Origin of the sequence: Rubritepida flocculans DSM 14296, from assembly GCF_000425365.1 — a bacterium.
Lineage (GTDB): Bacteria > Pseudomonadota > Alphaproteobacteria > Acetobacterales > Acetobacteraceae > Roseococcus > Roseococcus flocculans.
Genome location: NZ_AUDH01000002.1, coordinates 274,700 through 320,220 on the forward strand (window position 1 = coordinate 274,700; position 45,521 = coordinate 320,220).

Sequence of the window (45,521 nt, forward strand, 5' to 3'; positions counted from 1 at the left end):
AAATTCCCGCGCGAGGGCGCGGGGCTGCTCACCTCGCTCACCCTCTCCGACGCCTTCGCCGAGCTGCCCGAGGAGGTGACGCAGGTGGCCCCCGGCGACACGGTGCGGGTGCTGCCCTTCGCGGCGATCTTCTGACACTCTCCCGCCCAAGGGAGAGAGACATGTCCGACCACGTCCTGATCGAGCACGCCGGGCCCGTGCGCACCATCCGCCTGCACCGGCCGGAGAAGAAGAACGCGCTGACGCGGGCGATGTATGGCGCCATGGCCGCCGCCCTGAACGCGGCGGCGGAGGAGGAGGCGGTGCGCGCCGTGGTGCTGGCCGGCGGCGCGGACTTCACCGCCGGCAACGACATCGCCGATTTCGCCGACGCCACCGCCCGCGCGCCGGGCGAGCCTGGGGCGGGCTTCCTCTTCCTCGAGGCGCTGGCCGCCTTCCCCAAGCCCGTGCTGGCGGCGGTGCGCGGCCATGCGGTGGGCATCGGCACCACGCTGCTGCTGCATTGCGACGTGGTGGTGGCCTCCGAGACGGCGCGGCTGATGACGCCCTTCACGAAGCTCGCCCTGGTGCCGGAGGGCGGCTCCTCCCTGCTGCTCGCCCAGCGCGTCGGCCCCGCGCGGGCGAGCTGGTGGCTGCTCTCGGGCGAGGCCTTCAGCGGGCGGGAGGCGGCGGAGGCCGGGCTCGCCACCTGCGCCCTGCCCGATGCGGAGGTGGAGGCCGAGGCCGCGCGCCGTGCCGCGCAGCTCGCCGCGCTGCCGCCCGGCGCGGTGCGGGAATCGAAGCGCCTGATCCGCGCGCCCCAGGCCGCCGCGCTGCAGGCCGCCATGGCGGCCGAGCGCGCGAGCTTCGGCGAGCGGCTGCGCAGCGCCGAGGCGCAGGCCGCCTTCGCGGCTTTTCTCAGGCGGTCGGCGTGATGCGGCCGGCGGTTTCGCCGGACCTGTCCGGCGCGCCGGGATGGTGGGCGTCGGCGTGCAAAGACAAGCGCGTGCCACCGGCCGCTGGCATGAGCACCACGCGCCCGATGGCCCGGCGCGCGCGCAGCTCCGCCATCGCCTCGCGGAAGGCCTCGAGCGGATAGGCGGCGTGGAGTTCGGGCCGCAGCCTGCCCTGCGCCCACCACTCCATCAGTTGCTGCCAGAGGGCGCGCACGCGGGGCGCGTGGCGCTCCCGCCCGTCGCCCGGCGACCAGCCGACATAGCTGCCCCAGTTGAAGCCCGCCACCGCGATGTTCTTGAGCAGCAGGATGTTGGCCGCCACGCTCGGGATGCCGCCGCCCGCATAGCCGATGGTGACGAGCGTGCCCCCATCGCCGAGGCAGCGCAGCGCCTCGTCGAAGGCGGGGCCGCCCAGCGTGTCCAGCACGCAGGCCACCCCTGCGCCGCCGGTGGCCTCGCGCACCGCCTCGCGGAAGGGAAGGGCGGAATCGAGGATCACCTCCGCCCCGCGCGCGGCCAGCGCCGCGTGCTTGGCCGCCCCGGCGCGGGCGATGACGCGGCAGCCCATGGCGCGGACCACCTCCACGCCGGCGAGCCCCACGCCGCCCGCCGCGCCGAGCACCAGCACCCACTCGCCCGGGCCGGGCCTGGCGCGCCAGAGCAGGGCCCCGGCGGCGGTGGGGTAGCTGATTGGGAAGGCCACCGCGGCGAGATGCGGCAGCCCCTCGGGGATGGGGACGCAGTGGATGGCATCAGCCACCGCCTGCTCGGCGAAGCCGCCCCAGTCGAGCACGGCGAAGACGCGCGTGCCGGCGGGCAGCGGCCCCTCCAGCACCCGGCCCACCACCTCGGTGCCCGGCACGAAGGGCAGGGGCGGCTTGCGCTGGTATTTCCCCGCCACCACGAGCTGCGTGGCGAAGGAGACGCCCGCCGCCTCCACCGCGAGGCGCACGGCGCCGGGGCGCAGCGGGGGCGGCGGGATGTCCTTCACCTCCAGCGCGTCGAAGTCGCGCCAGCTCTCGCAGACCAGGGCGCGCACGGCGTTCCTCCCTCGCGTGTTTGCCGCCAGGATAGGCGCGCAACGGAGGAACGGCCATGACGAAGCCCTATGAGGGCCTGTTCGTGCTCGACGCGGCGCAGGGCATCGCGGGGCCCTATTGCGGCATGCTGCTGGCGCTGTGCGGGGCGACGGTGGTGAAGCTCGAACCCCCGAAGGGCGACTGGTCGCGCGGGCTCACCGCGCGCGCGGGCGGCCATTCGGTCATGTCCACCGCCTTCAACCGGGGCAAGAAGGGCGTGGTGCTCGACCTCGCGACCGAGCAGGGCCGGGCGCGGGCCGGGGCCCTCGCCGCGCGGGCGGATGTGCTGATCGAGGCCTTCCGCCCCGGGGTTGCCGCGCGTATCGGGCTCGGGCCGGAGCGGGCGAAGCCGGATGCCGTCTGCGTCTCCGTCTCCGGCTTCGGCCAGCAGGGGCCCTATGCCGAGCGCCCCTGCACCGATGGGGTGGCGCAGGCCTTCTCGGGCCTGGTGGCGCTCAATGCGGGGATGGACGGGGTGCCGCACAAGGCGGGCACGCTGGTGGTGGACGTGTTCACCGGCCTCTCCGCCTTCGCCGCCTGCCAGGCCGCGCTGGCCGAGCAGGCGCGGGACCGCGCGGCGGGCGCGGCCCCGCGGCGTCGGCTTCTCGACATCTCGCTCATGCAGGCCGCGGCCTCGCTGATGGTGCTGCCCCTGGCCGAAGCGGGGCTGCTCGGCCGGTTGCCGGCGGAGATGAACTTCCCCGCCGGCGCCTGGCCCGCGGCGGACGGCGCCTTCGTGATGATCGCGATGGTGCGGGAGGAGGAGTTCGTCACCCTCTGCCGCGAGCTCGGCCTGCCCGATCTGCCGAGCGACCCGCGCTTCGCAAGCTTCCCGCAGCGCGCCGCGCACAAGGCCGCTCTGCGCCCCATCCTGGAGGCGGCCTTCCGCACGCGCCCCGCCGCCGAATGGGTGGCGCGGCTGCAGGCGGCGCGGATGCTGTGCGAGCGGGTGAACACCCCGCTCGACTGGCTGGCCGATCCGCATGTGCAGGCGGTGGGGGCGGCCCCCTTGTTCGCCCAGCCGGGCCTCGGCACGCTGCCCTTCCCGCTCATCCCCGGGCTCGGCGCGGCCGGCGCGCCCGCCCCGGGCCTGGGCGAGCACGACGCCTTCCTCACCGAACTCGGGATCTGAGCCCATGCCGCAGGACGCCCAGGGAAACGCCGCCAGCTTCGCCTCGGAGGCCGCCGCGGCGGCCTTCGACGCGGCGGTGGAGGCCTTCCTCAAATACCGCTTCGACACCCCGCTGCGGCTGAAGGAGGCGCTGAAGCTCGACGCCGAGGCGCCGATGCTGCACGTGATGAAGGCGGGCTTCGCGCTGCTGGCCTACAACGCCGCGCATCTCCCCGCCGCGCGGGCGGCCATCGCCGCGGCCCGCGGCTTCGGCCCCAACCCGCGCGAGGCGCGCCACCTCGATGCGCTGCAGGCCTGGGCCGATGGGGCGCAGGAGCGCGCGCTGGCCGTCTGGGAGGACATCCTGGCGCAGCACCCGCGCGACATGCTGGCCTTCCGCTTCCACCACTTCTCGGCCTTCTGGATGGGGCGGCCCGAGGCGATGCTGGCGAGCGTGGAGCGCAGCCTGCCCCATTGGGGCGAGGAGATCCCGGGCTACGGCTCCATGCTCGCCTGCCGCGCCTTCGCCAACGAGGAATGCGGGAACTACGTGGTGGCCGAGAATGCGGGGCGCGAGGCCATCCGGCGCGACCCCGCCGATCTCTGGGCCGCGCACGCCATCGCGCATGTGCTGGAGATGCAGGGCCGCCGCGCCGAGGGCATCGGCTGGATCACGCGCCTCACCCCGCATTTCGGCGAGGGCAACAACCTGCGCCACCACATCTTCTGGCACCAGGCCATGTTCCACCTCGAGCGCGGCGAGCACGCGGAGGTGCTGCGCCTCTACGACGAGGGGTTCCGCAACCTCGACAGCCCGGTGACGCAGGTGCAGCCCGACCTCTACATCGACTGCCAGAACGCCGCCTCCATGCTGTTCCGGCTGGAGCGGCAGGGCGTGGATGTGGGCGCGCGCTGGGAGGAGCTGGCCGAGAAGGCCGAGGCGCGGATCGGCGACTGCCTCTCCGCCTTCACCCTGCCGCACTGGATGATGGCGCTGACCGCGACGGGCCGCCTGGCCGCCGCCGAGCGCATGCTGGAGGCGATGCGCGACTATGCCGGCGCGAACCGGGGCGAGAACCCGCGCATCGTCCGCGAGGCCGCGATCCCGGTCTGCGAGGCGCTGCTGCACCGCGCGCGGGGGGAATACGCGCAGGCCGTGGCGGCCATGCGCCCCGCGCTGGGTGGCATGTATGAGCTGGGCGGCAGCCATGCGCAGCAGGACGTGCTGGAGCAGCTTTTCCTGGATGTGGCGCTGAAGGCCGGCTTCCACGCCGATGCGGCGATGCTGCTGGAGCGGGTGCGCGGGCGCTGGCCCACCCCGCCCGAGCGGCGCGCGGGCTATGCCGAGGCGGCGCGGCGGCTGGGCTGATCCGGGCGGCAGGAGAGGGCCGGCGGTCCCGCCCGAGGGGGCGCGCGCAGGGTCGGGGGCCGGCGTGGCGGCCCGTGCATCGAGACACGACCATGCCATTGGTCGCGTCGCGGGGTCAGGCGCGGAAAACAGCGGCCGCCGGCATGGGTCTTTTCACGGGGCAAACAGGTGAAGTTTCATCTTTAAAGTGAGACAAAACAAACTGATTGATCTCGGCCTCCCGTAAGGGCATGGTTGCTCAGGAGCCCCACCGCGCCGCTTGTCTCAAAAAGCGCGGAAGCATCCGGAGAGGAGACGGTCCATGCCCAGCCATGCCGGAGGCCTTCACGCCTCCTGTGCGGAGCTCAGCCGATGAGTTCACTGGAATACGGGCTGGCGGCCGCCAGCCTCTCGGCCCTGGTCATGTTCGGGCTGTCGGCGCTGTTCTCGGCCCTCGGGCTGATGCCCTGAAACGGCCGGCGTGACCGCCGTCCGCCTCAGCCGCGGATCAGCACCACCGCCTCGATCTCGACCGGGATGCCGCGCGGCAGGCTGCCCATGCCGACGGCCGAACGCGCGGGCCGCCCGTTCTCGCCGAACACTTCCACGAAGAGGTCGGTGCAGCCGTTGATCACCTCGGGCTGCTCGCCGAAATCCGGCGCCGCGCGCACCATGCCCAGCACCTTGAGGATGGTGTCCACCCGGTCGAGCGAGCCGAGCGCCCCCTTCATGTTGGCCAGCAGGTTGATGGCGCAGAGCCGCGCCGCCTCATAGCCCTGCGCCACGCTGAGATCCCGCCCCACCACGCCCGCCATGAAACTCCCATCGGGCTGGCGCGGCCCCACGCCGGAGAGGAACAAAAGCCCGCCCCCGATGCGCCACGGCACATAGTTGCCCATGGCCTTGGGCGGCGGCGGCAGCGTGATGCCGAGCGCGGCGAGACGGGCTTCTGCGGACATGGCGCGTTTCCTTCCTCAATGCGCCGCCGCGGCGGCGGGCTTCGCGCCGAGGGCGCCCTTCACCCGCTCGCGCAGCGTCTGGAACACCACGTAGAGCATCGGGATCATGAAGATCCCGAAGATCGAGGCGGCGAGCATGCCGCCGAACACCGGCAGCCCCACCGCCTGGCGCGAGAGCATCGCCGCCCCCGTGGCGGTAACCAGCGGCACGAGGCCCAGGATGAAGGCGAAGGAGGTCATCATCACGGCGCGGAAGCGCATGCGCGCGCCCATCACCGCGGCCTCCTTCACGCCGAGCCCCTTCTCCCGCTGCTCCTTCGCGAACTCCACGATCAGGATGCCGTTCTTCGCCGCCAGCGCGATGAGCACGACGAGGCCGATCTGCGCATAGACCGTGAGCGGCTTCTGCGCGACGAGGAGCGCGAGGAAGGAGCCGAGCCCGCCCACCGCCACCGAGAGCAGCACGGGCACGGGTATGGTCCAGCTCTCGTAGAGCGCCACGAGGAACAGGTAGGCGAAGAGCACCGCGAGCGCGACGAGCACGCCCGTCTGCCCCGCCGCCTGCTTCTCCTGGAAGGCGGTGCCGGTCCATTCGAAGCTGTATCCCGGCGGCAGCACCCGGCGCGAGATTTCCTCCATCGCCGCCAGCGCCGCGCCGGAGGAGACACCCGGCCGCGGCGCGCCGTTGAGCGTGAGCGAGCGGACGTTGTTGTAGCGCTGGATGGTCTGCGGCCCCAGCACCACGCGCACATCGGCGAAGGCGCGCAGCGGCACCATCTGCCCGCGGGCGTTGCGCACCTGCAGGCGCCAGATGTCGGGCAGGTCGTCCCGGTCGGGCGCCACGGCCTGGATGTTCACCTGCCAGGTGCGGCCGAACAGGTTGAAGTCGTTCACGTAGAAGCCGCCGAGCGAGGCCTGCAGCGTGGTGAACACGTCGCTGATGCGGATGCCCAGCGTCTGCGCCTTGTCGCGGTCGATGTCGAGGAACAGCGAGGGGGTGGTGGGCGAGAAGGTGGAGAACACCCCCATCAGCCGCGGATCCTGGTTCGCCGCCACCATCATCCCCAGCATGGCGGAGGCCATCTCCACCGGCTCGCGCCCCTCGAAGTCCTGGAGCTGGTATTCGAAGCCGCCGCCGGTGCCCAGCCCGATGATGGGCGGGATGTTGAAGGCGAAGACATTGGCGGTGCGGATGGCCTGCGCCTCGCCGAAGATGCGCTGGATGCCGAAGAACACGCTGTCCTGCACGCGGGTGCGCTCGGCGAAGGGCTTCATCCGCGCCACCATGAAGGCGGAGTTGGACTGCGCCCCGCCGTCGATCAGCGAGAAGCCGACGATGGCGAGGATGTTCTCCACCGCCGGGTTCGCGCGCAGCAGCTCCTCCACCTGGATCACCGCCTCGCGCGTGCGCGCCACCGAGGAGCCCTGCGGAAGCTGGAGCTGGATGAAGAAGGCGCCCTGGTCCTCCGCGGGCAGGAAGCCCGAGGGCGTGCGCTTGCCGATCTCGAGGATGCCCCAGGCGATGGCGGCCGTGACGACGAGCGAGAGCACCGCCACGCGCACCAGCCGCGCCACGATCCAGGCATAGCCGTCGCGCACCTTGTCGATGGCGCGCAGCACGTATTTGATCGGCCCGCGCTTCGGCCCGCCATGGCGCAGGATCATGGCGCAGAGCGCGGGCGAGAGGGTGAGCGCGTTGATCGCCGAGATCACCATCGCCACGCTGATCGTCACGGCGAACTGCGCGAAGAGCACCCCCGCCACGCCCGAGATCAGCCCGATGGGCACGAAGACCGAAAGCAGAACGAGGGTGATGGCGATGATCGGCCCCGTGATCTCGCGCATCGCCTTGTCGGTCGCTTCGGCGGGGGTGAGGTCGGGGTTCTCCTCCATCACGCGCTCGACGTTCTCGACCACCACGATCGCGTCGTCCACCACGATGCCGATGGCCAGCACCATGGCAAGCAGCGAGATGGTGTTGGCCGAGTAGCCGAGCGCGAGCAGCACGGCGAAGGTGCCGATCAGGCTGACCGGCACGGCCACCGTGGGAATGACGGTGGCGCGCAGCGAGCCGAGGAAGAGATAGACGACGACCACGACGAGGATGAAGGCCTCGATCAGCGTCTTGATCACCTCGCGCATCGTCTCCACGACGAAGGTGGAGGTGTCGTAGATCACCGTGGTCCGCATCCCCTGGGGGAAGCGCTGGCCGAGGCTGTCCAGCGTGGCGCGCACCCGGCCCGCCACCTCCACCGCATTGGCGCCGGGCGAGAGGTAGATGCCCATGGTGATGGTGGGGCGCTGGTTGAGCCGCGCCTCCGTGTCCATGTTCGCCGCGCCGAGCTCGATGCTCGCCACGTCGCGCAGCCGCAGCGTCGAGCCGTCGGGGTTGGCGCGCACCACGATCTCGCCGAACTGCTCGGGGCTCGTCAGCCGGCCCTGGGTCTGGATGTTGAACTGGAACTGCTGGTCCTCGCTCACCGGGCGGGCGCCGATGCGCCCCGCGGCGGCCTGGATGTTCTGCGCCTGGATGGCGGCGATGATCTCGGAGGGCGTGATGTTGAGGTTGTTCAGCCGGTCCACCTCGAACCACACGCGCATCGAGTAGTCCTGCGCGCCGAACATCTGCACGTCGCCCACGCCGGGCAGGCGGCGCAGCGTGTCCAGCATGTTGATGGTGACGTAGTTCGAGAGGAAGAGCGTCGAATGCTCCGGATTGTCGGAGGAGACGCCGACGAACTGCAGCACCGCCGCCGACTGCTTGCGCACCGTGACGCCGCCGCGCTGCACCTCGGCCGGCAGCCGCGCCAGCACGCCCTGCACGCGGTTGTTCACGTTCACCGTGTTGATGTCGGGGTTCGTGCCCAGCGCGAAGGTCACGATCAGGCTGTAGCTGCCGTCATTGGCGCTGTTGGAGCGCATGTAGAGCATGCGGTCCGCGCCGTTCACCGCGCTTTCGATGGGCTGGGCCACGGTGGCCTCGACCACCCCGGCGGAGGCGCCCGGGTAGCGCGCCGTGACCTGCACCGTGGGCGGGACGATCTCGGGGAACTGCGCCACCGGGATCTGCATGAGCGAGAGCAGCCCCGCCAGCGTCATCACGATGGAGATGACGATGGCGAAGCGCGGGCGGCGGATGAAAAGGGCGGAGAACATCGGCCGCTCAGCCCGGCCGGCCCTGCATGCCCGTCGGCCGCGGGGGCGCGCCGGCGGGGGCGGCGTTCACCGGCTGGCCCGGGCGGACGCGCTGCACGCCCTCCACGATCACGCGCTCGCCGTCCTCGAGCCCCGACTCCACCACCGCGGTTTCCGCCGTGCTGCGCCCGAGCCGGATGTTGCGCCGCTGCGCGCGCCCCTCGGCGTCCACCACGAAGACGAAGAAGCCCTGCTGGTCCTGCGCCACGGCGGCGCGCGGAATGGCGATGGCCTGCACGGGCTGCGCGCCCTCCAGCAGCACCGTCACGAACTGGCCGTCGAGAAGGGTCCGCCCGCCGGCCAGCGCCGTGCCATGGCCCGCGCGCATGGGGTTGGGCAGGGAGGCGCGCATCAGCAGCGTGTCCGTCTCGCGGTTCAGCGCGGTGTCGATGAAGTCCACCCGGCCGACATGCTCATAGACGCGCCCGCCGGCGAAGCGGATGCGCACCTGCAGCGCCTCCGCCCCGCCGCGCGCCTCGAAGCGCTCGCGCAGCTCCTGCGCCTGGCGGGAGGAGACGTTGAAGGCCACGCGCATGGGATCCTGGCTGGTGATGGTGGCCAGCACCTCGCTGCTCGGCGAGACGACATTGCCCGGCGTGAAGGTGGAGCGCCCGATGGCGCCCGAAATGGGGGCCGTGATCTCGGTGTAGGCGAGGTTGATCTCCGCCACCCGCACCTGCGCCTGGGCGCTCAGCACCTGGGCGGCGGCCACGCGCTCCTGCGCCAGCGCATTGTCCAGCGCCACCTGGGTGCCCGCTCCGGTGGCGCGCAGCTCGCGCGCGCGCGCCAGCGCGACGCGCGCGTTGTAGAGCTGCGCCTCGGCCGAGGCCACCGCCGCGCGCGCCTGTTCGAGCTGCGCCTCGAAGGGCGCGCGCTCGATGCGGAACAGCAGCGCGCCCTCCTCCACCTCGCTGCCCTCCTGGAAGAGGCGTTCCTCCAGATAGCCCGTCACGCGCGCGCGGATGTCCACGCGCTGGATGGCCTCCACGCGGCCGATGAACTCCGTCAGTTCCGTCACCGCCTGGCGGCGCGCCTCCACCACGCCCACCGCCGGCGGGCCGGCGGGGCCGAACTGCGCCGCCGCGGGCAGCGGGGCGAGCAGCAGGGCGAGAAGGAACAGGCCAGCACGCATGAAGGGGCACCTCGTCATGGCGCGCAGCACGCCCGAGCGGCGCGCGCCGGTCAACCGAAATCCCCGTCACCTTGCATGGCGCGCAGGCCGGGGCCAGTCTCCCGCGCGCAAGCCTGCCCCGCAGAGGATTTCGCGCATGGACGCGCCCGAATCGCCCGCGCAACCGCTTCGTCACCTGCGCGTCGTCGAGTTCACGCACATGGTCATGGGCCCCACGGCGGGCATGGTGCTGGCCGATCTCGGGGCGGATGTGGTGAAGGTGGAGCCCGCGCCGAAGGGCGACACCACCCGCCACCTCACGGGCAGCGGCACGGGATTCTACGCGAGCTTCCAGCGCAACCGCCGCTCCCTCTGCGTGGACATGAAGCGGCCCGAGGGGCTTGCGCTCGTGAAGCGCCTCATCGCGCGCAGCGACGCGCTGATCGAGAACTTCCGCCCCGGCGCGATGGAGAAGCTCAGCCTCGGGCCCGCGGCGCTGATGGCCGAGCATCCGCGCCTGATCTACTGCTCCTGCAAGGGCTTCCTGCCCGGCCCCTACGAGCACCGCACCGCGCTGGACGAGGTGGTGCAGATGATGGGCGGCCTCGCCTACATGACCGGCCCCGAGGGGCGGCCGCTGCGCGCGGGCAGCAGCGTGATCGACATCATGGGCGGGCTCTCGGCCGCCATCGCCATCCTTGCGGTGGTGGCCGAGCGCGAGCGGACGGGCCGCGGCCGCCATGTGCAGGCCGCGCTGTTCGAGACGGTGGCGCTGCTCATGGCACAGCACATGGCTCAGACCGCCATCACCGGCCAGGCGCCGCCGCCCATGTCCGTCCGCACCCCCGCCTGGCCCGTCTATGACGTGTTCGAGACGGCCGATGGCGGGCAGATCTTCGTGGGCGTGGTGACCGACACGGCCTGGCCCGCCTTCTGCGACGCCTTCGGCCTCGCGGCGCTGAAGGAGGACCCCTCGCTCGCCACCAAGCAGCAGCGCGTGGCGGCACGCGCGCGCACCATTCCCGTCATCGCCGAGGCGCTGCGCCGCTTCACCACCGCGGCGCTGGTGGAACGATGCGAGGCGCTGGGCCTGCCCTACGCCCCCATCGGCAAGCCGGCCGACCTGTTCGAGGACCCGCACCTCAACGCGAGCGGCGGCCTCGTGCCCCTCACCCTGCCCGATGGGCGGCCGGTGAAGCTGCCGGCCCTGCCGCTCTCGCTGGACGGGGCGCGCCCGCCGCTGCGGCACGACCTCGCGCCCCCCGGCGCGCACAACGAGGAGATCGCGCGCGAACTCGGCCTGGGGGAGGCGGAGATCGCCGCGCTGCGCGCCGAGGGCGTGCTGGCCTGACCCCCCTTCCCCTTTCGCCCCGCGCCGTCAGATGATGGGCGCGACAAGGGACGAGGGAGCCTGACCATGCCGAAATTCGGCCTCAGCCAATCCGTGCGCCGCGTCGAGGACCCGCGCCTGCTGCTCGGCGCCGGGCGCTACACCGACGACATCGCCCTGCCCGGCGCCGCGGTCGGCCTCGTGCTGCGCAGCCCGCACGCCCATGCGGCGATCAAGGGCATGGACACGGCCGCCGCCAAGGCCATGCCGGGCGTGCGGGCCGTGATCACGGGCGCGGATCTCGTGGCGATGGGAATCGGCGAGGTGCCCTGCGCCATTCCGCTCAAGAACCGCGACGGCACGCCCCGCGCCGAGACGCCGCGCCTGCCGCTCGCCACCGACCGCGTGCGCCATGTGGGCGACCCCGTGGCCTTCATCGTGGCCGACACGCTCCAGCAGGCGCGCGACGCCGCCGAGGCCGTGGCGGTGGAGTACGAGGAGCTGCCCTCCGTCACCGACCTCGCCACCGCGCATGAGCCCGGCCAGCCGCAGATCTGGGAGGGCGCGCCCAACAACATCTGCTTCGACTGGGAGGCGGGCGACAAGGCGAAGACCGACGCGCTCTTCGCCGAGGCCGCGCATGTGACGCGGCTCACCGTCGTGAACAACCGCGTCGTCGTCGCCTCCATGGAGGGGCGCGCCTGCGCCGCGGAATACGATGCGGCGAGCGGGCGATACACGCTCTACGCGGGCACCCAGGGCTCCTGGCTGGTGAAGAACCTGCTCGCCAGCTCCGTGCTGAAGGTGGAGCCGGAGAAGGTGCGCGTCGTCACCCCCGATGTGGGCGGCGGCTTCGGCATGAAGCTCTACCTCTACGCCGAATACGCGCTGTGCGCGATCGCGGCGAAGCTGGTGGGAAGGCCGGTGAAGTGGCGCGCCGAGCGCACGGAGGCCTTCCTCTCCGACACGCATGGGCGGGACAACATCACGCTGGGCGAGCTCGCGCTCGACAAGGAGGGGCGCTTCCTCGCGCTGCGCACGAGGAACCACGCGAACATGGGGGCCTATCTCTCCACCTTCGCGCCCTTCATCCCGACCGGCGCGGGCACCAAGGTGCTGGCGAGCGTCTATGACTTCGGCGCGATCCACGCCCATGTGCTGGGCGTGCTGACCAACACCGTGCCGGTGGACGCCTATCGCGGCGCCGGGCGGCCGGAGAGCAACTACCTGGTCGAGCGGCTGATCGACCAGGCGGCGCGGGAGATGGGCCTCGACCGCATCGAGATCCGCCGGCGCAACATGGTGACGGCGGCGAAGATGCCCTACGTCACCGCCATCGGCCAGCGCTACGACAGCGGCGACTTCCCGCGGCTGATGGACGCGGCACTCGCGAAGATCGACTGGGCCGGCTTCCCGGCGCGGCGGGCGGAGGCGGCGAAGCGCGGGAAGAAGCGCGGCATCGGCCTCGCCTACTACCTCGAGGCCACGGGCGGCGCGCCGACCGAGAACGCCAAGGTCGTCTTCGCCGAGGACGGCATGGTGGACGTGTTCGTGGGCACCCAGAGCACCGGCCAGGGCCATGAGACGGCCTACGCCATGCTCACCTCGCACGAGCTCGGCATCCCGCTCGAGAAGATCCGCGTGAAGCAGGGCGATTCCGACTCGCTGCCCTCGGGCGGCGGCACGGGCGGGGCGCGCAGCCTCTATTCCGAGGGCCAGGCCATCCTCGTCACCACCGCGAGCGTGATCGAGAAGGGCAAGCAGGCCGCGGCGGAGGTGCTGGAAGCGGCGGTGGCGGACATCGAGTTCGACCCGCGCGGCGCGGAGGGCGGCCGCTTCGCCGTGGCCGGCACGGACCGCGCCATCGGCATCCTCGAGCTCGCGGCGCGGCAGCGGGCGCGCGTGGCGGCGGGCGAGGACACCACGCTGCTCGACGCCTTCGAGGTGGCGAAGATCGACGCGCACACCTTCCCCAATGGCTGCCATGTGGCCGAGGTGGAGGTGGACCCGGAGACGGGCGTGGTCACCATCCCGCGCTACATCGTGGTGGACGATGTGGGCCATGCGCTGAACCCGCTGATCGTGCGCGGCCAGGTGCATGGCGGCGTGGCGCAGGGCATCGGCCAGGCGGTGCTGGAGAAGACCGCCTATGACCGCGAGAGCGGCCAGCTCCTCTCCGCCTCCTTCATGGACTACGCGCTGCCCCGCGCCGACGACCTGCCCGACATCGAGGTGGACCTCATCGAGGTGCCCTGCGAGACGAACCCGCTCGGCGTGAAGGGCGCGGGCGAGGCGGGCGCGGTGGGCTCGCCGCCCGCCGTGGTGAACGCGATCATCGACGCGCTGGGCGGCGCGGCGCTCGACATGCCCGCCACGCCCGAGACGGTGTGGAAGGCGCTGCACGCGGCCTGACAAGGGCCGCGTCAGGCCGGCGGCCGCCTGCCGCGACTCGCGGGGCAAGCGGCGCGGCCGCCCGTCTGCGCTACTCCACCTGCGCGATCCAGGCGCGCAGGTTGTAGAAGTTCGTCACCCGCGCGATGCGCCCGCCCTCGATGGCGAAGAAGGCGCCGGCCGGCAGGCGGTAGCTCTGGCCGCGCGCGGGCGGCAGGCCGGGGTCGGTAACCAGGTATTCGCCGCTGACCACGAACTCCGCTGCGGCGCGGCGGCCATCGGCGCTGACCATCACCACCAGCGCCTCCACCTGTTCGCGGTAGTGGCGGGCCATGCGGTCGAGGAAGGCGCGGAAGGCGGCGCGCCCGCCCTCGCGCGCGCCCTGGTTCACGTCATGCGCCACATCCTCGCTCAGCAGCGCGGCCATGCCGTCCCAGTCGCCGGCGTTGAAGGCGGCGTAATAGGCGCGGAGCAGGGCCTCGGCGCCCATCCCCTCGCCGCTCATGCGGCCAGCACCGGGGCGCGGGCGCCGAGCACCGCGAGCAGCGCCGCCGCCGCCGCCGCCTGGCAGGGCTCGATGACCGGCAGGCCGGGTTCGGCCGCCGGGCCCACATGGCGCGCAAGGCCCGCGCAGCCCAGCACGATGGCCTCCGCCCCGCGCTCGGCCAGGGCGCGCGCGGCCTCGGCGATGCGCGGCTGGGGCGCCACCGGGTCGGTCAACACCTCCATGGGCAGGTCGAGCGGGATCCAGGCGGCGAGGCGCTGCTCCACCCCCATGGCCTGCAGGATGCGCCGCTGCCGCGCCTCGGAGCGGTGGGTGAAGCCGATCACGCCGAACCGCTCCGCCCGCGTCATCGCCGCGGCCACGGCGCAGCGGAACATGCCCAGCACGGGCCGGTCGGTGACGGCGCGCGCCGCCTCCAGCCCCGGATCGCTGACGCAGCCGATGACATAGGCCTCCGCCGCCTCGCGCTCGATGGCGCGGCAGAGGGGCTCGGCCGCCGCATGCCAGTCCCGCCAGGTGACGATGGCGGGCGGCCCCTCGGGCAGGAAGGTCACGTCCAGCCGCGGCAGACCGGGCGCGGCGAAGGGGGCGACGGCCTCGGCGATTCCCTCGGTGCAGGCCCGCGAGGCGTTGGGGTTGATGATGAGGATTCGTCCCGCCATGGACATCAGCATGGCAGGAAGCGGTTTTCCTTGCCATGCTGCCCGCGCCAGTCCAATTGTGCATCGCAACATGACCTCATCCGACACCCCCGCCACCTGGGCGCCCGACCGTGCGGCGCCCTCCGCGCCCTGGCCCCGCCCCGGGCTCAGGGAGGGGCTGTGGCGCGGCGCGCGCGGGCGCTGCCCCGTCTGCGGCGAGGGCCAGGCCTTCCGCGGCTTCCTGCGCGTGGCGGAGGCCTGCGGCCATTGCGGCGCGCCGCTCGGCCGGCTGCGGGCGGATGACGCGCCGCCCTATTTCACCATCTTCCTCGTCGGCCACCTCGTGGTGCCGCCCATCCTGATGGTGGAGCGCCTCTACACCCCGCCCATGTGGCTGCACATGGCGGTGTGGCTGCCCATGATCGCGGTGCTGACCACGCTGCTGCTGCGCCCGGTGAAGGGGGCGACGCTCGGGCTGATGTGCCGCCTCGGCATCACGGGCGAGGACCAGAAGGCCTGAGCGCGCCGTGCCCGACCGAAGGCTGATCCGCATCGAACTGCCCGATGCCCCGCCGCCGCCCTCCGCCTATGCCGAGGCCGACCGGCGCCAGGCCATCGAGGATCTGCTGCGCGGCAACCGCTTCGACCCCGCCGGGGCGGGGCGCGGCCCCTTCGGCCTCAGGCTGATGGTGCGCGAGGGGCGGCTCGTCTTCGACATCCGCGACGCCGAGGGCGCGCCGCTGCGCGCCATCATCCTCGCCCTCGGCCCCTTCCGGCGGCTGATCAAGGACTACCTGATGCTGGTGGAGCACCACGAGGAGGCGGTGACCCATGGCGCGATGGAGGCGCGGGTGCAGGCCATCGACATGGGGCGGCGCGGCCTGCACAACGAGGCGGCGGAGCTGCTGATCTCGCGCCTCGAGGGCCGCATCCAGGTGGATTTCGAGACGGCGCGGCGGCTGTTCACGCTGATCGCCGCGCTGCATCAGCGCGTGTGACCCGGCCGCGCCCCGCCGCGCATGAGGCCCCCATCGAGGACAGGGACGCATGAAGATCAACGGCATCGCCTACCGCTCCGTCTGGCTCGACGCCGATGGCTGGTCGGTGCGCATCTTCGACCAGACGCGCCTGCCCTGGGAGGTGATCCCGCTCCGCCTCACGACATGGCGGGAGGCCGCGCACGCCATCCGCTCCATGCAGGTGCGCGGCGCGCCGCTGATCGGCGCCGTCGCCGCCTATGGCGTGGCGCTGGCCATGCGCGAGGACCCCGCCGCGCTCGATCCGGTGCTGGAGGCGCTCGCCGCCACCCGCCCCACCGCCATCAACCTGCGCTGGGCGCTCGATCGCCAGCGCGCGGTGCTGCACAAGCTGCCCCCCGCCGCGCGCGCGGCGGCCGCCTATGCCGAGGCCCAGGCCATCGCCGACGACGACGCCGAGACCTGCCGCCGCATCGGCGAGAACGGCCTGCCGCTGCTCGAGGAGATCGCGGCGCGCAAGGGGCGCGTGCAGGTGCTCACCCACTGCAACGCCGGCTGGCTCGCCACCGTGGACTGGGGCACCGCGCTCGCGCCCATCTACATGGCGCATGACAAGGGGCTTGCGGTGCATGTCTGGGTGGACGAGACGCGCCCGCGCAACCAGGGCGCGGCGCTGACGGCCTTCGAGCTCGGCGCGCATGGCGTGCCGCACACCGTCATCGCCGACAATGCCGGCGGGCACCTCATGCAGCACGGCGAGGTGGACATCGTGATCGTCGGCACCGACCGCGTGACGCGCAGGGGCGATGTGGCGAACAAGATCGGCACCTACCTCAAGGCGCTGGCGGCGCGGGACAATGGCGTGCCCTTCTGGGTGGCGCTGCCGCACTCCACCCTGGACATGCGGGTGCGCGACGGCGTGGCCGAAATCCCCATCGAGGAGCGCAGCGCGGCGGAGGTGACGGAGATGACCGGCCGCACCGCCGATGGCCGCATCGAGACGGTGCGCGTCGTCGCCGAGGGCAGCCCGGCCGCCAACCCCGCCTTCGATGTGACGCCGGCGCGGCTGGTGACGGGGCTGATCACCGAGCGCGGGCGCTGCGCCGCCAGCGAGGCCGCGCTGCTCGCGCTCTATCCCGAGAAGGCGTAGAGCGCCCTATTCCTCCCGCGCCGCGAGGCCGAGCCGGCGCAGCCGCTCCCACAGCGTGGTGCGGCCGATGCCGAGCACCCGGGCCGCCTCGCCGACGCGCCCGCCGCAGCGGGCCAGCACGCGGCGGATGTGCTCGCGCTCCGCGGCCTCGCGCGCCTCGGCCAGCGTCTCGCCCTGGGGCGCGGGCGGGGGCGCGTCGGGAAAGAGATCGGCGGGCGCGATGCGCGGGCCCTCGGCCAGCACGGCGGCGCGGGCGAGGCGGTTGCGCAGCTCGCGCACATTGCCGGGCCAGGGATGGGCGGCGAGCGCGGCGCGCGCGGCCTCCGTCAGCGCGAGCCCGGGCCGGCCCGCCTCCTCGGCCGCCATGGCCAGCAGCGCATCGGTCAGCGCCTCCAGATCCTCGGGGCGTTCGCGCAGCGGCGGCACGCGCAGCTCCACCACGGCGAGGCGGAAGTAGAGATCCTCGCGGAAACGCCCCTCGCGCACCCGCGCCGCGAGGTCGGCATTGGTGGCGGCGAGGATGCGCGCCTCCAGCGCCAGCTCCTTCGTCCCGCCCAGGCGGAGGTAGCGCCGCTCCTCGAGCAGCCGCAGCAGCTTGGCCTGCAGCAGCGGGTCGAGCTCCGCCACCTCGTCGAGCAGCAGCGTGCCCGCGCCCGCGCGCTCGGCCGCGCCGGGGCGGCGCTCCGTGGCCCCGGTGAAGGCGCCGCGCTCATGGCCGAACACCTCGCTCTCCAGCAGGTCGCGCGGGATGGCGGCGCAGTTGAGCGCGACGAAGGGGGCGGCGGCGCGCGGGCCCAGCGCGTGCAGGCGGCGCGCCGCCACCTCCTTGCCCGCGCCGCTCTCGCCCAGCAGCAGCACGGGCGTGGCGCCGGGCGCGAGGCGGCGCAGCGCCCGATCGAGCGCGCGCATGGCGGGCGAGGCCCAGCCCGCCTCTGCCGGGGCGGGGGCCGGGGCGGGCGCGGCGGGCGCCGGCAGGGCGCGCAGCTTCTCGAGCAGCCGCTCCATGTCGAAGGGCTTGAGCAGGTAGTCGTCCGCCCCGGCGCGGACGAGGCGCACCGCCTGCTCCACCCCGCCATAGGCCGTCATCGCGATCACCGGCGCGGCGCCCAGCTCGGGCAGGAGGCGCAGCAGCAGCGCCTCGCCCGAACCGTCGGGCAGGCGCATGTCGCAGAGCACGGCGGCGGGGGGCGGGCCCTGCCGCAGCGCCGCCTCGCCCTGCGCGAGGCTGCGCGCCCAGCGCGGGGCGAAGCCCTCGAGCCGCAGGCGCTGGGTCAGCGCCTCGCCCAGCACCGGGTCGTCCTCGATCAGCAGGATGGGCGCGCTCATGCCGCCGAGGGCTCCGGCCGGGGCAGGTGCAGCACGATGCGCGTCGCGCGGCCCGGGGCGGTGTCCACCGCGATGCGCCCCTCGAGCCGCGCGAGCTGCGCCATCACCACCGAGAGCCCGAGGCCGGGGCCGCGCCCCCGCTCGCCCGAGAGCAGGCGGCGCGCGGGCTCGGGCAGGCCGGGGCCCTCGTCCAGCACCTCGATGCGCAGCCCCTCCGCCTCCTCCTCCACGCTGAGGCTGACCGTGCCGCCCGGCGGCGTGGCGGCGAGCGCGTTGAGCAGCAGGTTGAGCAGCGCCTGGCGCGCGGCCAGCGCATCGGCGGGGAAGGGGGCCGCAAGCCGCACGGCCAAGCGCAGCCGCACGCCGCGCCGCGCCGCCTCGGGCCGCAGCAGCGCCTCCAGGTCCTGGAAATCCTCGGCCGAGAGGGGGCGCGGCTCGGGCGGGCCGCGATGGGTGGCCAGCGTCGCCTCCACCACGCGCTCGATCTGGCGCAGGCCGCGCTCCAGCAGGTCGCAGGCGCGGGCGCGCTCCTCCTCCGCCGCGCCGAAGCGGCGCAGCGAGCCGAGGGCGGTGAGCATGCCGGCCAGCGGGTTGCGCACCTCATGGGCGATGGTGGCGGCGAGCTCGCCGAGGCCCGCGGCCTGCTCGCGCTCGGCCAGGCGCTGCGCCAGCTCCTCGCGCTCGCTGAGGCGGGCCAGCATCATCTCGGCCGAGGCGAGAAGGCGGGCCGCCTCGCTGCCGGGCGCGGGCGGGCGCGCCGGGGGCAGGGGCCGGAAATCCCCCGCGCCCGCGCGGTCCAGCACCCCCGCGACCAGCAGCAGCGGCGCCATGGCCCGGCGGGCCAGCAGCGCGGCGAGCAGCGCGGCCAGCGCGGCCAGCGCCACGTCGAGCCCAAGCAGCCACAGACGCAGCGCGGCGCGCCGGTCGAGCGACTCGCCGAGGTCGAGCCGGGCGGCGATCACCGCCGGCGCTGCGCCCGGCACGGGCACCACGCGCCGCACCCAGGCGCTGCGCGAATCCCGGTCCATCTCCCAGCCCGGCGGCTGGCTGGCCGGGTGGGGCGGCGCGCTGCCCTCCCCGGCGAGGATGGGCGGCAGCCCCGGTCCCGGCCAGACGACGAGCTGGCGCTCCCGCACCCCCTCCTGCACGCGCAGCGCATCGCCGAGCGCGGCGGCGATGGCGGCCTCGTCGCGCGCGGCCAGCGGGCGGGCCAGGGCGGCGGCCAGCCCGTCCAGATAGACCGCGCCGAGCTGCGCCAGCGCGCGGTCCACCTCGCGCTCCAGGGCGCGGCTGGTCACCTGGGTGGTGGCGACGGCGGCGAGAAAGACGCAGAGCGCCGCGAGAAGCGGCAGCTTCACCGCGAGCGGCAGGGGGGGCAGGGCGAGGCGGCGCATGGCACGCCATATCGCCCCTGGCGGGGCCGGGGCCAACGCCCCCGGGCGGCGAGGCGGCGCGCGCGCGCCGCGGGCCCTCTCATACCAGCGGCCGCTGTTTCTGACCCCTGCGAAAGCGGTGCGGCCGCTGGTATGCCTTTGTTTTGGCGCGCAGCCGCCACACCAACCCTGCGCGCGATACGGGCGGCATGTGATGCCGCCCGTATCACCCCGGCTGATTCGCCGCCTGCCGCGCCAGCGCCACCAGCAGCGCGAGCAGCGGCGCGTCCACCCCCGCCCCCCGGGCCAGGCGCAGCGGCGCCTCGAACAGCGCCTCGAACTCCAGCGGCCGGCCCGCTTCCAGATCCTGCAGGATGGAGGGTTTGTGCGGGATGGCGACGGAGCGCAGGATGCGCGCCTCCGCCCCCTCCGGCACGGGGTGGCCGAGCGCGGCCGCGATCGCCATGCCCTCGCGCACCACCTGCCGGGCGGCCTCCAGCAGCACGGGGTCCGCGAAGCTCGCGCGCATGTCGCGCCGCGTGAGCAGGCAGATCGGCCCGTTGCTGAGGTTGTTCAGCAGCTTCACCCAGATTTCGGTGCGGATGTCGGCCACCGCCTCGCCGCCCATGCCGCCCGCCTCCAGCGCCGCGGCCAGCCGGGCCGCGCGCGGGCTGATGCCGCCCGCGGGCTCGCCGATGAGCAGCCGGCTGGTCGTGCTCCGCACGGTCACCACCCCGGGCTCGGTCACCGTGCAGGCGGACCACACCACCCCGCCCAGCACCCGCGCGCGCGGCAGGGCGGCGGCGATGGCGCCCTGCGGGTCGAGGGCGGAGGGCCCCTCCTCCCACCACCAGGGGATGCCGTTCACCACCACAAGCACCGGGGTCTCGGGCCCGAGCAGCGGGGCGAGCGCGGGCGCCAGCGCCGGCAGGGAATGGGCCTTCACCGCCACCACCACGGCATCCTGCGGGCCGAGGGCGGCGGGATCCTCCTCGGCGCGCAAGGGCATGGCGAAGCGGCCATCGGGCGCCTCCACGGCGATACCGCGCGCGCGCAGCGCCGCGAGCGTCGCGCCGCGCGCCAGCACGCTGACCTCGGCCATGCCGCCCCTGGCGAAGCGCAGGGCGAGATGCCCGCCGATGGCGCCCGCGCCGACGACGCAGAGCCTCATGCCGGCAGCGCCCGCAGCGCTGCGCAGCCCGCCTCGACGAGCCGGGCGACGAGCCGCGCGCCATGCGCCGCGCTCGCCCCGCGCGGGTCGGCGGCCGCCACGCCGCCCGGGGCCACCTCCTCCAGCTCGAGCGGCGCGCCGATCTCGGCCGGCCCCGCGCGCAGCGTGCCGAAGCCGCTCACCGGCAGCCCCAGCATGGGGGCGAGGGGCGGGCGCGGCGCGAAGCCCTGCGGCGCGCAGAGATCGGGCAGAAGATGCAGCGCCACCGAGGCGATGGGATCCCCGCCATGGCCGAGCGCCGCCGCATCGCCCCCCAGCTCGGCCTGCCAGGCGGAGGCGTTGCGCCAGAGGTGCAGCACCGGCGCGATCACCCCGCTGGCCCGGCGCAGCGCGCGCTGCGCCTCCTCGATGGCGGCGATGTTCCCGCCATGGCCGTTCAGGATCAGCAGCCGCCGCGCCCCGCCCGCGACGAGGCTGCCCAGCACGTCGCCGAGCAGCGCCGCGAGCGTGGCGGGCGCGAGCGCGATGCCGCCCGGCAGGCCGCGGAAGACATCCTCGCCGCCGAAGGGAATGGGCGGGGCCACCAGCGCCGCGCCATCGGCCGCGGCGATGCGCAGCGCGATGGCCTCGGCCAGCAGATAATCGCCCATGGGCAGGGCCGGGCCATGCGTCTCCAGGCTGCCCATGGGCAGGATCACCGCCGCGCCTGCGGCGAGGCGCGCCGCCGCCTCGGGGGCGCGCAGCTCCGCGAGCCTCACCGCAGCAGGTCCAGCGCGATGCGGCTCAGCGCCTGCACGCCGAGGCCGATGCAGCGCTCGTCGGGCTGGTAGTCGGCGTTGTGCAGCCGGTCGTTGCGGCCCGGCGCGCCGGCGCCGATGCCGAGATGGAAGGCCGGCGCGCGCTCGGCGAAGGCGGCGAAATCCTCGGCGCCCATGGAGGGCTGGCCCTCCTGCACCACCTCGCCGAAATGCGCGCGCAGGCTGGCGAGCGCGGGCTCGAGCACGCGGTCGTCGTTCACCAGCGGGCCGATCTTGCGCTGGTAGTCGAGCCGCGCCTCGAGCCGCATGGCGGCCGCCGTGTGTTCGACGAGGCGGCGGATCGCGGCCTCCGCCACGTCGCGCGCCTCGGCGTGCAGGGTGCGCACCGTGCCGCGCAGATGCGCGCGCTCGGGGATGATGTTGTAGGTCGTGCCCGCGTTCATCATGCCCACGGTGACGACGCAGGGGTGCAGCGGCTTCTGCTCGCGGCTCACCACGGTCTGGAGCTGGGTGATGAGGTGCGCAGCACCCACGATGGGATCCACCGCCGCATAGGGGTGCGCGGCATGGCCCGACCGCCCGCGCAGATGCAGGTCGAATCGGTCGGAGGCGGCGAGCGAGGGGCCGCGCACATAGCCGAAGCTGCCCACCGGCTTGTCGGGGTGGTTGTGGAAGCCGATGGCCATGTCGATGCCCTCGGCCGCGCCGTCGGCGATCATGGCGGGCGCGCCCTCCAGCACCTCCTCCGCCGGCTGGAAGATCAGCACGATGCGCCCGGCGAGATGCGCGCGCAGCCCGGCCAGCACCTCCGCCGCGCCCAGCAGCGTGGCGGTGTGGATGTCGTGCCCGCAGGCGTGCATCTTGCCCGGCACGGTGCTGGCGAAATCGAGCCCCGTCTCCTCCTCGATGGGCAGCGCGTCCATGTCGGCGCGCAGCGCGAGCGTGGGGCCGGGGCGCGCGCCCTCGATCACGCCGAGCACGCCGGTGCCGCCCACCCCCGTGCGGTGCGGGATGCCGATCCGCGACAGTTCGGCCGCGACGATGCCGGCGGTGCGATGCTCCTCGAAGGCGAGTTCCGGATGGCGGTGGATGTCGCGCCGCAGCGCGATCAGCCGGGGCTCGAGGCGCGCGGCCTCCTCGCGGATCGTCCGGGCGGGGTCGTTGCTCAGCATGGCGTGGTCCTGGTCCTGTCGCGGCGCGGTCACGTCCATGGTGGCAGCGTGGGCGCCCCTGTCCAGCGCGCTTGCCGCCCGGGCGAACCCATGCCATAGCCGGCATCGAAACGAGGCCGCGAGGCCCGAGGCTGGGAAGGGGGAGAGGTCCGTGAGGCTGACGCGCCGCGCCGCACTGGGCGTGCCCCTGCTGGGTCTCGCCGCGCCCGCCCTGGCGCAGGGCTGGCCCGCGCAGCCCATCCGCCTCATCGTTCCCTTCGCACCCGGCGGCACAACGGACCTGATCGCGCGGCTCGTCGCCGCGCCGCTGCAGGAGCGGCTGGGCCAGCCCGTGGTGATCGAGAACCGCCCCGGCGCGGGCGCCACGCTGGGCAGCCAGATGGCCGCCCAGGCGGCGCCGGACGGGCACACCCTGCTGCTCTCCAACATCGCGAGCCACGCGATCTCGCCCGCGCTCTACGGCAATCTGCGCTACGACGCGCTGCGCGACTTCACGCACATCGCGCTGCTCACGCTCAACCCCTCGGTCATCGTGGCGAATCCGCGCGCGGGCATCGGCAGCATGGCCGATCTCGCGCGCATCCACCGCGAGAGCCCGCGCGGCCTCGACATGGCCTCCTCCGGCGCGGGCTCCTCGAACCATCTTCTGATCGTGCGGCTGGGGCAGATGCTGGGGCGCGAGATCAACCACATCCCCTTCCGCGGCGCGGGCCCGGCGATGACGGCGGTGATCGGCGGGCAGGTGCCGCTGATGAGCGACAGCCTGCCCTCGGCCGCCGCGCATATCCGCCAGGGCAGCGTGCGCGCGGTCGCGATGTCGAGCGCGGAGCGCCACCCCGCCTTCCCCGAGGTCGCGACGCTGCGCGAGCAGGGCTTCGACCTGGTGACGAATTCCTGGTTCGGGTTGTCGGGGCCGGCGCGGCTGCCCGCGCCGGTTGTGGAGCGCCTGGCGCGCGACATCCGCGAAATCCTGGCGCGGCCCGACATCCGCGCGCGCTTCGCCGAGATCGGCGGCGCGCCGGGCGCCTTCTCGCCCGCGGAGTTCACGGCCTTCATTGCCGCGGAACTCGCCGCCTGGGCGCCGCTGGTGCGCGAAAGTGGCGCACAACCTGACTGACAAGTAAGATTGGAACGGATTTCCGGTTGGCGGCAGCCGGTTTAGTGCTTAGCGGACACCACCCTTGGGAAGCGTGCGGGGGAGCGAGCGGATGCAGTTGAAGATCAGCACGAAGGACGTGCTCTCGGGGGTCTTCCTGATCCTCGTGGCCGTGGTGGGGCTCTACTTGAACCAGGACCACAGCCTGGGCACCGCGCGCCGCATGGGCCCCGGCTACATGCCCATGATGACCTTCTATCTGCTCGGCGGCCTCGGCGTCTGGACGCTGCTGATCGGGCTGTTCAGCGGCCCCGACCCGCTGGAGAAGTGGACGGGCCAGGATGTGGGCTCGCTCCTCGCCGGCATCGCCGCGGGGGCGGTGACCTACCTCGTCGCGCCCTCGATCTGGGGCTTCTTCGGCCAGACCTACAACGCGGTGGGGGTGGGCATCCTGGCGGGCATGCTGGTCTTCGCCATCTCGCCGGGCTGGCGGCCGCTCGCCATCGTCTGCGCGGCGGTGGCGGTGTTCGGCCTGACGCTGGAGAAGGGCGGCTTCTTCCTCGCGCTGACGTCGCTGATGCTGCTGAGCTGCGTGGCCGACCGCACGCACACCCTGCGCGGCGTGGCGGGGCTGCTCGCCTTCATGCTGGCGCTCTCCTGGTACGTGTTCATCCACGAACTCGACATCCGCGTGAACCTCTGGCCGGTGCTGTGACGGCGGGATAGGGCGACCGACATGGAACTCCTTCTTTCGAATCTCGCGCACGGCTTCGGCGTCGCGCTCTCGCTGCAGAACCTCACCTTCGCGCTGCTGGGCGCGCTGATCGGCACGGCCATCGGCGTGCTGCCGGGCATCGGCCCGGTGGCCACCATCTCGCTGCTGCTGCCGATCACCTTCGGCCTGCCGGCCACCACCGCGATCATCATGCTGGCCGGCATCTTCTACGGCGCGCAGTATGGCGGCTCGACCACCTCGATCCTGCTGAACCTGCCGGGCGAGGTGAGCTCCGTCGTCACCACGCTCGAAGGCTACAAGATGGCGCGCAACGGGCGCGCCGGGGCGGCGCTGGCCATCGCCGCGCTGGGCAGCTTCTTCGCGGGCTCGGTGGCCACCATCCTGGTCGCCGCCTCGGGCCCGCTGCTGACGCAGGTCGCGCTCTCCTTCGGCCCGGCGGACTACTTCTCGCTGATGCTGCTCGGCCTCATCATCGCCTGCGTGCTGGCGCAGGGCTCGGTGGTGAAGGCCATCGGCATGGTGGTGCTGGGCGTGGCGCTCGGCCTCGTGGGCACCGACGTGCAGACGGGCCAGCAGCGCTTCACCTTCGGCATCCCCGAGCTTTCGGACGGCATCGGCTTCGTGCCCATCGCCATGGGCATGTTCGGCATCGCCGAGATCATCCTGAACCTGGAGCGGCCGGAGGCGCGCTCGGTGCTGAAGTCCAAGGTCGGCTCGCTGTGGCTGACCAAGGAGGAATGGGTGCGCGCCACGCCGGCGGTGCTGCGCGGCACGGTGGTGGGCAGCTTCCTCGGCATCCTGCCCGGCGGCGGCGCCTCGCTCGCGGCCTTCGGCTCCTACATGATGGAGCGCAAGATCAGCCGCGGCCGCAACGAGTTCGGCAAGGGCGCGATCGAGGGCGTGGCGGGGCCGGAGAGCGCCAACAACGCCGCGGCGCAGACCAGCTTCATCCCGCTTCTCACCCTCGGCATCCCCTCCAACGCGGTGATGGCGCTGATGGTGGGCGCGCTGATCATCCAGGGCATCCAGCCCGGGCCGCGCATGGTGGAGGCGCAGCCCGACCTGTTCTGGGGCCTCATCGCCTCCATGTGGGTCGGCAACCTGATGCTGCTCGTCATCAACCTGCCGATGATCGGCATGTGGGTGAAGCTGCTGCAGGTGCCCTACAAGTTCCTCTACCCCTCCATCCTCGTGTTCTGCTGCATCGGCGTCTATTCGCTGAACAACAACGTGTTCGACGTGTACATGACGGTGCTGTTCACGGTGTTCGGCTACATGTGCGCCAAGCTGCGGCTGGAGCCGGCGCCGATGCTGATCGGCTTCGTGCTGGGGCCGATGATGGAGGAGCATCTGCGCCGCGCCATGCTGCTCTCGCGCGGCGACTGGATGGTGTTCGTGCAGCGGCCGATCAGCGCCACCATGCTCGCCATCGCGGCCTTCGCGCTGGTGCTGATGGCGCTGCCCAACATCCGCAAGGGCAAGGACCAGGCGCTGGCGGGCTGAGCCGCCCGCCGAAAGGGCCTTGGAAGCGCGCCGCGGGGGTGATCCTCCGCGGCGCTTTTCTTTTCCGGGGCTCAGAGCGTCCAGCCCCCGTCGATCACCAGCGCCTGGCCGGTCATGAAGGCGCTCTCGTCGCTCGCGAGATAGACGACGAGGGCGGCCATCTCCTCCGGCCGCGCCAGCCGCCCCATCGCCTGGCGCGCCACGAAGGCGGCGCGCGCCGCCTCCAGCCCGCCCGCCGCGGCCGCGTTGGCGGCGATGCGCTCGTGCAGGCTCGGCGTGTCCACCGTGCCGGGGGCGAGGCAGTTGCAGCGCACCCCCGCCGCCACCGCATCGGCCGCCACGGCGCGGGTAAGGCCGATCACCGCCGCCTTCGTCGCGCCATAGACGAAGCGGTTGGGCGCGCCTTTGATGCTGGAGGCCGCCGAGGCCATGTTGATGATGCTGCCGCTGCGGCGCGCCAGCATCCCGGGCAGCACGGCGCGGATGGTGCGCCACATGCTGCGCACGTTGAGCGCGAAGGCGAAATCCCACTCCGCCTCGGTGCAGGTCAGCGCGGTGTTCTGGTGCACCACGCCCGCGCAGTTGAACAGCACGTCGAGCGGGCCGGCCTGCGCGAGCGCGGCCTCCACCGCCGCATCCTCCAGCACGTCCAGCGCCGCGGTGCGGATGCCGAGCGCGGCGAGGCCCTCGAGCTTGGCCGCGTCGCGGTCGGTGGCGATCACCTCGGCCCCCTCGGCGGCCATGGCGATGGCGGCGGCGCGGCCGATGCCCTGGCCCGCCGCGGTGACGAAGGCGCGCTTGCCTGAAAGCCGTGCGCTCATGGCGTTTCCTCCTGCTTGCCGCCGGGCGGGGCGATGCAACGCCCGGCCCGCGCGCGCAGCATGTCGCCCGCGCGGCGGCCCCGCCAGGGGGCGGAGTTACTCGTACCGCGCGAGGCGCACCGCCGTGTGGCCGGGCTGGGTGACCAGGCTGGGCAGGATCAGCAGGCAGTCCGGGTGCTCGGTGCGCACCTCGCGCCCGCCGTCATGGGCGATGAGGGTGCCGGCCTCGGGCACGATCTCGCCGCCGCGCCAGGGCCGGGTGAAGACGAAATCGGCGGTGCGGGCGGTGATGGTGCGCGTCACCCGCGCGCGGCGGGGCGGGGGGCCGGGCGGGGGCAGGGGGGCCGGGACGAGGCCCGTCAGCGCCAGCAGCCGGCGCACCGCCTGCTCCATGCGCGCCACCGTCTCCGCCTCCCAATGCCAGCCGCCCTCGAGCAGCACGCCGCGCCGGCCGCTGCCGGGCACGCCGAAGGGCCCGTAGTCTATCAGCCGCCGCCCCGCCGCATGCCCCTGGTCGGAGACCACGAGCGGCGGCGCGCCGAGCTGCAGCGCCAGTTCCATCGAGGCCGGCGAACCGCCCACGAGATAGAGCGGATCGGAGGGCCAGAGCATGGAGTGCAGGTCGAGGATCACATCGGCCGTGTCGAACAGCGGGCGCAGCGCCCGGGCGCGCCGCAGTTCGGCGCTGCGCCGCGGCCCCTCCAGCGCCGCGATGTCCCACAGCCGGTTCATGTCCTCCTCGAGGAAGCGCGAGGCGGTGGGGTCGGCCGGGTCGAAGCGGGCGAAGGCGTCGAGATTGGCGAAGACGAAGCTGAGCCGCCCGATGGCGGGGCGCAGCCCCTCGCGCAGCAGCCGGTCGAGCAGCACGGCCCCGGCGAACTCGTTGCCGTGGATGAGCGAGACGAGGCAGACATGCGGCCCCGGCGCGGCGGCGGCGAAGCTCCAGACGCCGGGCAGCGTGTTGCCGGCGCGCCAGGGCGCGAGATCCGGCACGGGCAGGGCGAGCGGCCGATCCGGCGCGCCGGCCTCGCGCAGCAGCGCCTCCAGCACGGGGGGCAGCGCGCCGCTCATGCCCGCGCGCGCCCGGCGGGCGGGGCGGAGAGGGGCGGACGGCCCGGCGCGCCCCCCGGGACGGTGGCGGGAAGGCGCGCGGGGCTGCCCATGGCGCGCTGCATGGCCGGCATGGCCGGAAGCTTATCCGTTCCTCATCTCCCGTCCATCCGGGGGGCCGCGGCCTATCCGCGCAGCCGCGCGGTGAGCTGGCGCAGCGTGGCGAGGTCGGTGGCGCCGGGGATCAGCGTGGTGCCGCCCAGGATGGCGGGGGTGCCCTGGATGTCGAGCGCGCGGGCGAGCTGCAGGTTGCGGTCGATGCGCTGCATCACCGCGTTGTCGTCCATGTCGCGGCGCAGCCGGGCCCAGTCGAGGCGCAGGCGTTCCGCCTCGCGGCGGATCACGGCCTCGGTCGGCTCCTCGCGCAGCCGCATCAGCGCGTCGTAGAGGGCGGCGTAGCGGTCCTGCCGCCGCGCGGCGAGCAGCGCGCGCGCCGCAAGCAGCGAGTTGGGGCCGAGGATGGGGAAGTCGAACAGGTTCACCCGCACGTCGCGCTCGGCGGCGATGAGTTCGTCCATCACCGGATGCAGGCGCTTGCAGAAGCCGCAGCGCACGTCGAAGAACTCGGCCAGCACCACGCGGCCCTGGGGGTTGCCCTTGAAGGGCACATCGGGGTCGCGGAACAGGCGCTCGGCGTGGGCGAGGATGGCGCGGTTCTGCGCCTCGGCGCGCGCCTCCTCCTCGGCGCGCTCCAGGCTCTGGAAGGCCTCGCGCAGGATGGAGGGATCCTCGCGCAGGGCGCGGCGGAGGATCTCGATCACCTCCGCGCGCTGCGCCTCGGTCAGCGCCTGCGCCAGCGCCGCGCCCGAGACCAGCGCCGGGGGCAGCAGCGCCGCCGCCAGGCCGAGCATGTTCCGCCGATTCATCCCGCCTTCCTCCGGCGCCGCGCGCCTTGTTCACCGCATCGGGCCTCATGTTCGCCCGCCCGCGCGCGCCGCGCAAACGCCGCGCGCGGTTGCCCGGCCGGGCGAAGGCCGGTAAGCCCGGAGGCCCGGCGCGGCGACGCGGCCGCGGCCCGAGCGAGACAGGGATGAATACCGCCAGCATGACGCCTTCCCCCCGCGCCGCCCGTCCGCGCCACGCACCCCGCGCCGCGCTGGCGCTGCTCGGCCTGCTGCTGCTGCCCGGCTGCGAGACGGCCCGCAGCCTCACCGCCGGCATCGCCGGCCCCTCCATCCCCGCCGGCACGCCCGGATTCGTGCAGGGCTTCCTGGGCGGCGTGGCGGCCGAGGAGCCGGTGGCCGCCAGCATCGCCCGCGACGTGCTCTCGGCCGGCGGCAATGCGGCGGATGCGGCGGTGGCGGCGGCCTTCGCCATGTCCGTCACCTACCCCTCGCGCGTCGGGCTCGGCGGGGGCGGGGCCTGCCTCGTCTATGACGTGCGGCGCAACGAGCCGGAGGCGGTGCTCTTCCTGCCCGGCCAGGGCGGCGGGGGGGGCGACCGCCCGGCCGCCGTGCCGCTGCTCGCGCGCGGGCTCTTCGCCGTGCATTCGCGCCTCGGGGGCGGGCGGCCCTTCGAGGAGCTGCTGGCCCCGGCCGAACAGCTCGCCCGCTTCGGCGCGCCCATGTCGCGCGCCCTGCACGCCGACCTCACCGCCGTGCGCGCCCCCCTCTTCGCCGATGCGCAGAGCCGCGCCGTCTTCGGCACGGCCGAGGCCGGGGTGATCCCGGTGGGCGAGCGGTTCCGCAACGCGCCGCTGGCGGGCACGCTCTCGGCCATCCGCCTCGCGGGCGCGGGGGATTTCCACCAGGGCGCGCTGGCGCGCCGCATCGAGGAGAGCAGCCCGCAGGCCGGCGGCCCCATCGCGGCGGCCGATCTGCGCGCCGCCCTGCCGCGGGTGGCGCGCCCCATCCTGCTCGAGGGGCGCGGGGGCGACCGCATCGCCTTCCTGCCGCCCCCGGCCGATGGCGGGCTGGCCGCCGCCGCCGCCTTCCGCGCCCTGCAGGCCGGCCAGGGCCCGGCCGAGGCGCAGGCCCGCGCCATCGCCGCCGCCGCCATGGCCCGCCGCGAGGGGGGCGAGCCCATGGCCATCCTCGCCGCGGCCGGCGCCGGGGCGAGCCTGCCGCCGCTGCCCGCCAGCGCCGGCCTCGTGGTCTATGACCGCAACGGGAATGCGGTGAGCTGCGCCTTCACCCTGAACAACCTGTTCGGCACCGGGCGCATGGTGCCGGGCATGGGCTTCCTGCTCGCCGCCGCGCCGAATGTCGGGCGGGTGCAGCCCCCGCTGCTCTCGGGCGCCATCGCCTGGGCGCCGGTGACGCGCGCCTTCAAGATGGCCGCCGCCGGCTCGGGCCAGGAGGCGGCGCCGCTGGCGTTGGCCGCCGCCCTCGAGACGGTGCTGCTGCGCGAGCGCCCGGCCGCCGACGCTTTCGCCGCCATTCCCGAGCCCGGCCGGGCGCAGATCGGCGCCTGTCCGCGCTACCTCCCCGGCTGGCCGCAACTCTGCACCACGGTGAGCGACCCGCGCGGCGCGGGCGTGGCGCTCGGCGCGACGGGCCGGTAGCGGCGGTGGCGCTCAAGACCGGGCGCGGGGCCGAGGCGCCGCCCTTCCTGGTGATGGACGTGATCGCCGCGGCCAATGCCCGGGCGGCGGCGCTGCCCCCCGGCGCGCCCGGCATCCTCCGCATGGAGGTGGGCCAGCCCGGCAGCCCCGCCCCGCGCGGCGCGACCGAGGCCGCCATCCGCGCCCTGCAGGCGGGCGCGCCGCTCGGCTACACCGAGGCGCTGGGCAACCCCTCGCTGCGCGCGCGCATCGCCCGGCACTACCGGGAACACTACGGGCTCGAGGCGCCGCCCGCGCGCATCGCCGTCACGGTCGGGGCCTCGGGCGCCTTCCCGCTCGCCTTCCTCGCCGCCTTCGACCGGGGCGACCGGGTGGCCATGGCCGCCCCCTTCTATCCGCCCTACGCCAACATCCTCACCGCGCTCGGCATGGAGCCGGTGCTGCTGGAATGCGGGCCCGAGACCCGCTTCCAGCCGACGGTGGCGATGCTGGACGCCCTCGACCCCCGCCCCGAGGGGCTGGTGGTGGCGAGCCCCTGCAACCCCGCCGGCACCATGCTCGCGCCGGAGGAGCTGGCCGCCATCGCGCGCTGGTGCCACGCGAACGGGGTGCGGCTGATCTCGGACGAGATCTACCACGGCCTCTCCTGGGGCAGCGTGGCCGAAAGCAGCGCGGCCGCCTTCTCCGAGAGCGCCATCGTGGTGAACAGCTTCTCGAAATACTGGTGCATGACGGGCTGGCGCATCGGCTGGCTGCTGCTGCCCGAGGATCTGCTGCGCCCCGTCGAGCGCCTCGCGCAGAACCTGTTCATCAGCGCCCCGCATGTCGCGCAGGTGGCGGCCGAGGCGGCGATGGACTGCACGGAGGAGCTGGAGGCGAAGAAGGCCGCCTATGCCCGCAGCCGCGCCCTGCTGCTGGAGGGGCTGCCGCGCGCCGGCTTCCCGCGCATCGCCGCGGCGGATGGCGCCTTCTACCTCTGGTGCGATGTGGGCCACCTCACCGCGGACAGCCTGGATTTCTGCGCGCGGATGCTGGAGGGCGCGGGCATCGCCGCCACGCCGGGCGTGGATTTCGACCGGGCGCGCGGGCGGCGCTTCCTGCGCTTCTCCTATTGCGGCGAGGAGGCGGCGATGGCCGAGGCCCCGGCCCGGCTGGCCGCCTGGCTGGGCAGGAACTGATGCGGCCGGCGCATCACCCCATCCGGTAGAGCAGCAGCAGGCTGCGCTGGGCCCGTCGCTCATTGTCGTCGGAGATCAGCGCCACCAGCGTCGCGCCGCCATGGCGGGCGGCGGCCACCCCCTCCCAGTTCTCCGCCGGGGCGTCCTCGGGCAGGGAGAGCAGCGTCTCGCCGGCGAGGGGGGCCTCGGCGGACAGCGCGGCGGCGGGCAGCCGCGCGAGCCGGCAGCGGAAGCCGGAGAACAGGGCGTAGCGCCGTTCCAGCACCAGCGCGCCGCCATCGGGCAGGCCGGCCGCGCCGGTGGGCTCCATGTCGGGCTCGGGGCGATAGGCGTGGGGCGTCCAGCGCGGCCGGCCCGCCTCCAGCCGGGCGAGCCAGGCGGCGCGCAGCCCGCTCTCGCCGCCCGGGGCGAGGGATTCGGCGAGGGCGAGCAGCCGCCCGTCGGCAAGCTGGGTCAGCGCCTCCAGCCCGCCATTGTCGGGGGCGGCGGCGAGGCCGGGCGGGGCGGGGAAGGCAAGCCCGGGCGCGTCCAGCCGCGCATGGTGCTGGATGCGGTGCTGCCGCTCGAAGGCGATCAGCCAGCCGCCCGAATCGAGGCGCGCCAGCGCCTCGGCATCGCCGGCGCGGCCGCTCAGCGCCTGGCCGTTCGCGCCCCGCAGCGGGCCGTGCCGCACCTCCTCGACCGCGCGGGGCTGGCCCTCCGCGTCCAGGCGCAGCCGCCCCTGCCACCAGCGCCCGCGGTCGCTGACGGCCGAGAGGGTGAGATCGGGCGCGAGGTGCAGGCCGGAGAAGCCGCCGAACCCCCAGAGCGAGGTGTCGAGCGCCAGCCCGCCGAGCGGCCGCAGCCCCGGCCGCGCCGGGGCGGGAAGCGGAAAGGGGCCGGTGACGGCCCGGGCCAGGGCGGGCGCGGCGAGAAGCCCGAGCAGCAGGGCGCGGCGGCCCGCCCCGGCGTCGGAAGGGCCGGGCGTCAGAGGATCGCCGGCGCACGCTCCGCCGCGGCCCGGTGCCACGCCTCGGCGGCGTCCTCGTCGAACAGCTCGGCCAGCTTCTTCATCATGGTGCCGCCCAGCTCCTCTGCGTCCACGATGGTGACGGCGCGGCGGTAGTAGCGCGTCACGTCATGGCCGATGCCGATGGCGATCAGCTCCACCTGCTGGCGCGTCTCGATCTCCTTGATCACCTCGCGCAGGTGGCGTTCCAGGTAGTTGCCGGGGTTCACCGAGAGGGTGGAATCGTCCACCGGCGCGCCGTCGCTGATCACCATCAGGATGCGCCGGTGCTCGCTGCGCGCCAGCAGCCGGCGATAGGCCCAGTTCAGCGCCTCGCCGTCTATGTTCTCCTTGAGCAGCCCCTCGCGCAGCATCAGCCCCATGGACCGGCGCGCGCGGCGCCAGGGCGCGTCGGCGGGCTTGTAGACGATGTGGCGCAGGTCGTTCAGGCGCCCCGGGTTGCGGGGCTTGCCTTCCTGCACCCAGCGCTCGCGGCTCTGCCCGCCCTTCCAGGCGCGGGTGGTGAAGCCCAGGATCTCCACCTTCACCGCGCAGCGTTCCAGCGTGCGCGCCAGGATGTCGGCGCACATGGCGGCCACCGTGATGGGCCGGCCGCGCATGGAGCCGGAGTTGTCGATCAGCAGGCTCACCACCGTGTCGCGGAAGTCGGCGTCGCGCTCGCGCTTGTAGGAGAGCGAGTGGGTGGGGTTGGCCACCACGCGCGCGAGGCGCGCGACGTCGAGCAGCCCCTCCTCCAGGTCGAACTCCCAGGCGCGCTGCTGCTGGGCCATCAGCCGCCGCTGCAGCCGGTTGGCGAGCTTGGAGACCACGCCCTGCAGGTGCTGGAGCTGCTGGTCGAGCTGCTGGCGCAGCCGCGTCAGCTCGTCGGGGTCGCAGAGATCCTCGGCCTCCACCACCTCGTCGAACTGGGTGGTGAAGGCGCGGTAGCGCGACGCGTCCTCGACCTGCGGCGGCTCGCGCCGGGCCTGGGGGCCGCCGGGCTTCTCGTCGCCCTCGGCGGCGGCGCCCTCCTCCTCGGAATCCTGGGCCTCCTCCTCGGCGGCGTCGCCCTCCATGGTCTCGGGCTCGGCGCCCTGCATGGATTCCTGGTCCATGGACTGCGCCTCGCCGGGCGAGGCCTGGTCCTGCTGGCTCGCCTCCTCGGCGCCCTCGTCGCCCTCCTGGTCCTCCTCGGCCTCGGATTCGAGTTCCGCCTCGGCGAGGTCCATCGCCGCGAGCAGCTTGCGCGCGGCGCGGGCGAAGGCGTCCTGGTCGTCGGTGAGGGCGGCGAGCTCCTCCATCGCCGCGCTGGCCTTCTCGTCGAGATGGCCGCGCCAGAGCTCCAGCACGCGCTGGGCGGCGGGCGGCGGGGGCTCGCCGGTGATCTTCTCGCGCGCGATCAGCGCCAGCGCCGCGTGCAGCGGAAGCTGGTCCTTGCGCGTCATGCGGTCGAAGCCCTCGGCTTCGCACTCCTCGGCGAGGCGGGCGCGCAGGTTGGCCGCCACACCCGCCATGTGGCGCGCGCCCACGGCCTGCACGCGCACATCCTCCAGCGCGTCGAACACCTCGCGCGCCTCCTTGCGGGCGGGGGCGCGGGCGGCGTGGGTGGCCTCGTCGTGGTGGCGCAGCTTGAGCGCCACGGCATCCGCCGCGCCGCGCAGCCGCGCCATCTCGGCCGGCGGCAGGGAACGGGTGGGCAGGGGCAGGCGCGCGCGCTTTCCCGCCACGCCGGCCGGCCCGGGCTGGAAGGCGACCTGCACCTCCGCGCCCTGCTGGGCGATGGCGCGCACCGCACCGGCTGTGGCGCGCTTGAACTCTTCCTGGCGGGTGAGGTCGGGCTTGGACATGTCCCGGGCGCGGCCCTTGCGTGCTGTTCCGCCCCCCGGACCCTCAGGGGCGGCCGGCGCGGGAGGCGCCGCCGGAAGCCCCGCGCGCGAAGGCGGTCACCCCGCCTTCCTGTACAGCCCCGTCGCGATCTCCTCGTTGAAGCAGCGCTGGTAGTATTCGGCCACCGTCGCGCGCTCGGCCTCGTCGCACTTGTTGAGGAAGGTGAGGCGGAAGGCGAATCCCACATCGCCGAAGATGCGCGCGTTGTCCGCCCAGGTGATGACGGTGCGCGGCGACATCACGGTGCTGATGTCGCCCGCCATGAAGCCAGCGCGCGTGAGGTCGGCCAGCGCGACCATCGCCTCCACCTGCTTGCGCATCTTGGGGTCGTTGGTGGCGCCGAGCTTGGCCAGCACGATGTCCACCTCCTGCGCGTGCGGCAGGTAGTTCAGCGTGCAGACGATGTTCCAGCGGTCCATCTGGCCCTGGTTGATCTGCTGCGTGCCGTGATAGAGCCCCGTCGTGTCGCCCAGCCCCACCGTGTTGGCGGTGGCGAAGAGGCGGAACATCGGGTGCGGGCGGATCACCCGGTTCTGGTCGAGCAGCGTGAGCTTGCCCTCCACCTCCAGCACGCGCTGGATCACGAACATCACGTCCGGCCGGCCGGCGTCGTACTCGTCGAACACCAGCGCGCAGGGGTGCTGCAGCGCCCAGGGGAGGATGCCCTCGCGGAACTCCGTCACCTGCTTGCCGTCCTTCAGCACGATCGCGTCCTTGCCGATGAGGTCGATGCGCGAGATGTGGCTGTCGAGGTTGACGCGGATGCAGGGCCAGTTGAGGCGCGCGGCCACCTGCTCGATGTGGGTGGACTTGCCCGTACCGTGATAGCCCTGGACCATCACGCGCCGGTTGTGCGCGAAGCCCGCGAGGATGGCGAGCGTGGTCTCGCGGTCGAAGCGGTAGGCGGGGTCGAGCTCGGGCACATGCTCGGTGCGGATGGAGAAGGCGGGCACCTGCATGTCGATGTCCACGCCGAAGACCTCGCGCGCGTTCACCGTCCGGTCCGGCATGCTGATCGCGCTGGTCGGCTGCACGTCGCCGATGGGGGCCACCTGGTTCATCACGTATCCGCTTCGCTCAGTGATCGTCGGGGGATGTTAGGCCAAGCCCGCCGAGGGGGCTACCCGTGCGCCGCGCAGGAGAGCGCGCGCGCCTGCGCCATCACCTGGCCGCGCAGCAGCGTCCCCGCGACCGCCACGGGCAGGCCCGCGGCGGCCAGCGCCTCCGCCGTCCAGCTGTTGCAGGTGTAGGCCAGGGAGTAGCGCCGGGCGGCGGCCAGGAAATGCCGCGCGGGCGGCAGGGAGAGCAGCGGCGGCGGCAGCCGCCCCGCCGCGTCGCGGGCGAAGGCGGCGGCGAGGAAGCGCACGAGCCCCTCGCGCGCCCCGCGCAGCGCCAGCAGCTCCGCATCGCCCTCCGCGCGCGGCGGCGCGTCCAGGAAACGGGCGCGGATCACCGCGGGGCCGGGGGCGAGCGCCGCCAGCGCCTCAGCGAGCCCCGGCCGGTCGGCCATGAAGAACTCGCGCTGGCCGAAGCCCAGCATGACGAGCCCCGCCCCCGGCGCGAGCGGGGCGAGATCGGGCAGCCAGGCGGCGGGGACCACCACCTCGCTGTGCCAGTCGCGCGCATAGGCGAAAAAGGGCGCCCCCGGCCCGCAGCCTGCCGCGGGCGGGGGGGCGGGCGCCAGGGCGCAGGCGGGAAGCGCGAGCGGCAGCGCCAGCGCCGCGCGTCGGGGCAGCCTATCCGGCCGCCGCATGGGGGGCTGCGGGCTCGGCGCGCGGCAGGCGGCGGCGCAGCAGGGAATAGGCGCGGTTGATGTCCTTCAGCCGCTCCTCCGCCCCGCGGTCGCCGCCATTCGCATCCGGGTGGTAGCGCTTGGCCAGCTCCTTGTAGCGCGCCTTGAGCGCGGCCGGATCGAGCGGCCAGTCGAGTCCGAGCAGGCCGAGCGCGGCGCGCAGCTCGGGCGGCGCCTCCTCGCGCTTCGGGGCGCGGCGGCGCGCCTGCAGGGGGGTCTCGCGCAGGATGCCGAGCGGGTCGGCCAGCCGCTCCGGGTCGAGCCGCACCCCGCCCAGCCGGCCGAGCGGCCAGGTGGGGCGCTGCCAGCCCGCATCGGCGCGGATGGCGTGCTCGATGTCGGCCGGGCCCATGCCGCGGTAGTAGTCCCAGGCGGCGTTGTAGGCCCGCACGTGATCCAGGCAGAACCAGTGGTGCTCGCGCAGCGTGCGGTCCTTGGGCGCGCGGAACTCGCCGGGCTTGTCGCAGCCCTCGGCGTCGCAGGGGCGCGGGGGGTCTTTCGGATCGCGCTGGGGTTGGAAGGACTGGCGGCGGGCCATCTGCGGGTTATGGGTCTCGCGCCCCCGCTTGTCCATGATCGCGGCTTGGGCAAACTGCGTCCATGCCGACCCGCGCCGACCGCATCCGCGCCGCGCTCGAGGCGCGTTTCGCGCCCCTCGCGCTGGAGATCACCGACGACAGCGCCCGCCATGCCGGCCATGCCGGCGCGCGGCCGGAGGGGGAGACGCACTACAGCGTGGTGCTGGTCAGCCCGGCCTTCTCGGGGATGAACCGCCTCGCCCGCTCGCGCGCCGTGCACGAGGCGCTGCGGGAGGAGTTCGCCTCCGGCCTGCACGCGCTGGCGCTGACGCTGCGCGCGCCCGAGGAGCTGGGCTGAGGCCGTGATCGAGCGGCTCTCCGCCCTGCCGGACGGCACGCGGGCGGAGGCCGACCTCGCCATCATCGGCGGCGGCGCGGCGGGCATCGCGCTGGCGCTGGCGCTGCGCGGCTCCGGGCTCTCGGTGCTGCTGGCCGAGTCCGGCGGCGCGCCGGATCAGCCGAGCCTCGATTCGCTGAACGAGGTGACGCTCGCCGGCCACCCCTTCCCCGGCGCGCGGGAGGGGCGGGCGCGGCGGCTGGGGGGCGCCACCACCCTCTGGGCCGGGCAGTCCCTGCCGCTCGATCCGATCGACTTCGAGGCGCGGGACTGGGTGCCGCACAGCGGCTGGCCCATCGCCCATGCCGAGCTGGCGCGCCACTACCCCGCCGCCGAGCGCCTGCTGCGCCTCGAGGGCATGCGCTACGACGCGGCCGCCTGGGCGCATCTGCGCGAGGCGCCGCCGCCCTTCGATCCGGCGCTGCTGCGCCCGCAGGTCTCCTGGCTGGCGAAACACCGCGACTTCGGGGCCATGTATCGCGCCGCGCTCGCCGCCGATCCCGCAACGCGGGTTCTGCTCGAGGCCACCGCCACCCGCATCCGCCCGCCCGCGGGCGAGGAGGGGCGCTATGCGGTGGAGCTGGCCTGCCTCGCCGGCCGCCGGGCGGAGCTGCGCGCGCCGCGCGTCGTGCTCTGCTGCGGCGGGCTGGACACGCCGCGGCTGCTGCTCGCCTCCGGCCTCGGCAACCATCTCGTGGGCCGCTTCCTGCAGGACCACCCGACCGCCACGGTGGGCGAGGTGGAGGGGGCGGATTTCGCCCGCCTCGCGCAGTGGTTCCGCCCCTTCTACCGGCGCGAGGGGCGGCTTTTTCCCAAGATCGCGCTGGCCGAGGCGGCGCAGCGCGCGGAGCGCGTGCTCAACGTCACCTCCGAGCTGGTCTTCACCGCGCCCGAGGACTCCCCCTTCGCCAGCGCCCGCGCCTTCTACGGCGCCTTCCGCGGCGGCGAGACGCGCGCGGCGCTGCGCCGCGCCGCGGGGCTCGCGATGGGCGGGCGCGAGATGCTGGGCTATGCCTGGACGCGGCTGGTGAAACGCCGGCTGCCGGCGGCGGCGGGGGCGCGCATCACCCTCTGGGCCCATATCGAGCAGACGCCCGACCCCGACAGCCGCCTCACCCTGGACCCGGTGGAGAAGGACGCGCTGGGCATGCCCCGCGCGCGGCTCGACTGGCGGCTGAACGAGCTCGATCGGCGCAGCTTCGAGCTGTTCGCTGAGCTGGTGGGGCGGGAGTTCGCGCGGCTCGGCCTCGGGCGGCTGCGCCCCGCGCCCTGGCTGCGCGAGGCGGGCTGGCGGGCGGAGGTGCAGGATTTCTTCCACCACATCGGCACGGCCCGCATGGGCGCGAGCCCGGCCGAGGGGGTAGTGGACCGCCACCTCGAGGTGTTCGGCTGCCCGGGCCTTTACGTCGCCTCCAGCGCGGTGTTCCCCACGGGCGGCGCGTCCAACCCCACCCTGACCATCCTGGCGCTGACCCTGCGCCTGGCGGAGCGGCTGCGGGGGCGGTGAGCTATTCGGCCGCGGGCTTCTCGGCGAGGTCGCTCCACTCGGGCCATTTGCGCCGCACCACCGGGCTGTTGGGCGCATAGGCGAAGCAGGTGCCGAGCAGGGCGGGCCGCTTCCTCGGCGCGCCCGCGGCCTCGGCCTTGCGCTGCTCCTGCTGGCGGCGGTGGCGGATGGGCCAGAGGGTCTGGAAGGCCACGGTGGCCATCTGCGCCAGCACCTCGCGCAGATGGGTGCAGCCCTCCACCCCGCCCACGCGCTCGTTCACCGCGCGGTTGAAGCCGGGGCCGATGGTCAGCCCCGCGAGCCGCGCGAAGTTGGGCGCCGCGCCGGGGCAGACGGCGAAGGGGGTGTGGTCGGAGGCGGCCTCGCAGGCGACGATCACCATCTCCTCGTTCACGGTCATGCGCACCCACATGCCGTGAATGGGCTCGCCCGGGTTCACCTGGCCGCGGTCCTCCGAGGGGAAGCCGTAGGTCTTGGTGTCGGTCAGATGGGCCTCGATGTCCACCAGCCCGTCCTCGCGCAGATAGCCGCGCAGCGCGATGTCGCGCAGATGTTCGAGCTTGCGGGGGGCGGGGGCGGAGAGCGGCATGGGGCAGAGATAGGCCCTCGCTGCGCCGCCGCAAAGACGGCTGGCGCGGGCTTCCGGCGCCGCGCGGCGCGTGGTAGCGCCGCGCCGCACCTGCCCCAGCGGCGCCCGGCCCCGGCCCGGCGCGGTCCGCTCCAACCGGAAGGCCCTCATGTCCGACACAGCCAGCCCCGCCCCCGCCAACGGCAACGGCGCGCCGCCGCCCCCGCCCCTCGTCATCGAAATCCAGTACGTGAAGGATCTCAGCTTCGAGGTGCCCAACGGCCCGCAGATCTTCGCGATCCTGCGCGAGCAGCCGCAGCTCGACCTCGACGTGGACCTGGAGGTGAAGCAGCTCCAGGAGAACGCCAATGTCTTCGAGGTGGCGCTGATCCTGCGCGTGGAGACCAAGGCGCAGGACATGGTCTGCTACATTCTGGAGCTGACCTATTGCGGCGTGTTCACGCTCAACCTGCCGCCCGAGCACGCGCAGCAGGTGCTGGGCGTGGACTGCCCGCGGCTGCTCTTCCCCTATGCGCGGAGCATCATCTCCGAGGTGAGCGCGCAGGGGGCCTTCCCCGCGCTGATGCTGCCGCCCATCGACATCGCCCAGCTCATCCACGCCAAGCGCATGCGCCAGCAGGCGCAGGCCTCAGGCGAGGCCTGAGGAAAGGGGCGCAAGCGCCTGACAGGCGCCGCGGTGTCGCGTTCGGGATTCGATTCTCGCGGCCCTGTCAACGTCTCAAGAGTTGTAAACTGTGGTTTTCTACAACCGGGACGCTTGCATCGGTACAGAAACGGTCTTTAATCGTCGGCAAAGCTGAATGAAGGGTTAACGCCGATGGCGCCTCCGCCCTCCGCTTCGCCGCTGTCCAGCGCGGCCATCCTGCCTTTCCGGCGGGATGTGCCGCCCCCGAAACGTCCCGTGCCGCTGGCCGCGCCGGCGCTCTCGGGGCGGGAGCTGGGCGCGCTGGCCGCGGTGCTGGAGAGCGGCTGGCTCGCCCCGGCCGGGCCGGCTCTGGCCGCCTTCGAGGAGGCGGTGGCCGAGGCCACCGGCCAGCCCGAGGCGCTCGCCACCGCCTCGGGCACGGCGGCCCTGCACCTCGCCTACCGCGCGCTCGGCGTCGCTCCGGGCGACGAGGTCTGGACCACCACCCTCACCTTCATCGCCACCATCGCCCCCGCCGTGCAGATGGGCGCGGTGCCGCGCTTCCTCGACGTCTGCCCGGAGAGCTGGACGCTCGACCCGGAGCGGCTGCGCCGCGATCTCGCCTCCGCCGCCCGCCGCGGCCGGCTGCCCCGCGCGGTGGTCCCGGCCGACCTGTTCGGCCAGCCCGCCGACATCGCCGCCATCCGCGAGGCCTGCGCGCGCTGGGGCGTGCCCGTGCTCTCGGACAGCGCCTGCGGGCTGGGCGCCACCCAGCACGGCCGCCCGGCGGGGGACGGGGCGGACCTGATCGTCACCAGCTTCAACGGGAACAAGATCGTCACCGCCGGGGGCGGCGGCGCGCTCTCGGGGCCCCACTCGGCGCTGCTGGCGCGCGCACGCCACCTCGCCCACCAGGCGCGCGAGCCGGTGGCGCATTACCAGCACGAGACGACCGGCCACAACTACGCGCTCAGCTCCGTGCTCGCCGCCGTCGGCCTCGCGCAGCTTCCCGATCTCGCGGCGCGGGTGGAGGGGCGGCGCGCCCGCTTCGCCCGCTACCAGGAGGGGCTGAGCGACCTGCCCGGCCTCTCCTTCATGCCGGAGCCCGGCTGGGCCCGGGCCACGCGCTGGCTCACGGTGATCCAGGTGAACCCCCGCCGCTTCGGGGCGGACCGCGAGGCCATCCGCCTCGCCCTCGCCGCCGAGGGGATCGAAAGCCGCCCGGTCTGGAAGCCCCTGCACCTGCAGCCGGCCTTCCGCGACGCGCCGCGCTCGGGCGGCGCGGTGGCCGCGGCGCTGTTCGACAACGGGCTCTGCCTGCCCTCCGGCCATGGGATGAGCCGGGCGGAGGAGGCGCGCGTCATCGCCATCATCCGCGAGCTGGCGCGCCCCGGCCGGGGCTAGCGGGGCGCTTGGCGCGGCTTCTCTACCTTCACCAGCATTTCTCCACGCCCGCCGGCGCGGCCGGCACGCGCAGCTTCGCCCTCGCCCGGGCGCTGGCGCAGGCGGGGCATCGCGTGACGCTCGCGACCGGCCAGTGGCAGGGCGCGGTGACGGGGCTCGAGGGCCCCTTCCGGCGCGGCGCGCGCGAGGGGGCGGTGGCGGGTTTCCGCGTCGTGGAGTTCGCCATCCCCTGCACCAACGCCATGGGGCTCGCCGCGCGCAGCGCCGCCTTCCTGCGCTACGCCTGGCGCGCGGGGCGGCTGGCGCGGGGCGAGGGGTGGGATCTCGTCATCGCCTCCTCCACCCCGCTCACCGTGGTGCTGCCCGCGCTGGCCGCCGCACGGCGCGGCATCCCCTTCCTGTTCGAGATGCGCGACCCCTGGCCAGAGCTGCCGCGCGCGCTCGGCCTCGCCAACCCGCTCGCCCTCGCCGCCATGGAGCGCATGGCCGACGCCGCCTGCCGCCGCGCCGCCGCCGTGGTGGCGCTGAGCGAGGGCATGGCCGAGATCGCCCGCGCGCGCGGCGCGGCGCGGGTGGAGGTGGTGCCGCAGGGCTGCGACCTCGATCTGTTCGGCCCGCACATCCCGCCCTGGCGGCCCGAGGCGGCGGCAAGCCATGAGCTGCTCGCCGTCTATGCCGGGGCGCATGGGGTGGCGAACGGGCTCGGCCTGCTCGTCGAGGCGGCGCGGGAACTCGCCCGGCGCGGCGAGCGGCGCTGGCGGCTGCTGCTGGTGGGCGAGGGGGGCGAGAAGCCCGCCCTGGTCGCCGCCGCGCGGGGGCTCCCCAACATCGGCTTCCTCGACCCGCTGCCCAAGCGCGTGCTCGCGCGGCTGCTGGCGGGCAGCCAGGCGGGGCTGCTCTGCCTCGCCCCCGTGCCGGCCTTCGCGGAATGGACGGCGCCCAACAAGCTGATGGACTACCTGGCCGCGGGGCTGCCCGTGCTCTCCAACCTGCCGGGCGAGGCGGCGCGGCTGCTGGCCGGCGGCGCGGGCGAGAGCCTGCCGCCGCGCGACCCCGCCGCGCTGGCCGATGCGCTGCAGCGCCTGGCCGAGGCCCCCGCCCGCCGCGCCGCCATGGCCGAGGCGGCGCGCGGCCTCGCGCTGCGGCGCTTCGACCGGCGGCTGCTGGCGCGGCGCTTCGTGGAGACGGTGGAATCATGCCTCCGCTGATCCTGCTGCTCTCCGCCGCCCATCCGCCGGACGACATGCGCGTGGTCCGCAAGGAGGGGGCGGCGCTGGCGGCCGCCGGCTTCCGGGTGCTGCACCTCTGCCCCGGCCCGGGCGGGAGGCTGCCGCCGGTGGCGGGGGTGGAGATCGAGACCCTCGCCGCCCCCTCGCGCCGGGCGCTGTGGCGGCCGCTGTGGCGGCGCGTGCTGGCGCTGCGCCCCGCCGCCATCCATGCCTCCGAGCCCGATGCCTGGGTGCTGGCGGTGCGGGCGGCGCGGCGGCTGGGCGCGCGGGCGGTGCTGGACGTGCACGAGCACTACCCCTCGCGCCTCGATGCGCGGCTGCCCGCGCCGCTGCGGCCGCTCGCCCGCCTCGCCCTGCGCGCCGCGCTGCGCGCCATCGCCGCCCGGGCCGATGCGCTGGTGCATGCCAAGTCGGGCCTCGCGGCCGATTTCCCGGGCCATCCCCGCCAGGTGGAGGTGCGCAACCACGCCCTCGTCCCCGAAGGCCTGCCGCGCCGCGCCCATGGGCCGGGGCCGCTGACGCTGCTGCACCTCGGCGCCATCGGCGTGAAGCGGGGCTGGCCGCAGATGCTGGCCGCCCTCTCCCTCTGCCCCGCGAAGACCCGGCTGCTGGTGATCGGCCGCTTCACCGATGGCAGCGAGGCCGCCTTCCGCGCCGAGGCGGCGCGGCGCGGCCTTGCGGGGCGCATCGAACTGGCCGGATGGATGCCGGCCGAGGCGGCGCTGGCCCGCGCGGCGGCGGAGGCGGATGTGAACCTCATCCTCTTCCAGCCGGGCGAGGAGAACCACCGCCTCGCCCTGCCGCACAAGCTGTTCGACGGCATGGCGCTGGGGCTGCCCGTCATCGCGCCCGGCTTCGCGCTTCCGGTGGCCGAGATCGTGCAGGGGGCGGGCTGCGGCCTGCTGGTGGACGTGACGCGGCCCGCCGCCATCGCCGCCGCCGTGGCCGAGCTCGCCGACCCGGCGCGGCGGGCGGCGCTGGGCGAGGCGGGCTGGCGCGCGGCGCGCGGCGAATGGGGCTGGCCGGGGGAGGCGGCGCGGCTCCTTGCGCTCTACCGCGCCTTGCTGGGCTGATGGGCGCGCTTTGGCGGCGCGGCCGCTTGCCTCTATAGCTGGGGCGATGGCCCAGACCCCGCCGGCCCGGCAGATCCTGAACTTCGCCCTGGATGCGGCGCTGGCCGCCCTGGCCCTGCCGGCCGCGCTCTGGCTCGCGGGGCCGGGGAACTGGCCCGCGCCCTCCTGGTGGTGGGGCGGGGTGGCGCTCGCGGTGGCGACGCTGCTGCCGATCGGCTGGGCGCTCGGCCTGCACAAGCAGTACTGGCGCTTCGCCGGGCTGCGCGACCTGCTGGCGGTGCTGGCCGCCGCGCTGCTCGGCGCCCTCGCCTTCTTCTGGCTGCTGCGCGCGGCCGATGCCTGGCATGGCGACAACCCGGCCTTCCCCGTGCTGCACGCCATGGTGCTGGCCGCGCTGCTGGGCGCGCCGCGCCTGGCGAGCCGCGCCCAGGCGCTGCGCCGCGCCATGGAGATGGCGGGCGCGCCGGCCGTGCTGGTGGCCGGCAGCGCCGATCAGGTGGATGTCTTCGCCTCCGCCCTCGCCCGCGCGCGCAAGCCGCCCTACCGCATCATGGGCATCCTGACGCGCCGCAGCCGGCAGGCGGGACGGCGCATCCAGGGCCACCCCATCCTCGGCGCCATCGAGGAGGCGGAGGCGGTGCTGGAGCAGCTCCGCGCCGAGGGGCGGCTGCCGCAGATCCTCGTCCTCGCCTCGCCGGACCTCGCGGGCCCTTCCCTCGCCGCGCTGCTCGACGCGGCGGACCGCCACGGGGTGGCGGTGCGCGCCGCGCCGCAGCCCACGGCGCTCGCCCACGCCGCGCGCGACGGGCTGGAGGGGCCGCGCCTCGACCTGCGGCCCGTCTCCATCGAGGAGCTGCTCGATCGCCCGCAGGTGCCGCTCGATCGCGAGGGGATGGCGCGGCTGGTGCAGGGGCGGCGGGTGCTGATCACCGGGGCGGGCGGCACCATCGGCGGCGAGCTCGCGCGCCAGGTGGCGGCGCTGGGGCCCGCCATGCTCACCCTGCTCGACCACGGGGAATACGCGCTCTACGAGATCGACCTCGAGCTGCGCGAGCGCCACCCCGAGGCGCCGCGCCGCGCCGTGCTGGCCGATATCCGCGACGAGGCGCGCATCCGCCGGATCATGGAGGAGGCGCGGCCCGAGCTCGTCTTCCACGCCGCGGCGCTGAAGCATGTTCCGATGGTGGAGGCCGACCCGCTGGAGGGCGTGCTGACCAACGCCTTCGGCACCCGCGTGGTGGCCGAGGCGGCGCGCGCGGCGGGCTGCGCGCTGATGGTGTTCATCTCCACCGACAAGGCGGTGAACCCCACCAGCGTGATGGGCGCGACCAAGCGCCTTGCCGAGATGTACTGCCAGGCGCTGGACAAGCAGGCGCGCGCCCCCGACTCGCCGAAGGGCGAGGGCTCGATGCGCTGCATCACCGTGCGCTTCGGCAATGTGCTGGGCTCGACGGGCAGCGTGGTGCCGCTGTTCCGCCGCCAGCTCGAGCGCGGCGGGCCGCTGACGGTGACGCACCCCGACATGCGCCGCTATTTCATGACGGTGCGCGAGGCGGTGGGCCTCGTGCTGCAGGCCGCCGTGGTGGGCGCGGCCGACCGCGAGGACGCGCCGCCCGAACTGCGCGAGGGCGGCATCTTCGTCCTCGACATGGGCGAGCCGGTGAAGATCGTGGACCTGGCGCGCCGCATGATCCGCCTGGCCGGGCTGCGGCCGGACGTGGACGTGGAAATCCGCTTCACCGGGCTGCGCCCGGGCGAGAAGCTCTACGAGGAGCTGTTCCACGGCCAGGAGCCGCCGCGCCCCACGCGCTTCCCAGGGCTGCTGGTGGCCACGCCGCGCACCGCGGACCTTGCGCTGGTGGGCCGCGCGCTGGAGGAGATCGCCGCCTCGGCCCGGGCGGGGCAGGTGCGGCTGGCGCTGGCGCAGCTTTCGCGGCTGGTGCCGGAATTCGCGCATGAGGGGAACCCGGAGCGGAGCGGGAGCGCGGCGGGGTAGCAGCGGTTGGCCCCCATTCCCCCATCGGTTAGGCTTC

41 protein-coding genes (1 of these 41 cut by a window edge) are annotated in these 45,521 nt (G+C 74.4%); 21 read left to right on the forward strand and 20 right to left on the reverse strand.

Features of this window, described 5'->3' with window-relative positions; translation table 11 throughout:
• Positions 1–135, forward strand: partial view of a molybdopterin molybdotransferase MoeA gene (locus H596_RS0103880; RefSeq protein WP_027283781.1) — the 3' portion only. It extends 1,101 nt beyond the left edge of the window; the window shows 135 of its 1,236 coding nt (coding positions 1,102–1,236); the start codon falls outside the window, past its left edge; its stop codon occupies positions 133–135.
• Between the two features lie 26 nt (positions 136–161).
• Positions 162–914 carry an enoyl-CoA hydratase-related protein gene (locus H596_RS0103885; protein ID WP_027283782.1) on the forward strand — a complete coding sequence of 251 codons (753 nt, stop codon included), beginning with the start codon at positions 162–164 and terminating at the stop codon, positions 912–914.
• Here the strand turns inward: H596_RS0103885 and H596_RS19965 are convergent.
• Positions 898–1,974, reverse strand: coding sequence for an NADPH:quinone oxidoreductase family protein (locus H596_RS19965; protein WP_051212330.1), 1,077 nt, complete (start codon positions 1,972–1,974; stop codon positions 898–900). The two genes, H596_RS0103885 and H596_RS19965, sit on opposite strands and share 17 nt — an antisense overlap.
• A gap of 56 nt (positions 1,975–2,030) precedes the next feature.
• Here H596_RS19965 and H596_RS19970 point away from each other — a divergent pair, with 56 nt between their 5' ends.
• Together H596_RS19970 and H596_RS0103900 are read left to right on the forward strand one after the other, a co-directional pair.
• Positions 2,031–3,146 carry a CaiB/BaiF CoA transferase family protein gene (locus H596_RS19970; RefSeq protein ID WP_051212332.1) on the forward strand — a complete coding sequence of 372 codons (1,116 nt, stop codon included), beginning with the start codon at positions 2,031–2,033 and terminating at the stop codon, positions 3,144–3,146.
• 4 nt (positions 3,147–3,150) lie between these two features.
• Positions 3,151–4,494 carry a tetratricopeptide repeat protein gene (locus tag H596_RS0103900; RefSeq protein ID WP_027283783.1) on the forward strand — a complete coding sequence of 448 codons (1,344 nt, stop codon included), beginning with the start codon at positions 3,151–3,153 and terminating at the stop codon, positions 4,492–4,494.
• Between the two features lie 476 nt (positions 4,495–4,970).
• On the opposite strand, the gene H596_RS0103910 is transcribed toward H596_RS0103900, so the two are convergent.
• The 3 genes from H596_RS0103910 to H596_RS0103920 are packed head-to-tail and all read right to left on the reverse strand — an operon-like array spanning position 4,971 to position 9,759.
• A complete protein-coding gene (locus tag H596_RS0103910; RefSeq protein ID WP_027283784.1) occupies positions 4,971–5,432 on the reverse strand; it encodes a RidA family protein in 462 nt (153 codons plus the stop codon).
• A gap of 15 nt (positions 5,433–5,447) precedes the next feature.
• A complete protein-coding gene (locus H596_RS0103915) occupies positions 5,448–8,588 on the reverse strand; it encodes an efflux RND transporter permease subunit (protein WP_027283785.1) in 3,141 nt (1,046 codons plus the stop codon).
• A gap of 7 nt (positions 8,589–8,595) precedes the next feature.
• Positions 8,596–9,759, reverse strand: coding sequence for an efflux RND transporter periplasmic adaptor subunit (locus H596_RS0103920; protein ID WP_211225241.1), 1,164 nt, complete (start codon positions 9,757–9,759; stop codon positions 8,596–8,598).
• Positions 9,760–9,895: 136 nt separating this feature from the next.
• Here H596_RS0103920 and H596_RS0103925 point away from each other — a divergent pair, with 136 nt between their 5' ends.
• Both H596_RS0103925 and H596_RS0103930 read left to right on the forward strand, forming a co-directional pair.
• Positions 9,896–11,089 carry a CaiB/BaiF CoA transferase family protein gene (locus H596_RS0103925; protein WP_027283787.1) on the forward strand — a complete coding sequence of 398 codons (1,194 nt, stop codon included), beginning with the start codon at positions 9,896–9,898 and terminating at the stop codon, positions 11,087–11,089.
• A 66-nt stretch (positions 11,090–11,155) separates the two neighbouring features.
• On the forward strand, positions 11,156–13,480 hold the full coding sequence (locus H596_RS0103930; protein WP_027283788.1) for a xanthine dehydrogenase family protein molybdopterin-binding subunit: 2,325 nt from the start codon (positions 11,156–11,158) through the stop codon (positions 13,478–13,480).
• Between the two features lie 70 nt (positions 13,481–13,550).
• On the opposite strand, the gene H596_RS0103935 is transcribed toward H596_RS0103930, so the two are convergent.
• Positions 13,551–13,964 (reverse strand): ketosteroid isomerase-related protein, encoded by a 414-nt coding sequence (locus H596_RS0103935; RefSeq protein ID WP_027283789.1) that lies wholly within the window; start codon positions 13,962–13,964, stop codon positions 13,551–13,553.
• A complete protein-coding gene (locus H596_RS0103940; RefSeq protein WP_027283790.1) occupies positions 13,961–14,626 on the reverse strand; it encodes an aspartate/glutamate racemase family protein in 666 nt (221 codons plus the stop codon). Before H596_RS0103940 ends, H596_RS0103935 begins: the two co-directional genes overlap by 4 nt.
• Before the next feature lie 70 nt (positions 14,627–14,696).
• On the opposite strand from H596_RS0103940, the gene H596_RS19975 reads away from it, so the two are divergent.
• The 3 genes from H596_RS19975 to mtnA are packed head-to-tail and all read left to right on the forward strand — an operon-like array spanning position 14,697 to position 16,732.
• Positions 14,697–15,125, forward strand: a complete 429-nt coding sequence (locus H596_RS19975) for a DUF983 domain-containing protein (protein WP_037299869.1) — start codon at positions 14,697–14,699, stop codon at positions 15,123–15,125.
• 7 nt (positions 15,126–15,132) lie between these two features.
• Entirely contained in the window at positions 15,133–15,603 is a 471-nt protein-coding gene (locus H596_RS0103950) for a UPF0262 family protein (RefSeq protein WP_027283791.1), read from the forward strand.
• Positions 15,604–15,652: 49 nt separating this feature from the next.
• Positions 15,653–16,732: an S-methyl-5-thioribose-1-phosphate isomerase gene (gene mtnA / locus H596_RS0103955; RefSeq protein ID WP_027283792.1), complete on the forward strand. Its 1,080-nt coding sequence runs from the start codon at positions 15,653–15,655 to the stop codon at positions 16,730–16,732.
• Positions 16,733–16,738: 6 nt separating this feature from the next.
• Here mtnA and H596_RS0103960 read toward each other — a convergent pair whose 3' ends face one another.
• The 5 genes from H596_RS0103960 to H596_RS0103980 all read right to left on the reverse strand — a co-directional run bounded on the left by H596_RS0103960 (position 16,739) and on the right by H596_RS0103980 (position 22,571).
• On the reverse strand, positions 16,739–18,058 hold the full coding sequence (locus H596_RS0103960) for a sigma-54-dependent transcriptional regulator (RefSeq protein WP_027283793.1): 1,320 nt from the start codon (positions 18,056–18,058) through the stop codon (positions 16,739–16,741).
• On the reverse strand, positions 18,055–19,452 hold the full coding sequence (locus H596_RS0103965) for a sensor histidine kinase (protein WP_027283794.1): 1,398 nt from the start codon (positions 19,450–19,452) through the stop codon (positions 18,055–18,057). Before H596_RS0103965 ends, H596_RS0103960 begins: the two co-directional genes overlap by 4 nt.
• Before the next feature lie 205 nt (positions 19,453–19,657).
• Positions 19,658–20,602: a ketopantoate reductase family protein gene (locus H596_RS0103970; RefSeq protein WP_027283795.1), complete on the reverse strand. Its 945-nt coding sequence runs from the start codon at positions 20,600–20,602 to the stop codon at positions 19,658–19,660.
• Entirely contained in the window at positions 20,599–21,360 is a 762-nt protein-coding gene (locus H596_RS0103975; protein ID WP_027283796.1) for a creatininase family protein, read from the reverse strand. Before H596_RS0103975 ends, H596_RS0103970 begins: the two co-directional genes overlap by 4 nt.
• Positions 21,357–22,571, reverse strand: coding sequence for a M20 metallopeptidase family protein (locus tag H596_RS0103980; protein ID WP_245583949.1), 1,215 nt, complete (start codon positions 22,569–22,571; stop codon positions 21,357–21,359). Before H596_RS0103980 ends, H596_RS0103975 begins: the two co-directional genes overlap by 4 nt.
• A gap of 112 nt (positions 22,572–22,683) precedes the next feature.
• Here H596_RS0103980 and H596_RS19980 point away from each other — a divergent pair, with 112 nt between their 5' ends.
• The 3 genes from H596_RS19980 (at position 22,684) to H596_RS0103995 (ending at position 25,867) form a co-directional block, all read left to right on the forward strand.
• On the forward strand, positions 22,684–23,649 hold the full coding sequence (locus H596_RS19980; protein WP_037299873.1) for a Bug family tripartite tricarboxylate transporter substrate binding protein: 966 nt from the start codon (positions 22,684–22,686) through the stop codon (positions 23,647–23,649).
• A 91-nt stretch (positions 23,650–23,740) separates the two neighbouring features.
• Entirely contained in the window at positions 23,741–24,343 is a 603-nt protein-coding gene (locus tag H596_RS0103990; protein WP_051212333.1) for a hypothetical protein, read from the forward strand.
• Positions 24,344–24,364: 21 nt separating this feature from the next.
• Positions 24,365–25,867 (forward strand): tripartite tricarboxylate transporter permease, encoded by a 1,503-nt coding sequence (locus H596_RS0103995; protein WP_027283799.1) that lies wholly within the window; start codon positions 24,365–24,367, stop codon positions 25,865–25,867.
• A 71-nt stretch (positions 25,868–25,938) separates the two neighbouring features.
• Here the strand turns inward: H596_RS0103995 and H596_RS0104000 are convergent, their stop codons facing one another.
• From H596_RS0104000 to H596_RS0104010, 3 genes are all read right to left on the reverse strand, one after another.
• Positions 25,939–26,688, reverse strand: a complete 750-nt coding sequence (locus H596_RS0104000; protein WP_027283800.1) for an SDR family oxidoreductase — start codon at positions 26,686–26,688, stop codon at positions 25,939–25,941.
• Positions 26,689–26,784: 96 nt separating this feature from the next.
• Positions 26,785–27,759, reverse strand: coding sequence for a M14 family metallopeptidase (locus H596_RS0104005; RefSeq protein ID WP_084602559.1), 975 nt, complete (start codon positions 27,757–27,759; stop codon positions 26,785–26,787).
• 164 nt (positions 27,760–27,923) lie between these two features.
• A complete protein-coding gene (locus H596_RS0104010) occupies positions 27,924–28,664 on the reverse strand; it encodes a DsbA family protein (RefSeq protein ID WP_037299876.1) in 741 nt (246 codons plus the stop codon).
• 179 nt (positions 28,665–28,843) lie between these two features.
• On the opposite strand from H596_RS0104010, the gene H596_RS19985 reads away from it, so the two are divergent.
• Together H596_RS19985 and H596_RS0104020 are read left to right on the forward strand one after the other, a co-directional pair.
• On the forward strand, positions 28,844–30,301 hold the full coding sequence (locus H596_RS19985; protein ID WP_051212338.1) for a gamma-glutamyltransferase: 1,458 nt from the start codon (positions 28,844–28,846) through the stop codon (positions 30,299–30,301).
• Between the two features lie 5 nt (positions 30,302–30,306).
• Positions 30,307–31,479, forward strand: a complete 1,173-nt coding sequence (locus tag H596_RS0104020) for a pyridoxal phosphate-dependent aminotransferase (RefSeq protein WP_027283803.1) — start codon at positions 30,307–30,309, stop codon at positions 31,477–31,479.
• Between the two features lie 13 nt (positions 31,480–31,492).
• Here H596_RS0104020 and H596_RS19990 read toward each other — a convergent pair whose 3' ends face one another.
• From H596_RS19990 to H596_RS0104045, 5 genes are all read right to left on the reverse strand, one after another.
• A complete protein-coding gene (locus H596_RS19990; protein ID WP_051212340.1) occupies positions 31,493–32,488 on the reverse strand; it encodes an esterase-like activity of phytase family protein in 996 nt (331 codons plus the stop codon).
• Entirely contained in the window at positions 32,446–34,314 is a 1,869-nt protein-coding gene (cobT, locus tag H596_RS0104030; protein ID WP_027283804.1) for a cobaltochelatase subunit CobT, read from the reverse strand. Before cobT ends, H596_RS19990 begins: the two co-directional genes overlap by 43 nt.
• 96 nt (positions 34,315–34,410) lie before the next feature.
• Positions 34,411–35,415, reverse strand: coding sequence for a cobaltochelatase subunit CobS (gene cobS / locus H596_RS0104035; protein ID WP_027283805.1), 1,005 nt, complete (start codon positions 35,413–35,415; stop codon positions 34,411–34,413).
• 59 nt (positions 35,416–35,474) lie between these two features.
• Positions 35,475–36,107, reverse strand: a complete 633-nt coding sequence (locus tag H596_RS22720) for a DUF2459 domain-containing protein (RefSeq protein ID WP_027283806.1) — start codon at positions 36,105–36,107, stop codon at positions 35,475–35,477.
• On the reverse strand, positions 36,091–36,684 hold the full coding sequence (locus tag H596_RS0104045) for a J domain-containing protein (protein WP_027283807.1): 594 nt from the start codon (positions 36,682–36,684) through the stop codon (positions 36,091–36,093). Before H596_RS0104045 ends, H596_RS22720 begins: the two co-directional genes overlap by 17 nt.
• A 62-nt stretch (positions 36,685–36,746) precedes the next feature.
• On the opposite strand from H596_RS0104045, the gene H596_RS0104050 reads away from it, so the two are divergent.
• On the forward strand, positions 36,747–37,022 hold the full coding sequence (locus H596_RS0104050; RefSeq protein ID WP_027283808.1) for a BolA family protein: 276 nt from the start codon (positions 36,747–36,749) through the stop codon (positions 37,020–37,022).
• A gap of 4 nt (positions 37,023–37,026) precedes the next feature.
• Positions 37,027–38,568: an FAD-dependent oxidoreductase gene (locus H596_RS0104055; protein ID WP_027283809.1), complete on the forward strand. Its 1,542-nt coding sequence runs from the start codon at positions 37,027–37,029 to the stop codon at positions 38,566–38,568.
• A gap of 1 nt (position 38,569) precedes the next feature.
• Here the strand turns inward: H596_RS0104055 and H596_RS0104060 are convergent, their stop codons facing one another.
• The gene (locus H596_RS0104060; RefSeq protein ID WP_027283810.1) at positions 38,570–39,157 is read right to left on the reverse strand and encodes a DUF2889 domain-containing protein; all 588 of its coding nucleotides are present in this window, start codon (positions 39,155–39,157) and stop codon (positions 38,570–38,572) included.
• Between the two features lie 148 nt (positions 39,158–39,305).
• Between H596_RS0104060 and secB the strand changes: the two genes are divergently transcribed.
• The 5 genes from secB (at position 39,306) to H596_RS0104085 (ending at position 45,484) form a co-directional block, all read left to right on the forward strand.
• Positions 39,306–39,800 (forward strand): protein-export chaperone SecB, encoded by a 495-nt coding sequence (gene secB, locus H596_RS0104065; RefSeq protein ID WP_027283811.1) that lies wholly within the window; start codon positions 39,306–39,308, stop codon positions 39,798–39,800.
• A gap of 174 nt (positions 39,801–39,974) precedes the next feature.
• Positions 39,975–41,186: a DegT/DnrJ/EryC1/StrS family aminotransferase gene (locus H596_RS0104070; RefSeq protein WP_084602561.1), complete on the forward strand. Its 1,212-nt coding sequence runs from the start codon at positions 39,975–39,977 to the stop codon at positions 41,184–41,186.
• Between the two features lie 8 nt (positions 41,187–41,194).
• Positions 41,195–42,394 carry a glycosyltransferase family 4 protein gene (locus H596_RS0104075; RefSeq protein WP_027283813.1) on the forward strand — a complete coding sequence of 400 codons (1,200 nt, stop codon included), beginning with the start codon at positions 41,195–41,197 and terminating at the stop codon, positions 42,392–42,394.
• On the forward strand, positions 42,382–43,488 hold the full coding sequence (locus H596_RS0104080) for a glycosyltransferase (RefSeq protein ID WP_027283814.1): 1,107 nt from the start codon (positions 42,382–42,384) through the stop codon (positions 43,486–43,488). The genes H596_RS0104075 and H596_RS0104080 overlap by 13 nt, the downstream gene beginning before the upstream one ends.
• A 46-nt stretch (positions 43,489–43,534) precedes the next feature.
• Positions 43,535–45,484, forward strand: coding sequence for a nucleoside-diphosphate sugar epimerase/dehydratase (locus H596_RS0104085; protein WP_027283815.1), 1,950 nt, complete (start codon positions 43,535–43,537; stop codon positions 45,482–45,484).
• The last annotated feature ends 37 nt before the right edge of the window (positions 45,485–45,521 follow it).

Coding starts and splice junctions, on each gene's coding strand:
- H596_RS22720 (WP_027283806.1), bottom strand. CDS start 36,107: ATGCGGCGGCCGGATAGGCTGCCCCGACGCGCGGCGCTGGCGCTGCCG.
- H596_RS0103990 (WP_051212333.1), top strand. CDS start 23,741: ATGCAGTTGAAGATCAGCACGAAGGACGTGCTCTCGGGGGTCTTCCTG.
- H596_RS0104070 (WP_084602561.1), top strand. CDS start 39,975: ATGGCGCCTCCGCCCTCCGCTTCGCCGCTGTCCAGCGCGGCCATCCTG.
- mtnA (WP_027283792.1), top strand. CDS start 15,653: ATGAAGATCAACGGCATCGCCTACCGCTCCGTCTGGCTCGACGCCGAT.
- H596_RS0104060 (WP_027283810.1), bottom strand. CDS start 39,157: ATGCCGCTCTCCGCCCCCGCCCCCCGCAAGCTCGAACATCTGCGCGAC.
- H596_RS0103910 (WP_027283784.1), bottom strand. CDS start 5,432: ATGTCCGCAGAAGCCCGTCTCGCCGCGCTCGGCATCACGCTGCCGCCG.
- H596_RS0103900 (WP_027283783.1), top strand. CDS start 3,151: ATGCCGCAGGACGCCCAGGGAAACGCCGCCAGCTTCGCCTCGGAGGCC.
- H596_RS0103925 (WP_027283787.1), top strand. CDS start 9,896: ATGGACGCGCCCGAATCGCCCGCGCAACCGCTTCGTCACCTGCGCGTC.
- H596_RS0103930 (WP_027283788.1), top strand. CDS start 11,156: ATGCCGAAATTCGGCCTCAGCCAATCCGTGCGCCGCGTCGAGGACCCG.
- H596_RS0104080 (WP_027283814.1), top strand. CDS start 42,382: ATGCCTCCGCTGATCCTGCTGCTCTCCGCCGCCCATCCGCCGGACGAC.
- cobS (WP_027283805.1), bottom strand. CDS start 35,415: ATGAACCAGGTGGCCCCCATCGGCGACGTGCAGCCGACCAGCGCGATC.
- H596_RS0103960 (WP_027283793.1), bottom strand. CDS start 18,058: ATGAGCGCGCCCATCCTGCTGATCGAGGACGACCCGGTGCTGGGCGAG.
- H596_RS19985 (WP_051212338.1), top strand. CDS start 28,844: ATGACGCCTTCCCCCCGCGCCGCCCGTCCGCGCCACGCACCCCGCGCC.
- H596_RS0103940 (WP_027283790.1), bottom strand. CDS start 14,626: ATGGCGGGACGAATCCTCATCATCAACCCCAACGCCTCGCGGGCCTGC.
- secB (WP_027283811.1), top strand. CDS start 39,306: ATGTCCGACACAGCCAGCCCCGCCCCCGCCAACGGCAACGGCGCGCCG.
- H596_RS0103920 (WP_211225241.1), bottom strand. CDS start 9,759: ATGCGTGCTGGCCTGTTCCTTCTCGCCCTGCTGCTCGCCCCGCTGCCC.
- cobT (WP_027283804.1), bottom strand. CDS start 34,314: ATGTCCAAGCCCGACCTCACCCGCCAGGAAGAGTTCAAGCGCGCCACA.
- H596_RS0104010 (WP_037299876.1), bottom strand. CDS start 28,664: ATGAATCGGCGGAACATGCTCGGCCTGGCGGCGGCGCTGCTGCCCCCG.
- H596_RS0103935 (WP_027283789.1), bottom strand. CDS start 13,964: ATGAGCGGCGAGGGGATGGGCGCCGAGGCCCTGCTCCGCGCCTATTAC.
- H596_RS0104085 (WP_027283815.1), top strand. CDS start 43,535: ATGGCCCAGACCCCGCCGGCCCGGCAGATCCTGAACTTCGCCCTGGAT.
- H596_RS0103915 (WP_027283785.1), bottom strand. CDS start 8,588: ATGTTCTCCGCCCTTTTCATCCGCCGCCCGCGCTTCGCCATCGTCATC.
- H596_RS19970 (WP_051212332.1), top strand. CDS start 2,031: ATGACGAAGCCCTATGAGGGCCTGTTCGTGCTCGACGCGGCGCAGGGC.
- H596_RS0104045 (WP_027283807.1), bottom strand. CDS start 36,684: ATGGCCCGCCGCCAGTCCTTCCAACCCCAGCGCGATCCGAAAGACCCC.
- H596_RS0103885 (WP_027283782.1), top strand. CDS start 162: ATGTCCGACCACGTCCTGATCGAGCACGCCGGGCCCGTGCGCACCATC.
- H596_RS19975 (WP_037299869.1), top strand. CDS start 14,697: ATGACCTCATCCGACACCCCCGCCACCTGGGCGCCCGACCGTGCGGCG.
- H596_RS0103980 (WP_245583949.1), bottom strand. CDS start 22,571: ATGGACGTGACCGCGCCGCGACAGGACCAGGACCACGCCATGCTGAGC.
- H596_RS0104000 (WP_027283800.1), bottom strand. CDS start 26,688: ATGAGCGCACGGCTTTCAGGCAAGCGCGCCTTCGTCACCGCGGCGGGC.
- H596_RS0104005 (WP_084602559.1), bottom strand. CDS start 27,759: ATGAGCGGCGCGCTGCCCCCCGTGCTGGAGGCGCTGCTGCGCGAGGCC.
- H596_RS0104050 (WP_027283808.1), top strand. CDS start 36,747: ATGCCGACCCGCGCCGACCGCATCCGCGCCGCGCTCGAGGCGCGTTTC.
- H596_RS0103965 (WP_027283794.1), bottom strand. CDS start 19,452: ATGCGCCGCCTCGCCCTGCCCCCCCTGCCGCTCGCGGTGAAGCTGCCG.
- H596_RS0103995 (WP_027283799.1), top strand. CDS start 24,365: ATGGAACTCCTTCTTTCGAATCTCGCGCACGGCTTCGGCGTCGCGCTC.
- H596_RS0103970 (WP_027283795.1), bottom strand. CDS start 20,602: ATGAGGCTCTGCGTCGTCGGCGCGGGCGCCATCGGCGGGCATCTCGCC.